Source organism: Pseudomonas sp. GW531-T4, assembly GCF_017349615.1.
GTDB classification, from domain to species: Bacteria; Pseudomonadota; Gammaproteobacteria; order Pseudomonadales; family Pseudomonadaceae; genus Aquipseudomonas; species Aquipseudomonas chlororaphis_I.
The window spans coordinates 1-56,950 of record NZ_JACMZT010000016.1 but is presented as its reverse complement, the minus strand read 5'-3'; the positions used below and the strand labels follow the sequence as shown (position 1 = coordinate 56,950).

General features: G+C 63.3%; 51 protein-coding genes and 2 tRNA genes (1 of these 53 cut by a window edge). 21 read left to right on the top strand and 32 right to left on the bottom strand.

The window, feature by feature from the left end; translation table 11 throughout:
* The 4 genes from J4D28_RS15050 to J4D28_RS15035 all read left to right on the top strand — a co-directional run.
* Window positions 1-268: the 3' portion of an N-acetyltransferase gene (locus J4D28_RS15050; RefSeq protein ID WP_016703749.1), read on the top strand. It extends 266 nt beyond the left edge of the window; the window shows 268 of its 534 coding nt (coding positions 267-534); its start codon lies beyond the left edge, outside the window; the stop codon is at window positions 266-268.
* Entirely contained in the window at window positions 265-570 is a 306-nt protein-coding gene (locus J4D28_RS15045) for an urease subunit beta (protein ID WP_009046740.1), read from the top strand. Before J4D28_RS15050 ends, J4D28_RS15045 begins: the two co-directional genes overlap by 4 nt.
* 140 nt (window positions 571-710) lie before the next feature.
* Entirely contained in the window at window positions 711-2,411 is a 1,701-nt protein-coding gene (gene ureC, locus J4D28_RS15040; protein WP_009046739.1) for an urease subunit alpha, read from the top strand.
* Window positions 2,412-2,549: 138 nt separating this feature from the next.
* Window positions 2,550-3,692: a sensor histidine kinase KdpD gene (locus J4D28_RS15035; protein ID WP_103331461.1), complete on the top strand. Its 1,143-nt coding sequence runs from the start codon at window positions 2,550-2,552 to the stop codon at window positions 3,690-3,692.
* A gap of 316 nt (window positions 3,693-4,008) precedes the next feature.
* Here the strand turns inward: J4D28_RS15035 and J4D28_RS15030 are convergent, their stop codons facing one another.
* Together J4D28_RS15030 and J4D28_RS15025 are read right to left on the bottom strand one after the other, a co-directional pair.
* Window positions 4,009-4,311 (bottom strand): chaperone modulator CbpM, encoded by a 303-nt coding sequence (locus J4D28_RS15030; RefSeq protein ID WP_009046737.1) that lies wholly within the window; start codon window positions 4,309-4,311, stop codon window positions 4,009-4,011.
* A gap of 41 nt (window positions 4,312-4,352) precedes the next feature.
* Window positions 4,353-5,291: a DnaJ C-terminal domain-containing protein gene (locus J4D28_RS15025; RefSeq protein WP_009046736.1), complete on the bottom strand. Its 939-nt coding sequence runs from the start codon at window positions 5,289-5,291 to the stop codon at window positions 4,353-4,355.
* Between the two features lie 299 nt (window positions 5,292-5,590).
* On the opposite strand from J4D28_RS15025, the gene J4D28_RS15020 reads away from it, so the two are divergent.
* Window positions 5,591-6,856: an Hsp70 family protein gene (locus J4D28_RS15020; RefSeq protein WP_009046735.1), complete on the top strand. Its 1,266-nt coding sequence runs from the start codon at window positions 5,591-5,593 to the stop codon at window positions 6,854-6,856.
* A gap of 124 nt (window positions 6,857-6,980) precedes the next feature.
* On the opposite strand, the gene J4D28_RS15015 is transcribed toward J4D28_RS15020, so the two are convergent.
* The 3 genes from J4D28_RS15015 to J4D28_RS15005 all read right to left on the bottom strand — a co-directional run bounded on the left by J4D28_RS15015 (window position 6,981) and on the right by J4D28_RS15005 (window position 9,314).
* Window positions 6,981-7,991, bottom strand: coding sequence for an AI-2E family transporter (locus tag J4D28_RS15015; protein WP_009046734.1), 1,011 nt, complete (start codon window positions 7,989-7,991; stop codon window positions 6,981-6,983).
* A gap of 163 nt (window positions 7,992-8,154) precedes the next feature.
* The gene (locus tag J4D28_RS15010) at window positions 8,155-8,454 is read right to left on the bottom strand and encodes a PsiF family protein (protein ID WP_009046733.1); all 300 of its coding nucleotides are present in this window, start codon (window positions 8,452-8,454) and stop codon (window positions 8,155-8,157) included.
* A 71-nt stretch (window positions 8,455-8,525) separates the two neighbouring features.
* Window positions 8,526-9,314, bottom strand: coding sequence for a helix-turn-helix transcriptional regulator (locus J4D28_RS15005; RefSeq protein ID WP_016704103.1), 789 nt, complete (start codon window positions 9,312-9,314; stop codon window positions 8,526-8,528).
* Between the two features lie 97 nt (window positions 9,315-9,411).
* Between J4D28_RS15005 and J4D28_RS15000 the strand changes: the two genes are divergently transcribed.
* Window positions 9,412-10,299 carry a DMT family transporter gene (locus J4D28_RS15000; RefSeq protein WP_103331459.1) on the top strand — a complete coding sequence of 296 codons (888 nt, stop codon included), beginning with the start codon at window positions 9,412-9,414 and terminating at the stop codon, window positions 10,297-10,299.
* A gap of 102 nt (window positions 10,300-10,401) precedes the next feature.
* Here the strand turns inward: J4D28_RS15000 and J4D28_RS14995 are convergent, their stop codons facing one another.
* The 3 genes from J4D28_RS14995 to J4D28_RS14985 form a co-directional block, all read right to left on the bottom strand.
* Window positions 10,402-11,292 (bottom strand): triacylglycerol lipase, encoded by an 891-nt coding sequence (locus J4D28_RS14995; RefSeq protein WP_009046730.1) that lies wholly within the window; start codon window positions 11,290-11,292, stop codon window positions 10,402-10,404.
* Window positions 11,293-11,595: 303 nt separating this feature from the next.
* Window positions 11,596-11,901 (bottom strand): multidrug efflux SMR transporter, encoded by a 306-nt coding sequence (locus J4D28_RS14990; RefSeq protein WP_009046729.1) that lies wholly within the window; start codon window positions 11,899-11,901, stop codon window positions 11,596-11,598.
* A gap of 9 nt (window positions 11,902-11,910) precedes the next feature.
* On the bottom strand, window positions 11,911-12,549 hold the full coding sequence (locus tag J4D28_RS14985) for an FMN-dependent NADH-azoreductase (protein ID WP_009046728.1): 639 nt from the start codon (window positions 12,547-12,549) through the stop codon (window positions 11,911-11,913).
* A 142-nt stretch (window positions 12,550-12,691) separates the two neighbouring features.
* Here J4D28_RS14985 and J4D28_RS14980 point away from each other — a divergent pair, with 142 nt between their 5' ends.
* Entirely contained in the window at window positions 12,692-13,603 is a 912-nt protein-coding gene (locus tag J4D28_RS14980; RefSeq protein ID WP_009046727.1) for a LysR substrate-binding domain-containing protein, read from the top strand.
* A 469-nt stretch (window positions 13,604-14,072) separates the two neighbouring features.
* Here the strand turns inward: J4D28_RS14980 and J4D28_RS14975 are convergent, their stop codons facing one another.
* Entirely contained in the window at window positions 14,073-16,148 is a 2,076-nt protein-coding gene (locus tag J4D28_RS14975) for an AsmA family protein (RefSeq protein ID WP_103330877.1), read from the bottom strand.
* Between the two features lie 389 nt (window positions 16,149-16,537).
* Between J4D28_RS14975 and J4D28_RS14970 the strand changes: the two genes are divergently transcribed.
* From J4D28_RS14970 to J4D28_RS14940, 7 genes are all read left to right on the top strand, one after another.
* Window positions 16,538-16,918 carry a hypothetical protein gene (locus J4D28_RS14970; protein WP_041988576.1) on the top strand — a complete coding sequence of 127 codons (381 nt, stop codon included), beginning with the start codon at window positions 16,538-16,540 and terminating at the stop codon, window positions 16,916-16,918.
* A 240-nt stretch (window positions 16,919-17,158) separates the two neighbouring features.
* Window positions 17,159-17,791 (top strand): TetR family transcriptional regulator, encoded by a 633-nt coding sequence (locus tag J4D28_RS14965; protein WP_009046724.1) that lies wholly within the window; start codon window positions 17,159-17,161, stop codon window positions 17,789-17,791.
* A gap of 267 nt (window positions 17,792-18,058) precedes the next feature.
* A complete protein-coding gene (gene ureE / locus J4D28_RS14960) occupies window positions 18,059-18,559 on the top strand; it encodes an urease accessory protein UreE (RefSeq protein ID WP_023970250.1) in 501 nt (166 codons plus the stop codon).
* Window positions 18,556-19,230, top strand: coding sequence for an urease accessory protein UreF (locus J4D28_RS14955; protein ID WP_028683724.1), 675 nt, complete (start codon window positions 18,556-18,558; stop codon window positions 19,228-19,230). Before ureE ends, J4D28_RS14955 begins: the two co-directional genes overlap by 4 nt.
* A gap of 53 nt (window positions 19,231-19,283) precedes the next feature.
* Window positions 19,284-19,898 (top strand): urease accessory protein UreG, encoded by a 615-nt coding sequence (ureG, locus tag J4D28_RS14950; RefSeq protein WP_009046721.1) that lies wholly within the window; start codon window positions 19,284-19,286, stop codon window positions 19,896-19,898.
* Window positions 19,899-19,934: 36 nt separating this feature from the next.
* Window positions 19,935-20,507 (top strand): HupE/UreJ family protein, encoded by a 573-nt coding sequence (locus J4D28_RS14945; RefSeq protein ID WP_009046720.1) that lies wholly within the window; start codon window positions 19,935-19,937, stop codon window positions 20,505-20,507.
* Between the two features lie 170 nt (window positions 20,508-20,677).
* On the top strand, window positions 20,678-21,811 hold the full coding sequence (locus J4D28_RS14940) for an AGE family epimerase/isomerase (RefSeq protein ID WP_103330878.1): 1,134 nt from the start codon (window positions 20,678-20,680) through the stop codon (window positions 21,809-21,811).
* 101 nt (window positions 21,812-21,912) lie between these two features.
* On the opposite strand, the gene J4D28_RS14935 is transcribed toward J4D28_RS14940, so the two are convergent.
* The 9 genes from J4D28_RS14935 to J4D28_RS14895 form a co-directional block, all read right to left on the bottom strand.
* Complete coding sequence (locus J4D28_RS14935; protein WP_016704112.1) at window positions 21,913-22,818, bottom strand: cation diffusion facilitator family transporter; 906 nt, start codon at window positions 22,816-22,818, stop codon at window positions 21,913-21,915.
* Window positions 22,819-23,092: 274 nt separating this feature from the next.
* The gene (locus J4D28_RS14930; protein ID WP_016704113.1) at window positions 23,093-23,860 is read right to left on the bottom strand and encodes an SDR family oxidoreductase; all 768 of its coding nucleotides are present in this window, start codon (window positions 23,858-23,860) and stop codon (window positions 23,093-23,095) included.
* 1,006 nt (window positions 23,861-24,866) lie between these two features.
* Window positions 24,867-25,586: an ABC transporter ATP-binding protein gene (locus J4D28_RS14925; protein WP_009046717.1), complete on the bottom strand. Its 720-nt coding sequence runs from the start codon at window positions 25,584-25,586 to the stop codon at window positions 24,867-24,869.
* On the bottom strand, window positions 25,583-26,458 hold the full coding sequence (locus J4D28_RS14920) for an ABC transporter ATP-binding protein (protein WP_009046716.1): 876 nt from the start codon (window positions 26,456-26,458) through the stop codon (window positions 25,583-25,585). The genes J4D28_RS14925 and J4D28_RS14920 overlap by 4 nt, the downstream gene beginning before the upstream one ends.
* Window positions 26,455-27,750, bottom strand: coding sequence for a high-affinity branched-chain amino acid ABC transporter permease LivM (livM, locus tag J4D28_RS14915; RefSeq protein WP_009046715.1), 1,296 nt, complete (start codon window positions 27,748-27,750; stop codon window positions 26,455-26,457). Before livM ends, J4D28_RS14920 begins: the two co-directional genes overlap by 4 nt.
* Window positions 27,751-27,752: 2 nt before the next feature.
* Window positions 27,753-28,667, bottom strand: a complete 915-nt coding sequence (locus J4D28_RS14910; RefSeq protein ID WP_009046714.1) for an ABC transporter permease subunit — start codon at window positions 28,665-28,667, stop codon at window positions 27,753-27,755.
* Between the two features lie 179 nt (window positions 28,668-28,846).
* Window positions 28,847-29,983 (bottom strand): branched-chain amino acid ABC transporter substrate-binding protein, encoded by a 1,137-nt coding sequence (locus J4D28_RS14905; protein ID WP_009046713.1) that lies wholly within the window; start codon window positions 29,981-29,983, stop codon window positions 28,847-28,849.
* Between the two features lie 362 nt (window positions 29,984-30,345).
* Complete coding sequence (locus J4D28_RS14900; protein ID WP_103330879.1) at window positions 30,346-31,629, bottom strand: FAD-binding oxidoreductase; 1,284 nt, start codon at window positions 31,627-31,629, stop codon at window positions 30,346-30,348.
* Window positions 31,630-31,716: 87 nt separating this feature from the next.
* A complete protein-coding gene (locus tag J4D28_RS14895) occupies window positions 31,717-33,207 on the bottom strand; it encodes an aldehyde dehydrogenase family protein (protein ID WP_016704115.1) in 1,491 nt (496 codons plus the stop codon).
* A gap of 163 nt (window positions 33,208-33,370) precedes the next feature.
* Between J4D28_RS14895 and J4D28_RS14890 the strand changes: the two genes are divergently transcribed.
* The 3 genes from J4D28_RS14890 to nadE all read left to right on the top strand — a co-directional run bounded on the left by J4D28_RS14890 (window position 33,371) and on the right by nadE (window position 36,564).
* Window positions 33,371-34,276 carry a LysR family transcriptional regulator gene (locus J4D28_RS14890; protein ID WP_081362828.1) on the top strand — a complete coding sequence of 302 codons (906 nt, stop codon included), beginning with the start codon at window positions 33,371-33,373 and terminating at the stop codon, window positions 34,274-34,276.
* Window positions 34,277-34,506: 230 nt separating this feature from the next.
* The gene (gene pncB, locus J4D28_RS14885; protein ID WP_009046709.1) at window positions 34,507-35,733 is read left to right on the top strand and encodes a nicotinate phosphoribosyltransferase; all 1,227 of its coding nucleotides are present in this window, start codon (window positions 34,507-34,509) and stop codon (window positions 35,731-35,733) included.
* Window positions 35,734-35,736: 3 nt separating this feature from the next.
* Window positions 35,737-36,564: an ammonia-dependent NAD(+) synthetase gene (gene nadE, locus J4D28_RS14880; RefSeq protein WP_016704116.1), complete on the top strand. Its 828-nt coding sequence runs from the start codon at window positions 35,737-35,739 to the stop codon at window positions 36,562-36,564.
* Between the two features lie 190 nt (window positions 36,565-36,754).
* Here the strand turns inward: nadE and azu are convergent, their stop codons facing one another.
* Window positions 36,755-37,201: an azurin gene (azu, locus tag J4D28_RS14875; protein WP_009046707.1), complete on the bottom strand. Its 447-nt coding sequence runs from the start codon at window positions 37,199-37,201 to the stop codon at window positions 36,755-36,757.
* Window positions 37,202-37,550: 349 nt separating this feature from the next.
* Here azu and J4D28_RS14870 point away from each other — a divergent pair, with 349 nt between their 5' ends.
* Together J4D28_RS14870 and J4D28_RS14865 are read left to right on the top strand one after the other, a co-directional pair.
* Entirely contained in the window at window positions 37,551-38,138 is a 588-nt protein-coding gene (locus tag J4D28_RS14870) for a TIGR00730 family Rossman fold protein (RefSeq protein ID WP_009046706.1), read from the top strand.
* A gap of 68 nt (window positions 38,139-38,206) precedes the next feature.
* Window positions 38,207-38,392, top strand: a complete 186-nt coding sequence (locus J4D28_RS14865) for a hypothetical protein (protein WP_009046705.1) — start codon at window positions 38,207-38,209, stop codon at window positions 38,390-38,392.
* A gap of 24 nt (window positions 38,393-38,416) precedes the next feature.
* Here the strand turns inward: J4D28_RS14865 and J4D28_RS14860 are convergent, their stop codons facing one another.
* From J4D28_RS14860 to rnr, 13 genes are all read right to left on the bottom strand, one after another.
* Window positions 38,417-38,836, bottom strand: coding sequence for an NUDIX domain-containing protein (locus J4D28_RS14860; RefSeq protein WP_028683728.1), 420 nt, complete (start codon window positions 38,834-38,836; stop codon window positions 38,417-38,419).
* 116 nt (window positions 38,837-38,952) lie between these two features.
* Window positions 38,953-39,858: a transglutaminase family protein gene (locus J4D28_RS14855; protein ID WP_038630470.1), complete on the bottom strand. Its 906-nt coding sequence runs from the start codon at window positions 39,856-39,858 to the stop codon at window positions 38,953-38,955.
* Entirely contained in the window at window positions 39,858-42,344 is a 2,487-nt protein-coding gene (locus J4D28_RS14850; protein WP_028683730.1) for a circularly permuted type 2 ATP-grasp protein, read from the bottom strand. Before J4D28_RS14850 ends, J4D28_RS14855 begins: the two co-directional genes overlap by 1 nt.
* An 87-nt stretch (window positions 42,345-42,431) precedes the next feature.
* Window positions 42,432-45,707 (bottom strand): DUF2126 domain-containing protein, encoded by a 3,276-nt coding sequence (locus tag J4D28_RS14845; protein WP_103330880.1) that lies wholly within the window; start codon window positions 45,705-45,707, stop codon window positions 42,432-42,434.
* A gap of 173 nt (window positions 45,708-45,880) precedes the next feature.
* Entirely contained in the window at window positions 45,881-46,399 is a 519-nt protein-coding gene (locus J4D28_RS14840) for a hypothetical protein (RefSeq protein ID WP_103330881.1), read from the bottom strand.
* 111 nt (window positions 46,400-46,510) lie between these two features.
* Window positions 46,511-48,811, bottom strand: coding sequence for a YgiQ family radical SAM protein (locus tag J4D28_RS14835; protein ID WP_009046699.1), 2,301 nt, complete (start codon window positions 48,809-48,811; stop codon window positions 46,511-46,513).
* Between the two features lie 192 nt (window positions 48,812-49,003).
* Entirely contained in the window at window positions 49,004-50,401 is a 1,398-nt protein-coding gene (dnaB, locus tag J4D28_RS14830; protein WP_007921486.1) for a replicative DNA helicase, read from the bottom strand.
* Window positions 50,402-50,535: 134 nt separating this feature from the next.
* On the bottom strand, window positions 50,536-50,982 hold the full coding sequence (gene rplI / locus J4D28_RS14825) for a 50S ribosomal protein L9 (protein WP_007921484.1): 447 nt from the start codon (window positions 50,980-50,982) through the stop codon (window positions 50,536-50,538).
* Between the two features lie 21 nt (window positions 50,983-51,003).
* A complete protein-coding gene (locus J4D28_RS14820; protein WP_038582557.1) occupies window positions 51,004-51,903 on the bottom strand; it encodes a hypothetical protein in 900 nt (299 codons plus the stop codon).
* A gap of 36 nt (window positions 51,904-51,939) precedes the next feature.
* A complete protein-coding gene (gene rpsR / locus J4D28_RS14815; RefSeq protein WP_002551829.1) occupies window positions 51,940-52,170 on the bottom strand; it encodes a 30S ribosomal protein S18 in 231 nt (76 codons plus the stop codon).
* Window positions 52,171-52,198: 28 nt separating this feature from the next.
* Window positions 52,199-52,624 carry a 30S ribosomal protein S6 gene (gene rpsF / locus J4D28_RS14810; RefSeq protein WP_007921481.1) on the bottom strand — a complete coding sequence of 142 codons (426 nt, stop codon included), beginning with the start codon at window positions 52,622-52,624 and terminating at the stop codon, window positions 52,199-52,201.
* A gap of 280 nt (window positions 52,625-52,904) precedes the next feature.
* Entirely contained in the window at window positions 52,905-53,672 is a 768-nt protein-coding gene (gene rlmB / locus J4D28_RS14805; protein ID WP_016704517.1) for a 23S rRNA (guanosine(2251)-2'-O)-methyltransferase RlmB, read from the bottom strand.
* Window positions 53,669-56,275: a ribonuclease R gene (rnr, locus tag J4D28_RS14800; RefSeq protein WP_103330882.1), complete on the bottom strand. Its 2,607-nt coding sequence runs from the start codon at window positions 56,273-56,275 to the stop codon at window positions 53,669-53,671. Before rnr ends, rlmB begins: the two co-directional genes overlap by 4 nt.
* 224 nt (window positions 56,276-56,499) lie before the next feature.
* Here rnr and J4D28_RS14795 point away from each other — a divergent pair.
* Together J4D28_RS14795 and J4D28_RS14790 are read left to right on the top strand one after the other, a co-directional pair.
* Window positions 56,500-56,586, top strand: a tRNA-Leu gene (locus J4D28_RS14795).
* A gap of 170 nt (window positions 56,587-56,756) precedes the next feature.
* A tRNA-Leu gene (locus J4D28_RS14790) sits at window positions 56,757-56,843 on the top strand.
* Window positions 56,844-56,950: the final 107 nt, after the last annotated feature.

The following is a 56,950-nucleotide window of genomic DNA, read 5'->3' as shown; positions in this document are numbered from 1 at the left end:
TCGCGCCGAAGTGCAGAAGCTCCAGGTGCGCCACGACGCCCGCCGCCGTGGCCTGGGCCAGCAGTTGATGCACGCCGTGGAGCTCGCGGCGCGCCAGCACAAGCGCGGCCTGCTGTACCTGGACACCCAGGCTGGCTCGGACGCCGAAGCCTTCTACAGCGCCCTCGGCTACACCCGCGTCGGCGAACTGCCGAACTACTGCCAAAGCCCGGACGGCACCTACAGCCCGACCGCCATTTACTTCAAGACTCTGGGGCAACCCGTATGATTCCAGGCCAATACCAGATCCAGCCCGGCGACATCGAACTCAACGCCGGCCGCCGCACCCTCAGCCTGAGCGTCGCCAACAGCGGCGACCGGCCGATCCAGGTGGGCTCGCACTATCACTTTTTCGAAACCAACGACGCCCTGACCTTCGACCGCGCCGCCAGCCGAGGCATGCGCCTGAACATCCCGGCCGGCACCGCCGTGCGCTTCGAGCCGGGGCAGACCCGCGAGGTGGAACTGGTGGACCTGGCCGGGCATCGCCGAGTGTTCGGTTTCGCCGGGCGGGTCATGGGCGACCTTTGAGGTGCATTGCCTGTTCTGACGCCATCGCGGGCAAGCCTCGCTCCTACAAGGGAATGCGATCAAATGTAGGAGCGAGGCTTGCCCGCGAATAGCGAGCTACGCGAGCGGTCTCAAATCCAATTGAATCCCAAGGCAAGCACATGAAGATTTCAAGACAAGCCTACGCCGACATGTTCGGCCCCACCGTCGGCGACAAGGTGCGCCTGGCCGACACCGAGCTGTGGATCGAAGTCGAGAAGGACTTCACCACCTACGGCGAAGAAGTGAAGTTCGGCGGCGGCAAGGTGATCCGCGACGGCATGGGCCAGGGCCAGCTGCTCGCGGCCGAGGTGGTCGACACCCTGATCACCAACGCGCTGATCATCGATCACTGGGGCATCGTCAAGGCCGACGTCGGCCTCAAGGACGGGCGCATCGCCGCCATCGGCAAGGCCGGCAACCCGGATATCCAGCCCGACGTGACCATCGCCGTCGGCGCCAGCACCGAAGTGATCGCCGGCGAGGGCATGATCCTCACCGCCGGCGGCATCGACACCCATATCCACTTCATCTGCCCGCAGCAGATCGAAGAGGCGCTGATGAGCGGCGTCACCACCATGATCGGCGGCGGCACCGGGCCGGCCACCGGCACCAACGCCACCACCTGCACCTCGGGGCCCTGGCACATGGCGCGCATGCTCCAGGCGGCGGACTCGTTCCCGATGAACATCGGCTTCACCGGCAAGGGCAACGCCAGCCTGCCGGAGCCTCTGATCGAGCAGGTCAAGGCCGGGGCCATCGGCCTCAAGCTCCACGAAGACTGGGGCACCACCCCGGCCAGCATCGACAACTGCCTGAGCGTCGCCGACCAGTACGACGTACAGGTGGCGATCCACACCGACACCCTCAACGAGTCGGGCTTCGTCGAGACCACTCTCGGCGCCTTCAAGGGTCGCACCATCCACACCTATCACACCGAAGGCGCCGGCGGCGGCCACGCCCCGGACATCATCAAGGCCTGCGGTTTCCCCAACGTGCTGCCGAGCTCGACCAACCCGACCCGGCCGTTCACCCGCAACACCATCGACGAACACCTGGACATGTTGATGGTCTGCCACCACCTCGACCCGAGCATCGCCGAGGACGTGGCCTTCGCCGAAAGCCGCATCCGCCGCGAGACCATCGCCGCCGAAGACATCCTCCACGACCTGGGCGCCTTCTCGATGATCAGCTCCGACAGCCAGGCCATGGGCCGGGTCGGCGAGGTCATCACCCGCACCTGGCAGACCGCCGACAAGATGCACCGCCAGCGCGGCCCGCTGCCGGGCGACGGCGCCGGCAACAGCAACTTTAGGGTCAAGCGCTACATCGCCAAATACACCATCAACCCGGCGATCACCCACGGCATCAGTCATGAAGTGGGCTCCATCGAAATCGGCAAATGGGCCGACCTGGTGCTCTGGCGCCCGGCGTTCTTCGGGGTCAAGCCAACGCTGATCCTCAAGGGCGGGGCCATCGCCGCCAGCCTGATGGGCGACGCCAACGCCTCGATCCCGACCCCGCAGCCGGTGCATTACCGGCCGATGTTCGCCAGTTACGGCGGCAGCCGGCACGCCACCAGCCTGACCTTTATCAGCCAGGCCGCGCTGGAGGCCGGGGTGCCGCAGCAACTAGGGCTGAAAAAGCAGATCGCGGTGGTCAAGGGCTGCCGCGACGTGCAAAAGACCGACCTGATCCACAACGACTACCTGCCGGATATCGAGGTCGACCCGCAGACCTATCAGGTCAAGGCCGACGGCGTGCTGCTGTGGTGCGAGCCGGCGGACGTGTTGCCGATGGCCCAGCGCTACTTTCTGTTCTAGAAACCTGGATCCAACGGGCGCCCATGCGGGCCGCCCAACGGTCAGCAAAGCCGGACGTCTTGCCGTGTTGAACGGCTCAATCGCGGCTAGAATTCGACAGGCCGTTCTCACTCTTGCTGCCTGACAAGGTTCCCGGCCATGCGTCTACCCGACTTCATCGTGCAACAGGTTGATCGAATCGTTGATGAGTGGGAGCAATTCGCCCGATCCATCGCCCCCGAAACCGACTCCCTGACCCGCCTGCAATTGCGCGACCATGCCAAGTCCATCCTGCTGGCCGCCGCTCGCGACATGCGCACCGCCCAGACCGCCAGCGAACAGGCGGCCAAGGCCAGGGGCGAAGGCCCGGAGAAGACCCCGAGCCTCGACGAGGCCGCCGCCAGCCATGGCGAATTGCGCCACAACGTCGGCTTCGACCTGGTACAGATGACCTCGGAATTCCGCCACCTGCGCGCCTGCGTGATCCGTCTCTGGGTCACCAGCCTGGAGTCGCCGCAGCTGGCCTATTTCCAGGACATGATCCGTTTCAACGAAGCCATCGACGAGGCGCTGGCCGAATCCACCACGGCCTATGCCGAGCAGGTCAACCGCTCGCGGGATATCTTCCTGGCGATTCTCGGCCACGACCTGCGCGCGCCCTTGCAGGCGGTGAGCATGTCCACCGAGATGCTGGCGCGCAAAGTCGCGCTGGACGCCGATGCGCTGGCCTATGTGTCGCGGATCAAGAGTGGCGCCAGGCATATGGCGGCGATGGTCGGCGACCTGCTGGAGTTCGTGCGCAGCCGCCTGGGCAGCAGCCTGCCCATCGAGCCGGCGCCCATGGACATGGCCAGTGCCATCAAGGCAGCCATGGACGAAGCCTGCGCCGGCCAGCCGGACTGCACACCGGCGCTGAACTTCCATGGCGACAGCCATGGCATCTGGGATCGCGGGCGTATCGAACAGATGCTGCAGAACCTGATCGGCAATGCCCTGCAGCATGGCAGCAACAGTCGCACCGTGACCGTGACCCTCACTGGCAGCGCCGAGCAGGTGCTGCTGACCATCCACAACTACGGCCCGCCGATTCCCAAGGAAGCCCTAGGCACCCTCTTCGATCCCCTGGTGCGCAGTGCCAACGAAGAGCTCGGCAGCCCTTCCACCAGCCTCGGCCTGGGCCTGTTCATCGTCAAGGAAGTGGTTACCGCCCACCAGGGCAGCATAGAGGTCAGCTCCAACGAGAGCGATGGCACCACCTTCACCGTGACCCTGCCACGAGTATCCCGCGCCGAATCGTTGTAGCCGCCAACACAGAACCCCGTAGCCGCTGCCCATGCTTCTGTAGGAGCGGCCGGTCGACGCGCCATTGCTCGCGATGGACGATGCCCGAGCCTTCCAACCGCTATAGAGACGAACGCACCGTAGCCGCTGCCGAGCCCGCGAGGCTGCGATCGAGGACGAAGTCCTCGCAAAGCCTGGGCATGGGGTGTGTCTGGAAGAACGGGTTGCCCGGTTTTGCGACCGCTTCGCGGCCGATCGCAGCCTCGCGGGCTCGGCAGCGGCTACAACATCACCACCCATGCCTCCGTAGGAGCGCGATGAACGATAACGCGCAGTCTCAGTCGGCGAGCAGGCGCCCCAGGCGCTGCTTGAGCATCTGGTTTTCCGTGCGCAACTCGCGGACTTCGTCGAGCAGTTCCAGCGCCAGGGCGACGCCTTCCCACTCCAGTTCCAGGTCGCGCCGCAACTTGGCGGCGCGCTTGGCGACCGCCAGTTCATAGTCGGTGAAGCGCCAGTCGCGGGGCGCCGCGCCATGGGGATCGAGGATCCCGTGCTCGACGATTTCCATCACATAGGCGGCCGGCAGATCGGCCACCTCGCAGAACTCTTCCATATCCAGCTGAACGATCAGGGTGCTCATGGTCAGCGACTCCTATGTTCCAGATCAGAATGGGTTGCGGATCAGAAATGCTCCCGCGGGTTGAAGGCGGCCTTCTTCGCCAGCTCCTGCCACAACGCCTTGACGTCGTCGCCGCAAGCCTTGGGCATCACGGCCTTGAGCTGCACGAACAGATAACCGCGATGCCCGGCCTTGTTCAGCAGGCCATGGCCCTTGGCGCGCATGCGCTGGCCATTCTGGCTGCCGGCCGGCACCTTGAGGTTGATCTTGCCGGTCAGGGTCGGCACCGCGACCTCGGTCCCCAGCGCCAGCTCCCAAGGGGCCAGCGGCAGGGTGATGATCAGGTTCTCGCCCTCGATATCGAACTTCGGATGGGGCGCGAAACGAATGGTCAGGTACAGGTCGCCATTGGCCCCGCCGCCGACACCGGGCGCGCCCTGGCCCTTGAGGCGGATGCGCTCGCCGTCGGCGACGCCGGCCGGGATCTTCACGTTCAGGCTCTTGCTGGTGTTGCTGACATGCTGCCCGGCGGCGTTGTACTGCGGCACCTTGAAGCTGACCTTCTTCGACTCGGCCGACAGGGTTTCTTCCAGGAAGATCGGTAATTCCATTTCCACGTCTTGCCCCCTGCGCCCGGCGCTGCGCGATTGCCCACCGCCGAAACCCGGCCCGCGGTTGCCGAAGATCGAACTGAAGAAGTCCGAAAAGTCCCCGCCATCGCCGAAACCGCCCGCATCCGCGCGGCCTTTCCAGCCCGGTGGGCCCTGGAACGGCTGGCCGTGCTGGCCATAACGCCGCAGGTCGTCGTATTCGGCCCGCTTGTCCGCGCTTTTCAGCGCTTCATAGGCTTCCGACGCGTCCTTGAACTTGGCTTCGGCGTCTTTTTCCTTGCTGACATCGGGGTGGTATTTGCGCGCCAGCTTGCGATAGGCGGCCTTGATCGCCTTGTCGTCCGCCGTCGGCTCCACCCCGAGAATCTTGTAATAGTCTTTGAAGTCCATCTAAGGATCACCATCCGTTATCAATGTGGCGCGGCGGGACGTACAGCATGCACTCTTGAGCAGCGTCAAGGCTGATCGATCTCAATACTGTGACTCACGCGGCGCAGCAGAAGTTTATCGGCAGCTGGCGGCGGTTCTTGCGACCGCCCGATGGCTGCCAGGCCCATGCCTGCAAGTTTGGGGTAAAGAATAGTCTTTCAAGGCTTGCGGGTTTCGATTTAGCGGATAGTCGGCCTTCGATTCTGCGAACGACTGGCATACACTGCGCGGCCGTTTTTTCCAACCGGAACTCGAAAGACATGAAAAACGCATCTGCGGCCCGTGCCTGCGGTATCGACTTCGGCACGTCCAACTCCACGGTCGGCTGGCTGCGCCCCGGCATGGAAACGCTGATTGCGCTGGAAGACGACAAGATCACCCTGCCGTCGGTGGTCTTCTTCAACATCGAAGAACGCCGTCCGGTGTATGGCCGCCTGGCGCTGCACGAGTACCTGGAGGGCTACGAAGGCCGGCTGATGCGCTCGCTGAAGAGCCTGCTGGGCTCCAAGCTGATCAAGCACGACACCAGCGTGCTGGGCACGGCGATGCCGTTCAAGGACCTGCTGGGCCTGTTCATCGGCCAGCTCAAGAACCGCGCCGAAGCCGCCGCCGGCCGGGAGTTCGAGGAAGTGGTACTGGGCCGCCCGGTGTTTTTCGTCGATGACGATGCCGCCGCCGACCAGGAGGCCCAGGACACCCTGGTGGAAGTGGCGCGCAAGCTGGGCTTCAAAGAAGTCTCCTTCCAGTACGAGCCGATCGCCGCGGCCTTCGACTACGAGTCAACCATCGAACGCGAAGAGCTGGTGCTGATCGTCGACATCGGCGGTGGTACTTCCGACTTCTCCCTGGTGCGCCTGTCGCCCGAGCGCCGTGGCCTGGACAACCGCCACGAGGACATCCTCGCCACCGGCGGCGTGCACATCGGCGGGACCGATTTCGACAAGCAGTTGAGCCTCCAGGGCCTGATGCCGCTGTTCGGCTACGGCAGCCGGATGAAGAGCGGCGCCTACATGCCCACCAGCACCCACATGAACCTGGCGACCTGGCACACCATCAACTCGGTGTACTCGCAGAAGTCCCAGCTGGCCCTGGGCAGCATGCGCTACGACATCGAAGACACCGGCGGCATCGACCGCCTGTTCAAGCTGATCGAGCAGCGCGCCGGACACTGGCTGGCGATGGAGGTGGAAGAGACCAAGATCCAGCTGACCCACGCCGACAACCGCGTGGTGCCCCTGGACCGTATCGAGGCGGGCCTGAGCGTGGACCTGAGCCGGGCGCTGTTCGAGTCGTCCATCGACAGCCTGCTGGAGCGCATCCGCGGCAGCGTCACGCAGCTGCTGGGCGATGCCAATGTCGGCGTCGGCCAGGTCGATACGGTGTTCTTCACCGGCGGCTCCAGCGGCATCCCGGCCCTGCGCCAGAGCGTCGCGGACATGCTGCCCAACGCACGCCACGTCGAAGGCAACATCTTCGGCAGCATCGGCAGCGGCCTGGCCATCGAAGCGAAAAAACGCTACGGCTAAACGCCCCCCCTGTAGCCGCTGCCGCAGGCTGCGATAAGGTCCGCAGGACCTTCAGCGATTTTGAGATCGCTACGGCCTTCGGCCGATCGCAGCCTTCGGCAGCGGCTACAGGGATAGCGTCAGCTCAAACCAACCCCGCCTGCTTCAATTCACTCTTCAGGTAGGCGTAATAAATCGGCCCGGCCACCACCCCCGGCAGGCCGAACGCCGCCTCGAACACCAGCATCGCCAACAGCAATTCCCAGGACTTGGCACTGATCTGCCCGCCGACGATCCGCGCGTTGAGGAAGTATTCCAGCTTGTGGATAAAGATCAGGTAGCCCAGCGCCGCCGCGGCCACCCAGATCGACAGCGACATGCCGACGATGGTGATCAGGGTGTTGGAGATCAGGTTGCCGATCACCGGCAACAGCCCCAAGAGGAAGGTCAGCACGATCAGGGTCTTGGTCAGCGGCAGCTTGACGCCGAACATCGGCAGGATCAGCGCGAGGAAGATCCCGGTGAAGAAGGTGTTGAGCAGGGAAATCTTGATCTGCGCGAACACGATGTTGCGAAAGGCCTGGACCAGCAGGTGCAGGCGGTCGAACAGCGCGGCCGCCAGCGGCTTGCGCTTGGTCAGGTCGGGCACGCGCTGCAAGGCGATGATCGCCCCCAGCACCATGCCGATCAACAAGGTCACGAACATGTGCGCCGCGTCCTTGCCCACCAGTTGCAGCTCGCTCAGGTGCTTGCTGGCCCAGGCGCCGATGGCCACCTGGAACTCCGCCGCACTGGCCGGCAGATAGGAGTCGAGGAACGGCGGCAACTGGCCGCGCGCCTTGTCCACCACCGCCATGAATTTGTCCAGGGAAGCCCCCGGATTTTCCGCTTCGTGCAGCAGGAAGCTGATGGCGCCGGCGAACAGCAGCGTCAGCACGCTGACCACCAGGGTGCCGAGCAGGGCCACCGCCAACCAGCGCGCCCGCCGACCTTCGATCAGCCGTTGCAATTGCGGGGTGAGCATGTTGACCAGTTCGAACACCAGCAGGCCCGCCAGCAGGCTCGGTAATAGCCGCAACGGTATTACCAGCAGCAGGCCGCCGAAGATGATCACCCAACTGAACAACAACAGATGACGCTGAGAAAACGTTGGCATACAGCCTCAAACAAACAGCGTGAAAGGATTGGCAGTCTGCCAGCGTTGCACTGACGATGCGAGGCCGACAGGCGCGGGTTTGCTGGCGATCAACGATACAGAGTGTGTCAGGCAAACTGCCGCGACCGGATCGTGAACAAGCTCGCGCCTGCGAGGGAAAAGGTTATTGCTTCTTCAGGCAGGTGCTCATGAAGGTCTTGCGTTCGTCGCCCTTGAGGGCTTTGGCGGTGGCGTCGGCGTTGCAGGTCTTCATCCGTTCCTGCGGGGTGGACGGGGTTGCCGCGGCAGCCGGGGTGGCTTTCAGGCAGGTGCTCATAAAGGCTTTGCGTTCATCGCCCTTGAGGGCTTTGGCGGTGGCGTCGGCGTTGCACGTGGTCATCTTGTTCTGCTGGGCGGTGGCGGCAAATCCTTGGGAACAGAGCAGCAGGCCAACCATCAACAAAGGGATACGCAGCATCTTCATGGAGTTTTCTCCTTGTTACCGCACCGACGGGCGCGGCCTCCAGCGCAGTGTAGACAAACCCTGTTACAGGTTCACCTGTTCTGTAGGCTGGTGCGCCGGTACTGCTCGGGCGTGCAGCCGGCCTGGCGCTGGAACATCGCGATAAACGCCGAGGCGCTGCTGTAGCCCATGTCGAACGCCACCTCCTGGACACTGCGCGCACTGTCCAGCGCCTCGATGGACGCCAGGAAGCGCAGGCGCTGGCGCCACTCGCCGAAACTCATGCCCAGCTCGCGCACGAATTGCCGGGCCAGGGTGCGTTCGCTGACATGGATCTGCCGCGCCCAATCGGCCAGCGCGCGGTTATCCCCCGGGGCGGCCTGCAATGCCTCCAGCACGCCGAGCAAGGCCGGGCTGCTGGCATAAGGCAGGTAACCGTCATGCACCGGCGCCTGCTGTAACTGGTCGAGCATTACCTGGGCCAGGCGGCTGTCCGTTTCCTGCTCGGGGATCTGTACGTCGCGCGCGGCGAAGTCCTTGAGGATCGCCTTGAGAATGTCGCTGATGGCCAGGGTGCAGGCCTGCTGCGGCAGCACCCGGCACAGCTCCGGGACCAGGCACACGGCGCGGTATACGATCGGCTGCGGGCTGTAGAAGCTGTGCTCGGTGTCCGGCGGAATCCAGATGGCGTACTGCGGCGGCGACATGAAGCGCTGGCCGGCGATCTCCATGTGCATCACGCCGTGGGCCGAATACTCCAGGCAGCCCCAGGGATGACGATGCTCCAGCGCATGGCTGTGGGCGTCGAAATCGGCGTAGCGGAAGTACACCGGGGCCGGCAGACCGCTGAAGGGCAGCAGGTCGATGTGTTTTTTGCTCATGCTGTCCGGATTCAAGGGTGGGTTGTCTGGATCGAAGTATAGGCTTTGATCCAGACAGAGGGATAATCACCCTTCATCAACGTTCTGGTTTTTCCTCATGCAATACGCTTATCCGTTACTGGCCGTCTTTATCTGGGCCGGCAATACCGTCATCAATAAGCTGGCGGTCGGGGCGATCTTCCCCGCGGAGATCGGTTTCTATCGCTGGCTGCTGGCCGGCCTGCTGTTCACACCGTTCATGCTCAAGGCGGTGGTCGCCCACTGGGCGGTGATTCACCCGAACCTGGGCAAGATCTTCATCCTCGGCGTGCTGGGCATGGCGGTGTACCAGAGCCTGGCGTACTTCGCCGCGACACTGACCTCGGCCACCAACATGGGCATCATTCTTTCGCTGATGCCGCTGATGTCGCTGGCCATGGCGATCGCCAGCCTCGGCCAGCGCCTGACGGCCGGTGCCCTGGTCGGTGCGGTGCTGTCGTTTGCCGGGGTGCTGGTGGTGGTGTCGTCCGGCAGCCTCGAGGTGCTGCTGGAACACGGCGTGAACCTGGGCGACGCGATGATGCTGATCGCCACCCTGGCCTACGCGATCTACAGCACCCTGCTGAAAAAATGGCAGCTGCGCCTGCCGCCGCTGGTGCTGCTGTACCTGCAGGTGCTGGTGGCCGTGGTGGTGCTGTTTCCGCTGTTCTTGGCCTCGCCGAAAACCGGCCTGACCCTGCACAACATTCCCCTGGTGCTCTACGCCTGCCTGCTGGCCTCGATGCTCGCGCCGCTGGCCTGGATGCAGGCCGTGGTGCGCCTGGGGCCGAGCCGCACCACGCTGTTCTTCAATCTGCTGCCGCTGATTACCGCGCTGATCGCCGCCGTGGTGCTGCATGAACAGCTGGCGCTGTATCACCTGGTGGGTGGGATGCTGACCCTGGGCGGGGTGATCCTGTCGGAACGCTGGACCACGGTGCTGGGGCGCAAGGTCAGCGTCGCCTGACAGATCGTCATCGCGAGCAAGCTCGCTCCTACAGGGGATGGCTCGATCCTGTAGAGCGAGCTTGCTCGCGATAAATCTCAAAACCGCCACATCCCTCTCTGGCTATACCCCCGCTGCTTTCAACCGCTGCGCATGCTCGACGAACAGCCGGATCGGCTCCGCGCCCCGGCCCACCAGCCCCAGGGACTGGTTGACGATATCGAAATGATCCAGGGGGTAATCGTCGCCAATCACCGTGCCCAGGTGCGAGCTGTAGCGGCCGACCATGCCATCGCACTGCCCGGCTTCGCGGACGAAGGTCCTGGCGAACAGCCGGCAGCTGCGATTGGTGCCGTCGAACAGGTTGCGCCCGCGATTGGTCTTGCCCGGCTGCAAGGTGCCGGACCAGGAGTAGTAACGCACCCCGTTGACCTCTTCCGGCCCTTGCCCGCCCCAGGTCTCCGGCAGGCCCTGGGGATACTGGCGGTTGAACAGCGCCACGCCTTCGCTGGTCAGCGAGCGGTGCGAGGCATGGATATCCGCCGGCAGCTTCGGCCCGCGATAGCCGGTGTCCAGCCAGCTCATCAGCACGGCAATCACCCGCAGGATAAAACTCAGCACCCGCCCGCGCAGGGTATCGATGGAATGGTGGCGTTCGATGTAGTCGGCCAGCTCCGAGCCATGATTGGGCCCGGCGACCGAGGTCACCGAGGCCACCCAGTCCGGGCGTTTGGCCGCGGCATAGCGGGCGGTGAGCGCCCCCTGGCTGTGGCCGATCAGGTTGACCTTGTCGGCGCCGGTTTCGCGACGGATCTCCTCGATCCGCGCCAGCAACTGCTCGCCGCGCACCTCAGTGCTATGCAGCGGCGAAACCTGCACCGCAATCACCGTGGCCCCGCCGCGGCGCAACGCCGACTCGATGCCGAACCAGTAGGAGTACAGCACCAGCCGGATAAACCCCAGCATGCCGGGGACCAGGACCAGCGGGTAACGCGTGGCAAGCTCTTGGGACATGGGAACATCCTTGTGATCGGACTTGTATCAGGGACCGCGGCGCCCGAGGCTGGATGTCGGCAGCAGCCAAGAGCATCGACAGCCAAGATGACAGCTTCACGACCACTGTATGACATTCCCCCGAGGCTAACGCGAGCAAGCTCGATACAGGGGATTGGCAATAAATGGATCGCCCCGGGTCTGTAGGAGCGAAGCTTGCTCGCGATAGCTCCGGTTCAGGCAATGGATTTCTTCCAGTAGAACTGAAGCGGGTTTGGGGCTGCTGCGCAGCCCATCGCGAGCTTCGCTCCTACAAGGGATAGGCTATTTCAACCCCACCACCCCGGCCACGATCAGCCCCACCGACACCAGCTTGACCAGCGTCAGGCTCTCCCCCAGCAAGGCAAAACCGAGGAACACCGTGCCCAGGGAACCGATGGCGGTCCAGATCGGGTAGGCGATGCTCACCGGCAGTTCACGCATCGCCAGGGTCAGGAAGTAGATGCCGCCCAGCGCGGCCACCACCGTCAGCAGCGACGGCCAGAGCCGGGTGAAACCCTCGGCGTACTTCATGCCCATGGCGAAGGTGACTTCGAAGGCGGCGGCGATCAGCAAGAACAGCCAGGCCATGTCGCCTCCTCAGAAGGTCCGTGCCAGCGCCAGCAGGCGTTGCTCGGCTTCGGCGCAGGACACCTGGAACGTGCGCTCGGCCGACTCCTCGCCTTCGGCCGCGACCACCGTGACGTCCTCGATGCCGATAAAGCCCAGCGCGGTACGCAACCACGGATCGGCGTGGTTCATGGCTTCCAGCTCGCCACCCGGACCAAAGCCGAAGCCGCCGCGACTGGTGACGATCAGCGCTTTCTTGCCCCGCACCAGCGGCTCGTACTGGGCGATACCGTTGTCCTGCACGGTATTGAAGGTCAGGCCCAGGCGCACGATCTGGTCGACCCAGGCCTTGAGGCCGCTGGGCACGCTGAAGTTGTACATCGGCGCCGAGATCACCAGCAGCTCATGCTCCAGCAACTCGGTCACCAACTCGTCGCTCAGGGCCAGGTCGGCCTGCATCGACAAGGGCCGCGCCTGCGGCTCGGGATAAAACGCCGCGGCGACGAAGGCCTCGCTGACATGGGGCAGCGAAGCGCGGCCGACTTCCCGACGGGTCAGCTGGCCCTGGGGATGGGCCTCGAGCCAGGCCTGGAGAAAGCGTTCCGTCAGCCGCCGCGAATGGGAGCGTTCGCCACGGGGGCTGCCATGTACTGCTAGAATTCTGCTCATCTGTCATTCCTCATCCTGGATCATTCTGGAAGACCGTAAAAAGCCTTCCTGGGCGGGAATAAAGCTATTGATGCCGGCCCCATGGAACAAATGAGCAATAGTTGATCAGGATGAATCCATTTCACCCATAAGGTGACCCTGTATGTTTGCCAACCTGCCGCTGACCGCTTTGCGCGCCTTCGAATCGGCGTCCCGGCTCTTGAGTTTCAAGGCCGCTGCCGAGGAGCTGTCGGTCACGCCCACGGCGATTTCCCACCAGATCCGCTCCCTGGAAAGCTGGCTGGGCGTGCCGCTGTTCCAGCGCCTGCCACGCCAGGTGCGCCTGACCGAATGCGGCGAGCGCCTGTTCCACAGCCTGCACGGCGCCTTGCTGGAAGTGGCGCAGAGCGTCGACAGCCTGCGCCCGCAACGCAGCGGCGCGAACCTGATGATCTCCACCACGCCAGCCTTCGCCGCGCTGTGGCTGGTGCCGCGCCTGGGGCGTTTTTATGCCCGGCACCCGAACATCAACCTGCGCCTGGACACCAATTGCGAGGTCATCGACCTGCAGCAGGACGCGAGCGTCGACCTGGTGATCCGCTACAGCCTGGACGACTACCCGAACCTCTATGGGCTGTGCCTGTTCGACGAGTGCTTCGCGGTCTACGGCTCGCCGGAACAGGTGGCCCTGGCCCGCCAGCAAACGCCGACGCTGATCAGCGTGCGCTGGCACAACTCCAAGCTCTATGCCCATGGCTGGGAGGCCTGGTGCGACAAGGCGCAGGAAAGTTGGATGCGGGATCGCCCGGTGTTTCGCGAATACGACGAGGAGCACTACGCCCTGCAAGCGGCCATTGCCGGCCAGGGCCTGGTGCTGGCCAGCAATATCCTGGTGTCGGAGAGCGTGACCAGCGGCCTGCTGGTGCCGTATCGCCCGCAGATCCATGTCGACGGTGCAGGCTACAGCGCCTTGTGCGTGCCCGGGCGCGAACGGCATCCGCCGGTGCGGGCGTTTTTCCAGTGGTTGCGCGAAGAGGCCCAGGCGGCCGGACATCCGATGCTCACCGCCGGCTGAGGCCCGCCGAACAGGTAGGAGCGAGGCTTGCCCGCGATTCAGACGCCGCGAAGTGCCTGTAATACCGCGTTATCGTTCATCGCGAGCAAGCTTCGCTCCTACACTGGATGCGTGGGGCCATCCTCCCCGTAGGAGCGAGGCTTGCCCGCGATTCAGACGCCGCGGAGTGCCTCTAGTACCGCGTTATCGTTCATCGCGAGCAAGCTTCGCTCCTACACTGGATGCGTGGGGCCATCCTCCCCGTAGGAGCGAGGCTTGCCCGCGATTCAGGCACCGCGAAGTGCCTGTAATACCGCCTTATCGTTCATCGCGAGCAAGCTTCGCTCCTACACTGGATGCGTGGGGCCATCCTCCCCGTAGGAGCGAGGCTTGCCCGCGATTCAGGCGCCGCGGAGTGCCTGTAGTACCGCGTTATCGTTCATCGCGAGCAATCGAGCGTCGACCGGCTGCTCCTACAGAAAAGCGGGCCTTAGCGGGTCGGCTTGACCGCCACCGGCGCCTTGCCCGAGCGCATCTGCTCGAGCAGCGGCGCGCACTGGTTCGGCTCGCCACCGCTCGGCGCCACCAGCGCCAGCAACCCGGCCGCCGGCCCGGCGATCACCCCCAGCGCCACCATGCCGGCGCCGCGCAACATCAGCGGCACGGCCTTGACCCCGGCCTCCGGCTTGATGAACTTGCCTTGCACATAGAGCGGCGAGCGCAGGGAGAACAGACGCAGGCCCTTGGACTCAGGTGTGATGGTCAGGTCCAGTTGCTCGCTGGCCATGTTCGCGGTGCCGTCGATGTAGACGATCGCGTTCTCGGTATCGAACACGAACAGACGACTGGTGGCCAGGCCGGTCTTGATGCCGAAGTCGGCGGCGGCGCAATTGATCTTCACTTCCTTGTCGCCAAACATCTTGCCGATCACATAGTTGCCGACGTTGAGCCCGGCGATCTCCATCAGGCTGCGGCTGATGGCACCGTCGTTGATCAGCATCTTCAGCTCGCCGTTGGCGCTGCCGAGCAGGGCCGCCACCGAATTGCCGCGCCCGGCGATATCGGCATCGCCGTTGAGTTCGCCGAAGCTGGTTTTCATCAGCTCGAAGGTCGGGAACAGCTGCTTGAGCTTGAAGTTGCGCGCAGTCAGTTTGGCCCGGCCTTCCAGCGGCGCGGCCTGGCCATTGAGGCGAATCTGCGCATCCAGCTTGCCGCCGGCCACGCCGAAACGCAGCGGCTCCAGGCTCAGGCGCCCGTCGTCGAGCACCAGATGGGTGTACAGGTCGGTGAAGGGCAAATCGGCGCTTTGGACGATGCGCTTGCCGGTGAATTCGACATCGGCGTCCATGTCACGCCAGCGCTCGGTGCGGAACGCTTCCACCGGCAGCACCTTGTCCGCCGGTTGCTTGCTGTCGCCACCACGGGCCTTCTGCTCGGCATTGGAGTCGGCACCGATCAGCGGCGCCAGGTCGCTGAACAGCAACTGATTGGACACCAGCGCGCCGGTCAGCTTGGGTCGCGGCTGGCTGGCGACGTAGGTCAGGTTGCCATGAATGTCGCTGTCGCCGATCTTGCCGTTGAAGTCCTGGTACTGGAACTTCGCCCCGGCCGGATCGCGCAGCTGCGCGCTCAGGTGACCATCGGTGGCATAGGCCGGCGAGTCCGGCAGGGTCACGCCGGTCAGCGGGTACAGGTTGCCCAGGCTGGTGCCGGCGAGCTTCATGCGCAGATCCAGCGCGCCGAGGTTCAGCGGGTCGGTCAGGGTGCCGGCCAGTTCGACGCGGGTATCGCCGATCATTGCCTGGACCTGCAGCGGGAACGGCTTGCTCGCATCCTGCAGCGCCAGCAGGCCGCCGATCTTGCCGGAGCCGGCCAGGGCCTGCCCGTGATACTGCCCCTTGGCCTTGAAGGCAAAGGCGTAGGACTGGGGAGCTGCGCCCTTCTCCTCGGCTTTCTTCGCCGCCTTGTCGCCAACGATGTCGCTGAACGGAATCGGCTTGCCCAGTGGGTCGATCAGCAGGTCGAGGCGGGTTTTCAGGTTTTGGTCATTGAGGATGACATGCCCTTTGTCGAAGCCGATGGCGCCGATGTCCACCACCCAGTTGGAGGGTTCGGCGTTCGGGTCTTTCGGGTCGAACTGGAAAGTCCAGTTGGCGCGGCCGTCGGCCAGGCGCTCGAGGGCGGCATTCGGCTCGGTGAGGTCGATACGCGGAATGCGCACGCGCTGCGCCAGCAATGCCAGGGGTGAAATGCGCAATTCGACGCGCTTGAGGCTGACCATCTGCGGCGCCTTGGACCACTCGGGGTTGCCTAGGGTCAGGTCTTCGGCCACCACGTGCGGCCAGGGCACCCAGGCCCGCCAGCCGCCTTCGTCGAGTTCGCGCTGCCAGATCACCGCCAGGTTGCCGTTGATGGCGAAGGGGCGATGCAGTTCTTCGGAGACTTTGGCATTGAGGGGCGGCTTGATCCGGTTCCAATCGAAGAACGCGATGATCAGTACCAGCACGGCCAGCAGCAGGAAAAGGCTACCGACTGTCCAGGCGAGAATTTTACGGGTGCGCGTCATGCACAGGGCTCCTGACTGCTGACGGGCGCCTGGATGGCGACGCCCTTATGAACTGCCGGGGTTGAAATCCACCGGTCATGGAAACTAGGACTGACAAACGGCCCGCAGGTTTAACCCAAAAGCCGCGACTCAGACACAAAAGCACGGATTTTTCTGACCGAAGCGCCAGCTTGGCGTTACCGCCGCCGCACTTTTGCGAGGCGCAGATGGGTCGAAAATACCCACCCCGGTGCAAAACCCTTCTTCGAAAACGCCCGTTCTAGAGCCCTCGGGCCGAACAATCAATTCTGTTGATTATTACCATTGTCTTTATGAACTTTTATATCGATTTAGCGCGCGTAACATTGGCTCCGTACCCACTTTATCGCCCTTCCAAGGAGCAACTCATCATGAAACGCCAATTACTGCTTAGCCTGACCCTCTCGATCCTGGCAGCCAACGCTTTCGCCCTGCCAGCCGCTGAACAGGCTACCCCACAAGTCAAAGCAAGCACCTCGGTATTCACCCAGACCCTGGCTGCCGACGGTAGCGACCGCACTCCACAAGGCCAGACCCTGGCTTCCGACGGCAGCGACCGCACCCCACAAGGCCAGACCCTGGCTTCCGATGGCAGCGACCGCACTCCACAAGGCCAGACCCTGGCTTCCGACGGTAGCGACCGCACCCCACAAGGTCAGACCCTGGCTGAAGACGGCTTCGATCGCACTCCCCTGGGCCAAGCTGTAGCTGAAGGCGGCCGTGATCGCCTGGAAGAGAAAGGTCTGGTTTAAGACGGCAACGACCGTTTGGCCTAATGCAACCCAGCTGTGAGTCAAGCCTATGATGCCTCTACAGAAAAGCCCGGTCCCTGGATCGGGCTTTGTTTTTTCCTGAGCTGCGCCGTTTTAGTCCTGCGCTCCACCACTCCGATCCAAGCCTCGCCTTCAATCCACCGCCCCCACCAGGTTCGACGCCGGCAAAGTTGATTTGCTAGAGTGCGCCGCTCTCTTGATCAGAAAACCAGTCAGCCGATGCTGCCCCGCGCCGAACAGAAACAACAGACTCGCAACGCTCTGATGGACGCTGCCCGCCACCTGATGGAATGCGGCCGCGGATTCGGCAGCCTGAGCCTGCGCGAAGTGGCGAAAACCGCCGGCATCGTGCCGACCGGTTTCTACCGGCATTTCGCCGATATGGACCAGCTTGGCCTGGAACTGGTCAGCGAAGTCGGCCAGACCTTCCGCGCAACCATCCGCCTGGTGCGCCATAACGAATTTGTCATGGGCGGCATCATCGATGCCTCGGTACGGATCTTCCTCGACGTGGTGGCGGCCAACCGCTCGCAGTTCCTGTTTCTCGCCCGCGAGCAGTACGGCGGTTCGCTGCCGGTGCGCCAGGCGATCGCCAGCCTGCGGGAAAACATCAGTTCCGACCTGGCGGCCGACCTGACCCTGATGCCCAAGCTGCAACACCTGAACATCGCCGACCTGACGGTGATGGCCGACCTGATCGTCAAAAGTGTGTTCGCCACCTTGCCGGACATCATCGACCCGCCCGCGCAAGCCCTGCCCGAGCACCTCACGCCCCAGGCGAAGATCACCCAGCAGCTGCGTTTCATCTTTATCGGCCTCAAGCATTGGCAAGGGCTGGGCAGCACCGAATAACTCCGCCGCTTCGCTGAACCGCCCCCACCTCCTCCACGCCTTATCTGCCCGCTTTGGCTTGCGCCAGAGCGGCGCTCTGTCGCGCATCAAAAAACAGCACAGCGCACCAAGTCAGTGCTATAAATCAGCTCGAATCCTGAATTTGTAACAAAATAAAACAGAAGCCTGCCCCATTTTCAGGCGCTTCCCCCCTGTTTCCGATCAGACCGGGCGATTGGCAAGGCACTTGCTCTACACCCTGCATCGCTCATAGCTGGAAGCCTTCAAATGCTGGTGATTCATCGCAGAATCGCGCCGCAACCCGACTGGTCCGCCGAGTTGCACCTGACCTTCGAAGCCCGCAGCAAAAGCCGCTTGCGCTGTTTTAGTGCCGACGGCGAAGACGTCGGGCTGTTTCTGGAGCGTGGCCAGCCGCCGCTGCACGATGGCGAATGCTTGCAAGCCGAGGATGGCCGGATCGTGCGGGTCTGCGCGCGTGCGGAAACCCTGCTGCATGTCACCTGCCGCAATGCCTTTGAACTGACCCGCGCCGCCTACCACCTGGGCAACCGCCACGTTGCCCTGCAAGTCGGCGATGGCTGGCTGCGCCTGCTGGACGACTATGTGCTCAAGGCCATGCTCGAACAGCTCGGCGCCAGCACCGCAACCATCGAGGCGCCGTTCCAGCCGGAACACGGCGCCTACGGCGGTGGCCACCATCACTCCCGCCACGGCGACGAGGACTTCAACTACGCGCCACGGCTGCACCAGTTCGGCGTGCGCCCATGAATCCCGCCTGGGCCCTGCTGCGCCTGGCCAGTCCACAGCTGCCGATCGGCGGCTACAGCTATTCCCAGGGCCTGGAGATGGCCGTGGAACAGGCCACGGTCAACGACCCGCACAGCGCCCGGCGCTGGATCGGCGACCAGTTGCTGCTCAACCTGGCGCGCTTCGAAGCGCCGCTGTTGCTGGCCCATTGTCAGGCGGCCACGGACGAGGACTGGGCGCAGCTGTTGCAGCTGTGCCAGGAACATCGCGCCAGCCGCGAAACCCGCGAGCTGCACCAGGAAAGCCGGCAGATGGGCTATTCCCTGCAACAGTTGCTGAACGGCCTGCCGGAGCTGGATGCGCCAGCCCGCGCCTTTCTCGAGCAGATCACCGAGCCACACCTGGCCCTGGGTTGGGCCCTGGCCGCGCGCGCCTGGCGGATCAGCCCGCAGGACGCCCTGGCCGCCTGGCTATGGAGCTGGCTGGAAAACCAGCTGGCGGTGCTGATGAAAACCCTGCCCCTGGGCCAGCAGGCCGCCCAGCGCCTGACCAGCGAACTGCTGCCGCTGCTACAACAGGCCCAGCGCAATGCCTCGAACCTCGACCCCGAACATTACGGCAGCGCCGCCTTCGGCCTGTCCCTGGCGTGCATGGCCCATGAGCGCCAGTACAGCCGCCTGTTCCGTTCATAAGTCCTTTTACTTCGGCGCCTTTTACTTGGGTGTCTTTTATTTTGGAGAGTCGCATGAACACACAACCTCTGCGTGTCGGCATCGGCGGCCCGGTGGGCTCCGGCAAGACCGCCCTGACCCTGGCCCTGTGCCTGGCCCTGCGCGAGCGCTACAACCTGGCAGTGGTGACTAACGATATCTACACCCGCGAAGACGCCGACTTCCTGGTGCGCAACGAGGCCCTGGCGCCCGAGCGCATCATCGGCGTGGAAACCGGTGGCTGCCCGCACACGGCGATTCGCGAAGACGCCTCGATCAACCTCGAAGCGGTGGACCAGTTGAACCGGCGCTTTCCCGGCCTCGACCTGATTCTGGTGGAGTCCGGCGGCGACAACCTGTCGGCGACCTTCAGCCCCGAGCTGTCCGACCTGACCATCTATGTGATCGACGTGTCGGCGGGCGACAAGCTGCCGCGCAAGGGCGGCCCGGGCATCTGCAAGTCCGACCTGCTGGTGATCAACAAGATCGACCTGGCGCCCCTGGTCGGCGCTTCGCTGGAGATGATGGACGGCGATACCCGGCGCATGCGCGGCGGCAAACCGTTCGTCTTCAGCAATCAGAAGACCGGCCAGGGCCTGGAGGAAATCATCGCCTTTATCGAACGCCAGGGACTGCTGACCGCGGCCTGATCGTTATTTTCAAAAGCTCAACAAGGAAGCCTGTCCATGACCCTCAAACGTATTCTCGGCACCCTCGCCCTGCTGCTGACACCGGCCCTGGCCTTCGCTCACCCGGGCCACGGCGACAACGGCCTGATGGCCGGCATCAGCCACCCGATCGGCGGCCTCGACCACCTGCTGGCGATGGTTGCGGTCGGCCTGTGGGCCGCGCAGCAGCAAGGCGCGGCGCGCTGGGCACTGCCCTGCACCTTCGTCGGCACCATGCTGATCGGCGGCGTGCTGGGTTTTGAAGGGCTGAACCTGCCGGCCCTGGAAAGCGGGATCGCCGCATCGGTCCTGGCCCTCGGCCTGGCCGTGGCTTTGGCGGTGCGTCCGCCGCTAAGCCTGGCGGTGGCCGCCACTGCGCTGTTCGCCCTGTTCCACGGTGTGGCCCACGGCCTGGAACTGCCGGACATGTCCAGCCCCTGGACCTATGCCGCAGGCTTCGTCGCTGCCACCGCGGCACTGCACGCGGCCGGTTACGCCGTGGTACGGGTCCTGCCACAGGCCGCCGCGCCGCTGGTACGCCTGGCGGGTGCGGCCTCGGCACTGACCGGTGCCTGGTTACTGGCTGGCTGATGCGCGTCGTTTGAGGCATTTTTTCGCGAGCAAGCTCGCTCCTACAGGAACAGCGCCGTCACTGTAGGAGCTAGCTTGCTCGCGATTACGGGCGCCGGCCCGACACCGCTCCCCGGGGCCTTCTCTGCTACCATGTCGCGCATTCCACCCTGCCGTGACGACGCCAGCCAATGCCCGATGTTTCCAGCCCCGTTTCCCCGTCTGAATCGACCGCCCTATTCAAGGCCGTACAGCAGCATTTCCACACCGTGATCGTGCCGCTCTGGCAGGGGCCGGGCTGGAATCCGGAGCTGGCTTTGCCCTTCGAGGCGCTGGACGCCGAGCATGCCCCGCTGCCGCCGCAACGTTATCGGGCCATGGCCTGCGCCCGGCAGCTGTACCTGTTTTCCAGCCTGATCGGCGATGGCCGTACGCCGCTTGCCCAAGAGCGCGCCGCGGCGCTGTTCCGTTCCCTGCAACGGCACTTCCACGACGCCGAACATGGCGGCTGGTTCTACAGCATCGATGCCCAAGGCACGCCGCTGGACAGGCGCAAAGACCTCTATACCCACGCCTTCATCATCTTTGCCTGCGCCCATTACTGGGCCAAGGTCCGCGAGCCGCTGGTGGAGTCGGTGCTCAACGCCGCGCTGAAAGTGGTGGCCGAGCGTTTTGCCAGCGGCGATGGCCTGTACGAGGCAGTCCTCGCCGAAGACTGGTCGTCCCTGGCCTCCGGTCCGTTGCAGAACCCGCTGATGCACCTGGCCGAAGCCTTCCTCGCTACTCTGGCCGTGCGTGACGACGCCGCCGTGCAAGGCGCATTGCTGGCCTTGTGCGAGGGCATGCAGCAACGCTTCATCGAGCCACAGCATGGGCTGATGATGGAGAAACCGCTGGGGGCTGTGGATAACTGGTTCGAGCCGGGGCATCAGTTCGAATGGTTCTTCCTGCTGCAATCCTCGGCCCTGCTGCGTGGCTGCCCGTTGCAGGCCTCGCTGGAACGGGCCTTTGCCTATGCCGAGCAGGTCGGTGTGGATAACCACAGTGGCGCGGTGAGCGGGATGCTGAGTGTCGAGGGCGGCGTGCTCGACCCGACCCAACGCATCTGGGCCCAGGCCGAATACCTGCGCGCCCTGACCTTGCGCCAGGGCAGCGCCGAACGCCTGCAACACCAGTTGCGGGCGCTGCAAAAACACTTCCTGCATGCCAAGGGCTGGAACGAATGCCTGGACGCCCATGGCGTACTCAGCCGCCGGGACATGCCGTCGACCACGCCTTATCACCTGGCGACCTGTTATCTCGGTCTGGCCGAATACTTCGGCTGATCGTCAACCGCTATCGCGAGCAAGCTTCGCTCCTACAGGATCGCGTGGTCCTTTGTAGGAGCGAGCTTGCTCGCGGTTGAGCACCTGCGCTCAGGAAGGCCTCAGGCAATCCACTTGCGATCGCCGGTAAAGCTGATGGTCAGCCAGCGCGCCGCATCCGCCTTGCCAAGCTGTGTGGATATCTCCTCGCGCAGCGTGTCCAGCGTCGCCACGCCCTGCAACGGATAGTCCGCCGGCAGCACGATGTGAATCTCGATGAACCGCGCCCGTCCATGCTTCTGCACATACGAGATGTAGTCGGCAAAGCCGTGCTCGACTTTCGCCTTGTCCATCACTTGGCGAACCTTGTCATCCAGTTGGTCCGGGACAATTCCCAGTACATCGCGTAACGCTGGCTTGAGAATATTGAGGGCCGGCGCAAGCATGCTCAGGGCCAGCAGGATCAGGATTGACGGGTCGACGTAAGCGGCCCATTGGCCATAACCCTGGGTCTTGAGCAGCAACGCGATGAGAAAGCTCACCAGCAAGCCGACCGAGAGCATCGCGTCCACCAGCCAGCTGACGTTGTCGAACTGGATCAACGAGGATTTCAACGTGCGATTGCGATAACGGACGTAGAAGAAATAGGCGAAGCAGACGACGCTAAGCGCCATCGCAAAAGGGATCACCAGGCCCAGTTCGATCTCACGGCCACCGTTGATGATGCCGAACATACCGCTGAGAAAGGCGTAGATCGCAATCAGCAACAAAAAGCTGCCTTCGATCAGCAGCACCATCGGTTCCAGGTGCCAGAAGCCGAACTGAAAGCGCTGGTTGCTTTCCTTGGCGATCAGCTTGGCGGTGATCAGCATCAGGACCTTGATGACGGTCGCGATCAGCGAAAAAAAACCATCGAACAGAATCGATTGGGAACCGGAAAAAAACCCCGTGACGATCGCGGCGATCGCCACGGCGAACATCAGGATGGTCGATTGTTTGAGCAGTACCTGCTCACCTCGGTTACTCACATTTCCTCCTCGAGAACCTTTGAAATCGCAGCCTTGATGCAAGGCCGCGGTGGGTTGCGGAGCGGGAGTCTACCTTGTGCGGGCTGATTCGGGCCTGAACGGTTGTGTTGCCAAACGCATCGGCAGCGAGGCATGTAGCCGCTGCCGCAGGCTGCGATGGTCCGGGCCACGTTGGTCGCAGGACCTTCAGCGATCTTGAGATCTTGAGATCTTGAGATCCTGCGACCGGTTCCCGGTCGATCGCAGCCTGTGGCAGCGGCTACAGGCGGAGCATTCAGCCCTTGGCGTTGCGCTCGATGGCGAAGCCGGCCCAGGTCTGGCTTACCGGCATCAGCTCCAGGCTGTTGATATTGACGTGGGCCGGCGTGTTGAGCACCCAGAAGATGGTGTCGGCGATGTCCTGCGGCTGGATCGGCTCGGCACCGGCATAGGTGGCGTCATAACGCTCCTGGTCGCCCTTGAAGCGCACCAGGGAGAACTCGCTTTCGCACAGGCCCGGCTCGATGTTGGTCACCCGCACACCGGTGCCTTGCAGGTCGCAACGCAGGTTCAGGGAGAACTGTTTGACGAACGCCTTGCTCGCGCCATACACGTGGCTGCCCGGATACGGGTAGTTGCCGGCGATGGAACCGAGGTTGACGATGCCGGCGCCGCGGCCATGGGCGATCAGCCGTGGCAACAGCAGGCGGGTGCTGTACATCAGGCCCTTGATGTTGGTGTCAACCATGGTGTCCCAGTCGTCCAGGTCGCACTTGGGCGCCGGGTCGACCCCCAGGGCCAGGCCGGCGTTGTTGATCAGCCCGCGCAGCTTGGCGAAGGACGGCGGCAGGTTGGCGATCGCTTCTTCCATGGCCTTGCGGTCCCGCACATCGAGCACCAGGCCGTGCACTTCGGTCTGCTTCGACAGTTCGGCGCACAGGGCGTTGAGACGCTCTTCGCGGCGCCCGGTCAGCACCAGCGACCAGCCGGCCTCGGCAAAACGACGGGCACAGGCTTCGCCAAAACCGGAGGTCGCGCCGGTAATAAACAGGGTGGAAGTCATGGTGTTCTCCTTGCTGGGGCGTCGAACCGCCGTGGAAATGAAAAATCGTTTCGCAGCATGCCCGGCCTGAATCGCAGCGGCAACCGGAGGTTGTGCGAGCCAGGCTATCAGCTTCCCCTGTAGCCGCTGCCGAAGGCTGCGATCGACCTCGAAGAGGGCGTGCTCTTCAAGATCGTTGAAAGGCCCTCCGGGCCTTATCGCAGCCTTCGGCAGCGGCTACAGGGACGCAACTGTACAGAAAACGACCAACACCAGCAAAGCCCCGGCTTTCCTGGCCCGCAGCCATATGCACGCACCTTATCCACAGGACGCTCCACAGTCTTTGGGGGCAAGTGCAAAAGTCTGCAAGCCGCTATCCACAGGGGCTGCAGGCGGTTTTAGAAAGTTTTTTGCTTGACCCGGGCATGGCGTCCATGCAGCCCCGGCCGACGAAGGCGGCCGGGCGGTCAGGCAGGGGATGGCTTCAAGCCAGTAACGACGCTGCCTTGGCGAGTCTTTCCAGAGTTTAGTCACAGACTTATCCACAGGCTTGTCCAGGGTGTTTTCGCCCTTTGCCTGCGACAATAAAAAGGTTGACAACGGCTGCTCGAGGTCCGGCAAAAAAGCCTGATCAAAAAACAATCAACCGCCTGCAGGCCACGCCGATCAAGGCGTACAGCCAGCTACTCCCACGTTACCCACAGCCAGTTCCACAGCAAACGGGGACAAGTCAAAACCGTGGCAAAACAACTATTTGCAGCGTCTTTATGCCGCGCTTTGCCAGCTTGCGCAGAATGTTTTCCACAATTTTCGGTTTCGGCTGTGGACAAGGTCATCCGCTGCCGCCAGCTTCTGTAGGAGCAGCCGGTCGACGCTCGATTGCCCGCGATCAGCTCACCGCATGAGTTCGGTACACCGCGTTATCGTTCATCGCGGGCAAGCCTCGCTCCTACAAGGACAGGATGTGGATAAAAAATGCCCCGGCGGCGCGAACCGGCGGGGCAGGTCTTATCCACAGTACGCAGGCTCAGTGCCCGCCCAGATACGCGTTACGCACCTCCTCGTTGACCAGCAGTTCCTTGCCGGTACCGCTCAGGCGGATCTCGCCGTTGACCATCACATAGGCCCGGTCCGACAGCTTCAGCGCGTGGTTGGCGTTCTGCTCGACCAGGAAGATGGTCATGCCGGTGGAGGCCAGCTCGCGCAGGGTGGCGAAGATCTGCTTCACCACGATCGGCGCCAGCCCCAGGCTCGGTTCGTCCAGCAACAGCAGCTTGGGACGGCTCATCAGCGCGCGGGCGATGGCGAGCATCTGCTGCTCGCCGCCGGACATGGTCATGGCCCGCTGGGTCCGACGTTCCTTGAGCCGCGGGAACAGTTCGAACATGCGCTGCATGTCTTCGGTGGCGTACTTGTCGCCGATGGGGATGGTGCCCATCAGCAGGTTCTCTTCCACCGTCATGTCCGGAAACACCCGGCGCCCTTCCGGCGACTGGGCGATGCCGTTGGAGGCGATGTAGTGCGAGGACTTGTGGGTGATGTCCACACCGCGATAGATGATCTGCCCGGACTCGGCCCGCGGCTGGCCGAAAATCGACATCAGCAGCGTGGACTTGCCGGCACCGTTGGAGCCGATCAGGCTCACGGTTTCACCTTCGTTGATGTGCAGCGAGACTTTCTTCAGGGCCTGGATCGGCCCGTAGTACACGTCCAGGTCCTTGAGTTCGAGGATAGGTGCAGTCGTCATACCAGCTCCTCTTCGTCCGCACCCAGGTAGGCGGCAATCACTTTCGGGTCGTTGCGGATCGCTTCGGGCCCGCCCTCGGCGATCACGTTACCGTGGTCGAGCACCACGATATGGTCGGAAATACTCATCACCATGCCCATGTCATGTTCAATCAGCACCACGGTCAGGTCATGCTCGTCGCGCAGCAGCCGGATCATCGCGCTGAGCGCTTCGGTTTCCTGGGGGTTGAGGCCGGCGGCCGGTTCGTCGAGGCAGATGATCTGCGGCCGGGTGCACATGGCGCGGGCGATTTCCAGGCGGCGTTGCTGGCCGTAGGACAACTCGCCGGCCAAGCGGTTGGCGCAGTCCACCAGGTCCACCACTTCCAGCCAGTAGAAGGCGTGGTCCAGCGCATCGCTTTCGGCCTTCTGGTAACTCTTGGTATTGAGGATGCCGGACAGCAGGTTGCGGTTGACCCACATGTGCTGGGCCACCAGCAGGTTCTCCAGCACCGACATTTCCCTGAACAGGCGAATGTTCTGGAAGGTCCGCGCCAGGCCCGCCCGGTTCACCAGATGGGTACCGCCGAACATCTTGTAGAACAGCCGGCTGGCAAAACGCTTGGGCGACACGAAGTCGGTCACCCGGAACGGCTCGCCCAGCAGCTTGATGACATTGGTCGGCGTGCCCCGGGTATTCAGGGCGATATGCCCGCCCGTGGCCTTGTAGAAACCGGTCAGGCAGTTGAACACCGTGGTCTTGCCGGCACCGTTGGGGCCGATCAGGGCGAAGATGGAGTTGCGCTTGACCTCCAGGCTGACGTCGCTCAGGGCCTTGATGCCACCGAAGTGCATCATCAGGTTCTCGACCTTCAGGATCACTTCATCGCTCATGATGCGCTCCTCTCGGTCAAGGCACCCTTGCGCGGGGTCACGCCGGTGCGGCTGATACGAATCAGGCCCCGGGGTCGCCAGATCATCATCAACACCATGAGGATGCCGAACAGCAGCACCCGGTACTCGGAGAAACTGCGCAGCAGCTCCGGCGCCACGGTTAGCACGAACGCCGCGATCACCACGCCGACGGTCGAACCCATGCCGCCCAGGACCACGATGGCCAGGATCAGCGCCGACTCGAAGAAGGTGAAGGACGAGGGGTTCACGAAGCCCTGGTAGCTGGCGAAGAACACCCCGGCCAGGCCGGCGGTCGAGGCGCCGATGGTGAAGGCCGAGAGTTTCACCAGCACATGGTTCAGGCCCATGGCGCGGCAGGCGATCTCGTCTTCGCGCAGCGCTTCCCAGGCCCGGCCGACCGGCATGCGGGTCAGCCGGTGCTTGATGTAGAGCACCAGCAGCACCACGATGAACAGCACGATGTAGATGAACAGGAATTTCAGGTTGGGGTTGTATTCCAGGCCGAAGAACTCGTGGAACGGCACCCCGCCATCCTTCGCCCGCCGTCCGAACTCCAGGCCGAAGATGGTCGGCGACGGCACCGGCATGCCGTTCGGGCCGCCGGTGAAGGACAGCCAGTTGTTGAGGATCAGGCGGATGATCTCGCCGAAGCCCAGGGTCACGATGGCCAGGTAGTCACCGTGCATGCGCAACACCGGGAAGCCGAGTATGCACCCCGCCAGCGCCGCGGCGAGGGCGGCCAGGGGCAGCACGGTCCAGAAGCCCAGGCCCAGGTACTGGTAACCCAGCGCCAGGCCGTAGGCACCGATGGCGTAGAACGCCACGTACCCCAGGTCGAGCAGCCCGGCCAGGCCAACCACGATGTTCAGCCCCAGGCCCAGCAGCACGTAGATCAGGCCGAGGATGACCACGGTCAGCAGGTACTTGTTGGCGAAGAACGGGAAGACGATGGCGATCACGATCAGCGCCGGGATGATCCAGCGCAGCCGCGACTTGTAGTCCGGCGCCCGCACATGCACACCGGAGCTGCTGCTTTCGAAACCCTGGAGGATCCTCAGGCCCTTGGGCGTCTGCAGGAACAGGCTCAAGGCAAAGCGGCCGATCATCACGATCGCCACTAGCCAGCCGACGCGGGCCGGTTGCAGGTTGAAGCTGTAGCCCTCGAGTACCACACCCACGATAGGACCGAACACGATCAGCGAGATCAGCCCGGCCAGCACGGCGTCGATGACGCTCTTTTTGATATCAATCGGTTTATTGGCAGCAGACATACTTATACCTTCGCCACGAGTGGGCGACCCAGCAGGCCTTGGGGACGGAAGATCAGAATCAGCACCAGCAGCGAGAAACTGAACACGTCTTTGTAGTCGGAGTTGATCAGACCGGAGAACAGCGACTCGGAGATCCCGAGGATGATCCCGCCGAGCATCGCGCCCGGCAGCGAACCGATACCGCCGAGGACCGCCGCGGTGAACGCCTTGATGCCGATGACGAAGCCGGCATAGAAGTCGAACGTGCCGTAGTTCATGGTGATCAGTACACCCGCCAGCGCAGCCATGGCGGCGCCGATGATGAACACGTAGGAAATCACCCGGTCGGTGTTGATCCCGAGGATCGAGGCCATCTTGCGGTCTTGCTGGGTGGCGCGGCACATGCGGCCGAGCTTGGTGTACTTGATGATGTAGGTGAGCAACGCCATGCCGGCGAATGCTGCCACCAGGATGAAGATCTTGGTGTAGGTGAGCTGGACGAAACCGGTGCCGATCTCGACCTTCCAGGCGCCGGCCAGCAGCGTCGGTACACCTTGTTGCTTGGCGCCCTGGCTGATCTGCGCGTAGTTCTGCAGGATCAGCGAGATCCCGATGGCGCTGATCAGCGGCGCCAGGCGGGTGGAGTTGCGCAGGGGTTTGTAGGCGACGCGCTCGATGACCCAGCCGTAGATCCCCGTCACGACGACGGTGAAGACCAGGGTACCGAGAATGAGCAGCGGGAAGGATTCGATGCCGAAGTAGGCCAGCAGAGCCAGACTGATTGCCGCGAGGTAAGCGGAAATCATGTAAACCTCGCCGTGGGCGAAGTTGATCATGCCAATGATGCCATAGACCATTGTGTAGCCGATGGCGATCAGACCATAGACAGACCCGAGGGTCAGTCCATTGATCAGTTGCTGCAGGAAAATACCATCCATAACGCAATCTCACGCATTTGAGAGACTGCACACAGCGGATACGACGGCCTGGGGTTCAACCACCCGCGCAACACGACAGTTGTGCAGCTCTACGAGAAAAGACAGGTACTGCACGGACACGCATGCGGCAGGCCTGCGCCCTCCCCTGGAGGATGGGCCGGCCTGCCCGGACGCTCATGTCACTTCTGTTTTTCCAGCTGGTGGTATTTGCCGTCCTTGTCCCACTGGTAAACCACGTAGTCGGAGACTTTCAGGTCGCCCTTGGCGTCCCAGGTCTTCTCGCCCATCACGGTTTTCACCGGGTTGGCCTTGAGCCACTTGGCGGCGTCTTCGCCCTTGTTGGATTTGGCGCCGTTGAAGCCGGCAGCCAGGGCCTGGACCGACGCGTAGGCATACAGGGTGTAGCCTTCAGGCTCGGTGCCGGCCTTGCGGAAAGCGTCGACCACAGTCTTGCTGTCCGGCAGCAGGCGTGGGTCGGCGCCGAAGGTCATGTACACACCGTCGACGTACTGCGGGCCGCCAGCGGTGGTCACCAGTTCGTCGGTGACGATACCGTCGTCGGACATGAACTTGACGTCTTTCAGGCCCTGCTCGCGCAGCTGGCGGACCAGCGGGCCGGCTTCCGGATGCAGGCCGCCGAAGTAGACGACATCGGCACCGGCGGCGCGGATCTTGGTGACCACGGCGCTGAAGTCTTTTTCGCCACGGGTCAGGCCTTCGTACAGCACCGGCGTCACGCCGCGCTTGCTCAGCTGTGCCTTGGTGGCGTCCGCCAGGCCCTGGCCATAGGTGTCCTTGTCGTGCAGCACCACGACTTTCTTGCCCTTGAGCACATCGACGATGTAGTCGCCGGCGACGATGCCCTGCTGGTCGTCACGCCCGCACATGCGGAACATGGCGGAGAGGCCACGTTCGGTGACCTGCGGGTTGGTGGAGCCCGGGGTGATGGCGATCACGCCAGCTTCGTCGTACACCTCGGAAGCGGGGATGGTGTTGGAGGAGCAGAAGTGCCCGACCACGCCGATCACCTTGTCCTGGTCGACCAGGCGGTTGGCTACGGCCACAGCCTGTTTCGGTTCGCAGGCGTCGTCGCCCTTGACCAGGACGATCTTCTCGCCGTTGACGCCGCCCTTGGCGTTGATTTCGTCAGCCGCTGCCTGTGCACCCTTCATGTACTGCTCGCCAAATGCCGCGTTGGCGCCTGTCATGGGACCCGCTACGCCGATCTTGAGGTCGGCCTGAGCAAACGCAGAAACGCCCAACGCAGCTGCCACTGCGAGGGCCAGAAAGCCTTTCTTGTAAAACGTCTGGGACATGAGGTGGTGCTCCAAGGTTTTTTTAGTTGGCACTGCGACTTCACCGAATGCTCAGAGCAAGGGCCGTGCCATTGGTTTTTTATTCTGAAAAAAGTCGCTCTTTTATTGTTATTTCGACTGTTTCGAGCCCTTTTTTATTGGGCGTGCAACCGTCTAAACCGCGGAAGGTAAAACCCTACAAAACATCAGGCGCAACCCGCCTGCGCCATCATTGCAACCGCGGCGCAAATCAACGTGCAACCAGCCTGTAACAGCCTGCGTAACCGAACTGCACACTACTGGTGCGGGACTGCTACGCCCCGCACCACTACAGGCTAGTCGCTGCGCCGAAAAGCGCCGCACCGTGCAACATATTTCCTCCGTCAGATAACGATGCGCAGGCACTGGCCCGCGTGATACAGCGAGAACCCGGCCTCGTACAGGCAACTGCGCAAGCCCACGCCGGCCAGGGGCTGCATGGGGGCGAAGGGAATCGGCAAGGCCTGAGGATTTCCGTTACACAGGTAATCGGCGAACGCCTTGCCAACCACGGTGCCCGTGGTCACGCCCCGGCCGTTGTAGCCGGTGACGGCCACCAGGCCGGGCGCCGGCTCGAACAGGCGCATCAGGTGATCGGGGGTAAAGGCGATGCAGCCGGTCCAGGTGCACTCCCACTCCACCGTTTTCAGGTAGGGGAAATAATGCTGCTGCACCCGGTCGGCCCAGGCCTTGAGGAACCAGGCCGGCTTCTGGTTGCCATTGCCCAGGCTGCCCAGCAACAGGCGGCCGTCGGCGTCCCGGCGAATGCTGCTGAGCACCTGGCGGGTATCCCAGGAGCCCTGGCCACCCGGCAGGATCCGCTGCGCGGCGTCCTCGGTCAGCGGCCTGGAAGCGACCTGGTAGTAGTAACCGGGGAAGAAATTGCGCCGCAATTCGGTCCAGTCGCCTTCGGTGTAGGCGTTGGAGGCAATCACCACCTGCTCGGCCAGCACCGAGCCTTGCGCGGTCTGCACCGACCAGCGCTGGCCCTGGCGTTCGAGACGGGTCACCGGCGAGTGGTCGAACAGCTGCCCCCCCAGGTCGACCGTGGCCTTGGCCAGGCCACTGACATAGGCCATCGGATTGACCGTGCCGGCCCGGCGATCGAGCAAGGCGGCGGCGATCTTCCGGGTGCCGGTGGCGGTTTCACAGGCCGCCCCGGTCAACAGCTCGACCGGCGCGCCCCGGCGCTTCCACTGGGCTTCCCGGCTGCGCAGGTCGGCCTCGCCCCGAGCGTTGTGCGCCATGTGCAAGGTGCCTTCGCGGCGCAGCTGGCAATCGATGCGGTATTTGTCGATCAGGCTGAACACCAGGGCCGGCGCCGCCCCCAGCATGCGGTTGAGCTGGCTGCCGACCGCCTCGCCGAAACCGGCTTCGATCTCGTCCGGTGGGATCCACATCCCCGCGTTCACCAGCCCCACGTTGCGCCCCGAACCACCGTGACCGGTGCGATGGGCTTCCAGTACACAGACTCTCTTGCCCTGCTCCAGCAGGTGCACGGCGGCCGACAGGCCGGTAAAGCCCGCGCCGATCACGCAGACATCCACCGTGACCTCGCCCTTGAGCGGGGCATTGTCAGGCCTTTGCGGCGTCAGTTTTTCCCACAGGCATTCTTCGCGTAACGACATAGGAGCTCCTTGCGGAGCAGCGGTCAGCTACAAGCGTCAAGCTGCAAGCAACCTCACTTGCAGCTTGTGGCTTGCAGCTTGCCGCTGCTACTCAAAACTGATGCCTTGGGCCAATGGCAACTCCAGCGAGTAGTTCACGGTGTTGGTCTGCCGGCGCATATAGGCGCGCCAGGCATCGGAACCGGATTCGCGGCCGCCGCCGGTTTCTTTCTCGCCACCGAAGGCGCCGCCGATTTCCGCGCCGCTGGGGCCGATGTTGACGTTGGCGATGCCGCAGTCGCTGCCCACCGCCGACATGAACTGCTCGGCCTCACGCACATCGGTGGTGAAGATGCAGGACGACAGGCCTTGCGGCACGGCATTGTTCAGGCGCAGCGCCTCGGCGAAATCGCTGTAGCCCACCACGTAGAGAATCGGCGCGAAGGTCTCGCTGCACACCACGTCGCTCTGCTCCGGCATCTCGACGATCGCCGGCGACACGTAATAAGCGTTGGGGAACTGGTCTTCCAGCTGGCGCTTGCCGCCGAACACCCGGCCGCCCTCGCTCAGGGCCTGCTCCAGCGCATCCTGCATGTTGTCGAAGCTGTGCTTGTCGATCAGCGGGCCGACCAGGTTGCCTTGCAGCGGATGGCCGATGCGCACCTTGGAATAGGCGGCCTTGAGGCGGGTGACGATTTCTTCCTTCACCGATTCATGGGCAATCAGCCGGCGCAATGTCGTGCAGCGCTGGCCGGCGGTACCGACGGCGCTGAACAGGATGGCGCGCACGGCCATGTCCAGATCGGCGCTCGGTCCCAGGATCATCGCGTTGTTGCCGCCCAGTTCGAGGATGCTGCGGGCGAAACGCGCGGCGACTTTCGGCGCCACTTCGCGGCCCATGCGGGTGCTGCCGGTGGCACTGATCAGGGCCACGCGCGGGTCGTCCACCAGCGCTTCGCCGGCGTCGCGCCCACCGATGATCACCTGGCTCAGGTATTCGGGGGCATCGCTGAAGTTCTTCAGCACGCGCTCGAACAACGCCTGGCAGGCCAGGGCGGTCAGCGGGGTCTTTTCCGAGGGTTTCCAGATCACCGGGTTGCCGCAGACCAGCGCCAGGGTGGTGTTCCAGGCCCAGACCGCGACCGGGAAGTTGAACGCGCTGATCACCCCGACGATGCCCAGCGGGTGCCAGGTTTCGCGCATGTGATGGCCTGGGCGCTCGGAGGCGATGGTCAGGCCGTACAGCTGGCGCGACAGGCCGACCGCGAAGTCGCAGATGTCGATCATTTCCTGCACTTCGCCCAGGCCTTCCTGGGTGATCTTGCCGGCTTCCCAGGACACCAGCTCGCCGAGGTCGGCCTTGTATTCGCGCAGCACTTCGCCGAACTGGCGCACCAGCTCGCCGCGACGCGGTGCCGGCACCTTGCGCCACAGCTCGAATGCATGCTCCGCGCGACTGACCTGCTGTTCCACCTCGGCCGCGCCCTGCCAGTTCACGGAGGCGATGCGGCTGCCGTCGATCGGCGAATGCACGGGCTGCTTGCCCGATTGATACAGGGCCGGGTTCACACCAAGACGATCAAGCAATGCGGCAACCATGGGTCACTCCTTACAGATGGAAAGCAAAAAATCGCAGCCGCTGACACGGCTATTCAGATCTGTAGTTGTAGCCGGCCCGAGACTTGCCAACAAACGACGATTAGGCGAGATATCATTCCGTTTATTCATGCTGCGCAGCCGAGACAAGAACAAGGAACCCTCGATGCTGAACAAACGCTACCTGCCCTCGATCACCGCCCTGCAGTGTTTCGAGGCCGTCACCCGGCACCTGAGCTTCACCCGCGCCGCCGAGGAACTGAACCTGACCCAGAGCGCGGTCAGCAAGCAGGTCGCGCAGCTGGAAGAACTCCTGCAGCACCTGCTGTTTCGCCGGGTACGCCGGCGCCTGCAACTGACCCCGGCCGGCGACCTGTACCTGGTGGAAGTGCGCAAGATCCTCTCGCAGATCGAGATGTCGACCCATTACCTGCGTTCCTACGGTGGCGAAACCGAAGTCCTGCGGGTGTCCACCCCGTCGACCTTCGGCGCGCGCTGGCTGGTGCCGCGTCTCAAGGGCTGGCGCCTGCGCCATCCGCAGATCCACCTGGACCTGTGCAACGAACAGGAAGCCGACGACCTGCTGCAAGGCCGCAGCGACATGGCGTTCTATTTCGGCCAGGGCTCGCGCCCCGGCACCGAGTGCCTGAAGCTGTTCGGCGAAGAGCTGGTGGCGGTCTGCGCGCCCGGTAGCCTGCCGGACAAGCCCTTCACCGACCCGACGCAACTGGCCGAACTGGTGCTGCTGCAACTGGCCTCGCGGCCGCAGGCCTGGCATGACTGGTTCGACAGCCAGGGTTACCACACCGAGCACAGCTATCATGGTCCGCGCTTCGAAACCTTCTACATGTGTATCCGGGCCGCCCAGGTCGGCTGCGGCGTGGCCCTGCTGCCGCGGTTCCTGGTGGAGGAAGAGCTGGCCGAGGGCAAGCTGGTGCTGGCCTGGGACTACGCGATGCCCAGCCACGATGCCTACTACCTGGCCTACCCTGAACATGCGGCCGAAGTGCCCAAGGTACGGGAGTTCGTACGCTGGATGCTGGAGCAGATCGACAGCCCGACGCCGACCTGATCCGGGACGGATGCAGGCCGCACGGGCGCTATCGCGGGCAAGCCTCGCTCCTACCCAGCAACGCCGTATCTGTAGGAGCGAGGCTTGCCCGCGATGAGACCATCAGCCTCGACATCGTCCCCAAGCAAAAAACGCTGGCAAAACCCACAGCGGATATGCGCCACTACTGCCTTCATTGAACAAGCTGGAAAGCCACGTCCTTCATCGTGGCCAGCATGGAGATTCCCGTTATGAGCGAGAGTGTGTTTGCCGATCGCATCGTGCAGAACCTGCTCGACACCGACTTCTACAAACTGACCATGATGCAGGCGGTGCTGCACAACTACCCCAATGTGGAAGTCGAATGGGAATTCCGCTGCCGCAACAGCGAGGACCTGCGCCCTTATCTGGCGGAGATCCGCTATCAGTTCGAGCGCCTGGCCGACCTGAGCCTGAGCGCCGACCAGTTGAGCTTTCTGGAGCGCATCAGCTTCCTGAAGCCGGACTTCCTGCGCTTTCTCGGGCTGTTCCGCTTCAACCTGCGCTATGTGCATACCGGTATCGAGAACGGCGAGCTGTTCATCCGCCTGCGTGGGCCCTGGCTGCACGTGATCCTGTTCGAAGTGCCGATGCTGGCGATCGTCAGCGAGGTGCGTAACCGCTATCGCTACCGCGAAGTCGTCCTGGAGCAGGCCCGCGAACAGTTGTATCGCAAGTTCGACTGGCTGAGCGCCAACGCCAGCGCCGACGAATTGTCGCACCTGCAAGTGGCCGACTTCGGCACCCGTCGGCGCTTCTCGTACCGGGTCCAGGAAGAAGTGGTGAACGTGCTCAAGCACGACTTCCCCGGGCGTTTCGTCGGCACCAGCAACGTGCACCTGTCCCGCGAGCTGGACATGAAACCCCTGGGCACCATGGCCCATGAGTGGATCATGGCCCACCAGCAACTGGGGCCGCGGCTGATCGACAGCCAGATCGCCGCCCTCGACTGCTGGGTCCGCGAATACCGTGGCCTGCTGGGGATCGCCCTGACCGACTGCATCACCACCGACGCCTTCCTCAACGATTTCGATCTGTATTTCGCCAAGCTGTTCGACGGTTTGCGCCACGACTCGGGCGATCCGATCGTCTGGGCGGAAAAGGCTATCGCCCATTACCTGAAACTGGGCATCGAGCCGATGAGCAAGACCCTGGTGTTCTCCGACAGTCTGACGCTGCCCAAGTCCCTGGAGATTTTTCGCGCGCTGCGTGGTCGGATCAATGTCAGCTTCGGTATCGGCACCAACCTGACGTGCGATATTCCCGGTGTCGAGCCGATGAGCATCGTGCTTAAAATGGCCGCCTGCAATGGCCAGCCCGTCGCCAAGATCTCCGACGAAGCGGGCAAGACCCATTGCAAGGATCCCAACTTCGTCGCTTATCTGCGCCACGTTTTCCAAGTACCTGCCGCCCTTTCTGGCACATCAAGCAAGGAGTGAATCATGCAAGCCGTACAGCGTGAGATTGCTGAACAGCTCAAGGTCCAACCCCCTTTCAAGGACCAGGCCGATCTCGAGGCAGAAGTCGCCCGGCGGGTCGCGTTCATCCAGCAATGCCTGCTCAATTCCGGGCTCAAGACCCTGGTACTGGGCATCAGCGGTGGCGTCGACTCCCTGACCGCGGGCCTGCTGGCCCAGCGCGCGGTGCGCGAACTGCGCGCCAGCAGCGGCGACCAGGGCTATCGTTTCATCGCCGTGCGCCTGCCGTACGACGTGCAGTTCGACGAGCACGATGCCCAGGCCTCGGTGGACTTCATCGAACCCGACGAGCGCCACACCGTGAACATCGGACCGGCGGTCAAGTCCCTGGCCAATGAAGTGGCGGCCTTCGAAGGCCATCAGGCGGTAACCCGGGACTTTGTGCTCGGCAATACCAAGGCGCGCATGCGCATGGTCGCGCAGTACACCATCGCCGGCGCCGCCCACGGCCTGGTGATCGGCACCGACCACGCCGCCGAAGCGGTGATGGGCTTCTTCACCAAGTTCGGCGACGGCGCCTGCGACCTGGCGCCGCTGAGCGGGCTGGTGAAGAACCAGGTGCGCGCCGTTGCCCGGCATTTCGGCGCGCCGGAGTCGCTGGTGGAGAAGATCCCTACCGCCGACCTCGAAGACCTGTCTCCCGGCAAGCCGGATGAAGCCTCCCACGGCGTGACCTACGCCGAGATCGACGCCTTCCTCCACGGCCAGCCGGTACGCGAGGAAGCGTTCAAGATCATCTGCAACACCTACAACAAGACCCATCACAAACGTGTGATGCCGTTCGCGCCTTGAGGTGATGAGGTGACGCAAAAGCCAGCCGCGGGAAATCCTCGGCGGGCTTTTTGTTGTGTGTTGGCCGGGCTGGCGTTATCGCGAGCAAGCTTCGCTCCTGCAAAAGCTTGTGGGTGCCAGGCTTGCCCACGACCGACCGCCCACAAAAAAGCGCCCCGAAGGGCGCTTTTTTTCACTCGGAATCAACCGATCACTTCAGCACCACGGCGCCTTTCATCATCGAGTTGTGGCCCGGGAACGAGCAGAAGAACTCGTAGCTTTCGCCCGCGGTCAGCTTCGACACGTCGAAAGTCACCGAGTCTTTTTCGCCAGAGCCGATGATCTTGGTGTGGGCGATGACGCGGCTGTCGCCTGGTTTCAGGTAGTCCTTGTCGATGCCGGCAGCCATGCCGTCGGTCGCGATGCCGGCCATGTCCGCGCTTTTGCTCAGCACCCAGTTATGGCCCATGACGTTCTTCGGCAGGCTGCCGGAATGGGTCAGGTTCACGGTGAAGGTCTTGCAGCTCTTGTCGATGGTGATTTCCTTCGTGTTGAAGGACATCTGGTCGGTAGAGTCGACATCGACCTTGCATTCGGCGGCCATCAGCTGGCTGCTGGCCAGTGTCAACAGGGATACCGCAACGAGTTTGGCAAACATGGTGAATCTCCAAGGCAGGGTTAACAAAATCCATCTGAATCCATGAGGGTGAAGACTGCCTGAATTTTTCACAAGTTCCTATGATTCAAATCAAGAAATTGTATACAACTTTGCGCTATCGGCTTGATCGAGAGAATCAAACAGCCAGCCAACGGCCGCGGATCTATGCTCGGCGCACATCACTATCGGAGTGTCTGCCATGCACCTCAACAGCCTGTTCCGCAGCCTGCTCGCCGCCTACGCCTGTGGCGCCAGCGGCACCTATGAAAGCCCCCGCCGCGAGGATTGACCCTTGGAGCGCGGCCGACCAGCCATTACTCTGTGGCCCTCACCGACCATGGAGTAAGGCATGTCTTTAACGTCTGTATGCGTGTTCTGCGGTGCCAGCACCGGCACCAACCCGGCCTACCGCGAGGCCGCCGAAGCCCTCGGGCGCCATCTGGCCGAACGCAAACTGACCCTGGTCTATGGCGGTGGCGCTGTCGGCCTGATGGGCCTAGTCGCCGACGCGGCCCTGGCGGCCGGCGGTGAAGTCATCGGCATCATTCCCCAGAGCCTCAAGGACAAGGAAATCGGCCATCCGGGCCTGACGCGCCTGGAGGTGGTCGACGGCATGCACGCCCGCAAGGCACGCATGGCCGAGCTGAGCGATGCCTTTATCGCGCTGCCGGGTGGCCTGGGCACCCTGGAAGAGTTGTTCGAGGTCTGGACCTGGGGCCAGCTGGGCTATCACGCCAAGCCCCTGGGGTTGCTGGAAGTGAATGGCTTCTACGAGAAACTCACGGGTTTTCTCGATCACATCGTCGGCGAAGGCTTCGTTCGCGCCCCGCACCGTGACATGCTGCAAGTGAGCGATTCGCCGCGCAAACTGCTGGATGCGCTGGAGGCCTGGCAACCCACGGTCGCCCCCAAATGGGCCGAGCAAAAACCCGATTAACCGCCGGCCCCCGATACAAGGCAGAATACGCGCCGCTCAACCTCACCTTCGACCCCAGAGGATCGCCCATGGCTAAACCCAATTACTCCTTCGCCAAACGTCAGCGAGACCTGGCAAAGGAGCAGAAGAAAGAGGAAAAGCTGCAACGCAAGAAAGCGGCCGCTGAAGAAGCCGGCGCACCGAGCCCGGATACAGAAGACGAAGTGGCCGTCGACGACGCCAATGCAGTAGACGATCAGGCCCCCAAAGCCTGAGACCCGCCAGGCCTGATACTCCTGTCAGGCCCTCGGGATCTGGGGTCGGCTATCCATTACCGACCCTCGGATACCCAACGCTTTGACAATCGAATCGCGATAACCCTGTGGCAAGTTGGCCGGTAGCTGGTCGGCTGCGAACAGGCCGATTTCCTTGTGCTCGTGGCTGACGGTTGGCACAAAACCGCCCAGGAGCCGGCAGCGATAGGTCGAGATAAAGACATGCTTGCCGGGGATGACCTCGAACAGGTACGAATCCAGCGGCTCCGCCACCGCCACCTGCACGTCCAGCTCTTCCTCGATCTCCCGCGCCAGGCATTGCGGCGCCGTCTCCCCCAGCTCGATCCGCCCGCCGGGCAGCTCCCACTCGTCACGCTCGTTGAGCATCAGCACCACCAATCCTTCGGGGGATTGCAGCACGCCCTTGATCGATACCGGGAACATAAAGCGACTCCTGTAAAACCTGTAGCCGCTGCCGAAGGCTGCGCCCGGGCGCGTAGCGGCCGTGTTTTTAGACCGCTGGAAGGTTCTGCGAACCTTATCGCAGCCTGCGGCAGCGGCTACAGAGAGATCCGTTCATTCAGCGGCATCACCGTCACCCGCACTTCCGGGTCGTGGCTGCCGCCGCCGAGAATCACCCCGCGCAACGGCGAGACGTCGGAAAAGTCCCGGCCCCAGGCCAGGGTGATGTGTTCCAGTGCCGGCTGCACGTTGTTGGTCGGGTCGAAATCGACCCAGCCGAGCACCGGGCAGAACACCGAAACCCAGGCATGGGAGGCGTCCGCGCCGATCAGGCGTGGCTGCCCCGGTGGCGGTTGGGTCAGCAGGTAGCCGCTGACATAACGCGCCGCCAAACCGCGAGAGCGCAAACACGCCAGCATCAGGTGGGCGAAGTCCTGGCAGACCCCGCGCCGCCGCTCCAGCACCTCCACCAGCGGCGTCGCCACCTGGGTGGCTTCGGCATCGAAGGTGAACTCGCTGAAGATCTTCTCCATCAACGCCTGTACCCCGAGCAACAACGGGCGCCCGGCAGGGAAACAGCTTTCGGAAAAATCGACGAAGCTCTTCTTCAAGTGCACATAGGGCGACTCGAAGCGGTAACGACACGCCTCCATCAAGGCCGCGGACAACGGCCGGCTGCTGTAAGTCAGCGCACTGCGGGTGGCGTCCCAGGGCAATGAGCGGGTGAAATCCAGCGCAGGCCGGGCCAACACCTCCACCGTCAGTTGCGCATTGACCAGCAGTTCGTCATGGGGGCGCTCGAACGCCAGCCGAGTCAGCGGGTTGCCGAACACATCCAGCTCGTCGCGGCGGGTGGTGGGGTCGGGGCTGATCAGCAGTTCCTGCTGGCTGCAATGCTGCCAGGCGCAGGCCCGCGGCCACAGGTGCGCCAGCTGCTGGGCCAGGGAAACCGGGCTGTCGTAGTGGTAATGGGTATCGTGGAAGATCTGGTAATGAGCGCTCATCAGACGGACACCGTTTGTTGGCTGACATCGTCGACATGGGCGAAATGCCGCAGCGCCAGGCGGTCGGAGACCTGCCCGCTGGCATCGGCGATTTCCTGCAACAGGTCGGCCAGGCCTTCGAGCGCCGCACGCACGCTGGCTTCGCCGAACAGCGGATTTTCCAGGCAACCCAGGTCGAAGCGCGACAGGCGCCCCACCAGCTTGGGCAAGCCGGCCTCGCGCGGCACGCCGAACTCGTCGTTCAAGCGATTGAGGGTCCGGGTCACCAGCTTCAGCTGGAACAGCACCGCGTGGGGGTTCTGTTCATCGAGCAGCAACAGGTCGAGCACCGGGATCAACTGCGCCACCGCCAGGTAGCGGGAACGGTAGGTGATGCTGCTGTTGCCCAGCTCCAGCAGCCACTCCAGCCCGGCCTGGTCGAACGCGGTGGCGCTGCGCAGGAAGGCCGCCAGGCTGCTGCTGAGGAACTGCAGGCGCTCGATGCGCCGGCCGATCATCAAAAAACGCCAGCCTTCGTCGCGGGTCATGTCGTCCAGGGCAAAACCCGACAGCGCCGCCAGGGACATCACCAGGCGATTGAGGAAGTCCAGCAATTCGCCGAAGTCCGGCTCCCGGGCCTCCAGCGCCAGAGCTTCGCGCTGCAACTCCACCAGCGCCTGCCAGTTTTCCCGCGAGAGCTTGCCGCGCACCTGGGACGCCGCCCACTGCAGGCGCTGCAGGTTGGAGCGCAGGCTGAAGGCCCAGTCGTCGCCCTGCAGAGCCGCCAACAGCCGCTCGGGCAGTTCCCCCTCGTCCGGCAGCAACATCAGGCTTTCGCCCAGGTCGACCGCCGCCTGCAAGGCCTGCGGGTCATCGCCGTCGATATAACGCGCGAGCATGATCCGCAACAACCGCGCGCTGCCATCGCAACGCTCGCAGTAACGGCCGAACCAGAACAGGTTTTCCACCACCCGCGACGGCAGGTACGGATCGCGCCGCACCAGCTCATGCACGCCGATGGTCCGCTGGCCCTTCCACTGCTCGCCGCTGGGCGCACGCTCGCCCAGCACCCAGGTGTCCTTGCTGGCGCCGCCGCGCTGCATCGATACCACTTCGGCATCGGCCTCGGCGGCCACCCGGGTCAAGCCGCCCGGCAGCACCCGGTAACCGTCGCGGCTGGCCACGGCATACACCCGCATGCCGATGGCCCGTGGTTGCAGCTGGCCATCCTCGGCCTGCCAGACCGGCGCCTGGGACAGCTGCGCCAGTTCCTGGGCGACATAGGCATACGGCCGCGCCCGCATGCGCTCGGCCAGGGCCTGGCGCTCTTTCTCGCAGAGGTCGCGGCCGAACAAGGGGGCAAAGCTCTGGGACGGGAACGCCGGCTTGATCAGCAGCTCCGGGAGTTTTTCCAGGGCCTGGGCCAGCACCGGCGCCTCGCCGCACCACCAGGTGGCGACGGACGGCAGAATCAGCTCTTCGCCAAACAGGTGCTCGCTGATCTTCGGCAGGAAACCCAGCAGGCCTGGCGACTCCAGCACGCCGCTGCCCAGGGCATTGGCCACCAGCACCCGGCCCCGCCGCACCGCCTCCAGCAGCCCCGGCACACCAAGGGCCGAGTCGGTGCGCAGTTCCAGCGGGTCGCAGAAGTCGTCGTCGAGCCGGCGCATGATCGCGTGCACCCGCCGCAGGCCGCTCAGGGTCTTGAGGTAGACCGTGGCGTCGCGCACCGTCAGGTCGCCGCCCTCCACCAGCGGATAACCAAGCTGGCGCGCCAGGTACAGGTGCTCGAAATAGCTTTCGTTGAAACGTCCCGGGGTCAGCAGCACGATCAGTGGCGCTTCGTCGTCCCGGGGCGCCTGGCGGGCCAGGGTTTCCTGCAGGGTGCGGAAGAAGCCGGCCAGGTGCTGTACCTGCAGGTCGCGGTACAGGTCCGGAAAGGCCCGGGACACGATCATGCGGTTTTCCAGGGCGTAGCCGGCACCGGAGGGCGCCTGGGTACGGTCGGCGGTGACCCACCAGCGCCCGTCCGGGGTGCGCGCCAGGTCCACCGCGTACAGGTGCAGGAAAGCGCCGTCCGGCGGCTGGATGCCCTGGCACGGCCAGAGAAAATTGTTATGGCCAAACACCAGTTCGGCCGGCAGCAGACCTTCGCTGATCAGCCGCTGGGGGCCATACAGGTCGGCCAGTACCGCATTGAGCAAACGCGCCCGCTGGGCGATCCCGGCGGACAGCTGCTGCCATTCATCGGCGGCGATCACATGGGGCAACAGGTCCAGTTCCCACGGCCGGTCGGCGCCCTTGGGGTCGGCATAAACGTTGTAGGTGACGCCGTTTTCCTGGATCTGTCGGGTCAGCAGGGCCTGGCGCTGCATCAACTGCGCCGGCGTGCTGCGCTGCAACTGGTCGAACAGCCGGCGCCAGTGCGGGCGTACCGCGCCGCTGGCGTCGAGCAGTTCGTGGTAGGTACCCGCCGTCAGCGGGTAGTGGTCAAGCAGGTCAGGCATGGAGAACTCGGCAGACGGCAAGGTAAGTCAGATTAACGCAGACACATGACGCCCGGATATGCGAAACATCCGGGCGTCGCGTCTGCTTTAGAAACGTCGCAAATCGAGTGTCATCGGCAACTCGTCGTTGATCGTCAGGCTCGGCACCGACAAGGTGCCGGGGCTATGCCCCAGGCGGAAGAAGCGCGCCATGCGGCGGCTTTCGGCTTCGTTGGCATTCACCGGCAGGCTGTCGTAGTTGCGCCCGCCCGGGTGGGCTACGTGGTACTGGCAACCGCCCAGGGAGCGCTGCATCCAGGTGTCGAGCAGGTCGAACACCAGGGGCGCGTGCACCGGGATGGTCGGTTGCAGGCAGTTGAACGGCTGCCAGGCCCGATAGCGCACCCCAGCGACGAATTCCCCAACCCGCCCGGTGGGCTGCAGCGGCACCGCGACGCCGTTGCAGGTCAACAGGTAGCGCTGCGGCGCCAACCCGGTGAGCTTGACTTGCAGACGCTCCAGCGACGAATCGACATAACGCACCGTGCCGCCAGCGGAGCCCTCCTCCCCCAGCACATGCCAAGGCTCCAGGGCCTGGCGCAGTTCCAGTTCGACCCCGCCGACCGCGTAATCGCCGACCTTGGGGAAACGGAACTCCAGGTGCGCGGCGAACCACTCGGCGCGCAGCGGATAACCGGCGGCATTGAGCTCGACTATGACGTCGGCGAAGTCCTGCTCGATAAAGTGCGGCAACAGGAAGCGGTCGTGCAGCTCGGTGCCCCAGCGCGCCAGCTTGGCCGGTGCGTAGGGCTCGCGCCAGAAGCGCGCGACCAAGGCCCGCAGCAACAGTTGCTGGGCCAGGCTCATGCGCGCATGGGGCGGCATTTCAAAGGCGCGCAATTCCAGCAGGCCCAGGCGCCCGGTGGCGCCGTCCGGCGAGTACAGCTTGTCGATGCAGAACTCGGCGCGGTGGGTGTTGCCGGTGACATCGATCAGCAGGTTGCGCAGCAACCGGTCGACCAGCCACGGCGGGCACTCCTCGCCCGGCTCGGGCATCTGCGCGAAGGCGATTTCCAGCTCGTACAAGGCATCGTTGCGTGCCTCGTCGACCCGCGGCGCCTGGGAGGTCGGGCCGATGAACAGCCCGGAGAACAGATAGGACAACGACGGATGGTTGTGCCAATAGCTGATCAGGCTGCGCAACAGATCCGGCCGGCGCAGGAAGGGCGAGTCCGCCGGCGTCGCGCCGCCCAGCACGAAGTGGTTGCCGCCACCAGTGCCGGTGTGGCGCCCGTCGATCATGAATTTCTCGGTGGTCAGGCGGGTCTGCCGGGCTTCCTCGTAGAGGAACTCGGTGCGCTCCACCAGCTCGTCCCAACTGGCGGACGGCTGCACGTTGACCTCGATCACGCCCGGATCGGGGGTGACGCGGAAGTTGCTCAGCCGTGGATCGCTCGGCGGCTCATAGCCCTCCAGCAGCACCGGGCAATGCAGCTCTTCGGCGGTGGCCTCGATGGCGCTGACCAGCTCCAGGTAATCCTCCAGGCGCTCCAGGGGCGGCATGAACAGGTACAACCGCCCACCCCGCGCCTCGGCACAGAACGCGGTGCGGGTCAGCCAGTCGGCGGACTGGTCGATCTGCGGCACCCGCTCATCGGCCTCGGCCGCCTCGCCATGCTTACGCAATTGCGCACTGTCCGGCAGCTCGGGCAGCTCCTGGTTCGGGTCGGTGGGGTGCACATAGGGGTATTCCGCCGCCGTCACCCAGGGCTGGGACGCCAGCGGCAGGCGATAGCCCAGGGGCGAATCCCCCGGCACCAGCCGGCAATGGGTGTCGCGCAGGTACCAACGGCCGCTCTGCCACTGGTCGCCCTTGGCCGTGCGGGCCAGCGGCAGGACCTGGCCGATAACCTTGTCCAGGCCCTGGTTGAAGACCTTGCGCAGGCGCGCGCGCTCCAGTTCGTCCGCCAGCCGTGAATCCTCGGCAGTCACGTTCTGCGGCAAGGTACCTTCGCGCCACAGGTAATAGAAATTGTCTTCATAGGCCGGGAACACGAAGCGCGGCGGCAGCTTCAGGCGTTCGGCGACGCTGGCCAGGAAACGCCCGGCCAGTTCGCTGTCGGCGCCGTAGTCTTCGTGTTCGTCGGCAATCAGCGCGGCGTTGTGCCAGATCGGCACGCCATCGCGGCGCCAGTAGCAGTTCAGCGACCAGCGCGGCAGTTGCTCGCCCGGGTACCACTTGCCCTGGCCGAAATGCACCAGGCCCTTGGGCGCGTAGTGGTTGCGCATGCGCTGGAACAGCTCGGCGGACAGCCGGCGCTTGTTCGGTCCGAGGGCCGCGGTGTTCCATTCGGCGCCATCCGGGTCGTCGATCGAAACGAAGGTCGGTTCGCCGCCCATGGTCAGGCGCACGTCGCCTTCCAACAGATCGGCATCGATCTGCCGGCCCAGGGCCTGGATCGCCAGCCATTGCTCCTCGGTGTAGGGCTTGGTGACCCGCGGCGCTTCCCAGACCCGCTCCACCGACATCTGGTGGCTGAACTCGCATTCGCAAGGCTCCACCAGGCCGCTGATCGGCGCCGCCGAGGATGGATCTGGGCTGCAGGCCAACGGGATATGGCCTTCCCCGGCAAACAGCCCGGAGGTGGCGTCCAGGCCGATCCAGCCGGCGCCGGGCAGGTACACCTCGCACCAGGCATGCAGGTCGGTGAAATCCACCTCGGTGCCGGACGGGCCGTCGAGGGATTTGACGTCGGCGGTCAGCTGGATCAGGTAGCCGGAAACAAACCGCGCCGCCAGCCCCAGGTTGCGCAGCAGCTGCACCAGCAGCCAGGCGGAGTCGCGGCAGGAGCCGGAAGCCTTGTCCAGAGTCTGCTCGGGCGTCTGCACGCCCGGCTCCATGCGGATCAGGTAGCCGATGTCTTCGCTCAGACGCTGGTTCAGGCCCACCAGGAAATCCACCGCCGGCATCGGCGTGCGGTCGATGCCCTCAAGGTAAGCCTTGAACTTCGGTGTCAGCGGCAGGGTTTCCAGGTAAGGCGCCAGTTCCCGCTGCTCATCGGCGGCGTAGGCGAAGGGAATCTTCTCCGCATAGGGTTCGAGGAAGAAGTCGAACGGATTGAACACCGCCATCTCCGCCAGCAGATCGACTTCGATGCGCAGCTCGTCGGTCTTTTCCGGGAAGACCAGGCGCGCCAGGTAGTTGCCCTGGGGATCCTGCTGCCAATTGATGAAGTGCTGCTCGGGCTGGACCTTCAGCGCATAGGAGAGAATCCGCGTGCGGCTATGGGCCGCCGGACGCAGGCGAACAATCTGTGGGCCGAGTTCGACCGCGCGGTCGTAGCGGTAATGCGTGACATGGTGCAATGCGACATGGATCGACACGGCGTGCCTCCTGCGGACCTGGACGTACACGAGAGCGCGCAAGACTTATGCCAGGGCACCAGTCCCGGCGCTTTCCCCGACTGCTGTGGGCAGTACAGCACCAAAAGCGAGCGGCGCGTGCTTTGGCGTGCGCAGGGTTGCACATAAATGTGGCGACAGGATGTAACCGGCGGTCAGCGCACCCGCTTCAGGCCGGCTTCCAGTCGCTGCAGGCGCCGGCGTTTGCGCGCCGCCACTTGCAGCACCTTGAGCCCGCGCTGGTAGCGCCGGGTGCTCATCAGGTACAGGCCGGTCAGGGGGATGCACAGGACAAAGGCCGGGAAAAGGCGCTGGCGGGAATCCAGCAGGACCAGCAGCGCGCACGCCAGGCAGAACACCAATGCGCCGAACAAGGCCCAGGCCCCGCGCGGGTAGCCGCGGATCACCAGCAGGAAACACAGGCTCATCAGCAGGCCAACGCCCAGCATGGCCATCGCGGCGTAGTTGGCGACCTGGAAGTCCCGGGGGAAATACAGATGGGGCACCTGCGCGGCGGTCAGCGAGACGCTGAAGATCGTCGTCATCATTACCGCGATATGAATCCCCCCGAAGCGCCGCACATAGGGCTGCCAGGCGAGCCACTCGGCGGTCTTGAGGCGCAGCAGCTTGTCTTCGATCTGCTGTTGTTGCGGGGTTTTCCTGCGACGTAACACGCTGCTCTTCCTTGAGTCGATGCCAATCCTGGGGCGCACCTTAACAAACCCGAATCGCGAAATGCACAACGCCAACCCTGAGGTTGGCGTTGTGTCTGTACAGCAGTTGCCTTAGCGGGGCACGACCGGTTTGCGGGTCGGCTTCTTGCCTTTGCCCTTGGCCGCATCCGTGCGTTCCTTGGCGGCCTGCTTGTTGCGGGCCATCGCGGCGGCCTTGGCCTGTTCGCGCTTGTCCCACGGGTTGCCGCCGTCGCTGCCACGCGGTGGCAGGCCGGTATGCTGGGTGAGGATCCGGGTGGTTTCCTTGGCCACTTTGTGGCTGCCAGCCGGCGTCGAGTTCTTGCGACGGGCGCTCTGGTAGCTGTCGGTAGCCGGCTGATGCAACGGAATCAGCTGGTGCTTGCCGGGCCCGATCAGGTCGGCGCGGCCCATGCGGGTCAGTGCTTCACGCAGCATCGGCCAGCCTTTCGGATCGTGGTAACGCAGGAACGCCTTGTGCAGGCGACGCTGCTCCTCGCTCTTGACGATGGTCACCCCGTCACTCTTGTAGGTGACCTTGCGCAGCGGGTTCTTGCCCGAGTGGTACATGGCGGTGGCGGTGGCCATCGGCGACGGGTAGAACGCTTGCACCTGGTCGGCGCGGAAACCGTTGCCCTTGAGCCACAGGGCCAGGTTCATCATGTCTTCGTCGGTGGTGCCCGGGTGCGCGGCGATGAAGTAAGGAATCAGGTACTGCTCCTTGCCCGCTTCCTTGGAGTACTTCTCGAACATCCGCTTGAACCGGTCGTAGGTACCGATGCCCGGTTTCATCATCTGGTTGAGCGGACCTTCCTCGGTGTGTTCCGGGGCGATCTTCAGGTAGCCACCGACGTGGTGAGTCACCAGTTCCTTGACGTACTCCGGCGACTCGACCGCGAGGTCGTAGCGCAGGCCGGAAGCGATCAGGATCTTCTTCACCCCCGGCAAGGCGCGGGCGCTGCGATACAGCTGGATCAGCGACGAGTGATCGGTGTTCAGGTTCGGGCAGATGCCAGGGAACACGCAGGACGGCTTGCGGCACGCGGATTCGATTTCCGGGCTCTTGCAGGCAATGCGGTACATGTTCGCGGTCGGGCCGCCGAGGTCGGAGATGACCCCGGTAAAACCTGGAACCTTGTCGCGAATCTCTTCGATCTCGCGAATGATCGACTCTTCGGAACGGTTCTGGATGATCCGCCCTTCGTGCTCGGTGATCGAGCAGAAGGTGCAGCCGCCAAAGCAGCCCCGCATGATGTTCACCGAGAAACGGATCATGTCGTAGGCCGGGATTTTCTCCTTGCCGTACGCCGGGTGCGGGATGCGCTGATACGGCATGCCGAACACGTAGTCCATCTCTTCGGTGGTCATCGGGATGGGTGGCGGGTTGAACCAGACGTCGATCTCGCCATGCTTCTGCACCAGCGCACGGGCGTTACCCGGGTTGGTTTCCAGGTGCAGCACGCGGTTGGCGTGAGCGTAGAGCACCGGATCGTTACGCACCTTTTCCATCGACGGCAGGCGGATCACGGTCTTGTCCCGGGTCATCTTCGGGCTGGCCAGGATCTGCACGACCTTGGCTTCCTGGGGGTCTTCCACCGGCCCCTTCTCTTGCTCGATGGCGCAGGCGGCGGTGTCCTGGGTGTTGACGTAGGGGTTGATAATCTTGTCGATCTTGCCCGGACGGTCGATACGCGTGGAGTCCACTTCGTACCAGCCCTGGGGCGTGTCACGGCGAATGAACGCGGTGCCGCGCACGTCGGTGATGTCTTCGATCTTGTGCCCGTAGGACAGGCGCTGGGCGACTTCGACAATTGCCCGCTCGGCGTTGCCGTAGAGCAGGATGTCGGCGCTGGCGTCGATCAGGATCGAGTTGCGCACCCGGTCCTGCCAGTAGTCGTAGTGGGCGATGCGGCGCAGGGAGGCTTCGATGCCGCCCAGGACGATCGGCACGTGCTTGTAGGCTTCCTTGCAGCGCTGGCTGTAGACCAGGCTGGCGCGGTCCGGACGCTTGCCCGCCAGGCCACCGGGGGTGTAGGCGTCGTCGGAACGGATTTTCTTGTCCGCGGTGTAGCGGTTGATCATCGAATCCATGTTGCCGGCCGCGACGCCGAAGAACAGGTTCGGCTCGCCGAGCTTCATGAAGTCGTCTTTGGACTGCCAGTTCGGCTGGGCAATGATCCCGACGCGGAAGCCCTGGGACTCCAGCAGCCGGCCGATGATCGCCATGCCGAACGATGGGTGATCGACGTAGGCATCACCGGTGACGATGATGATGTCGCAGGAATCCCAGCCGAGCTGATCCATCTCCGCCCTGCTCATCGGCAGGAACGGCGCCGGCCCGAAACATTCGGCCCAGTACTTGGGATAGTCAAATAACGGCTTGGCTGCTTGCATGTCGATGACCGGTATAGGTGTAGATAAGGGCGCGTTTATTTACAGAGAAATTCGCGGGCGCGGAATATAGCACAAAAAATGACCAATTCCGACGACCATGGTCGGAAATCGGTGGGGCGTTCATCGCGGGCAAGCCTCGCTCCCAGGAACACGAAGACCTTGGAGGCTTACCTGCGCTCGAGAGGCCGGGCCTTACTCGTCGTCGTCGAAGTTGTAGCTGCCCGGCGCGAGGTTCTCGAAGCGGGTGTACTTGCCGATGAACGCCAGGCGGATAAAGCCGATCGGGCCGTTCCGCTGCTTGCCGATGATGATCTCGGCAATGCCCTTGTGCTCGGTCTCGGGGTGATACACCTCGTCCCGGTACACGAACATGATGACGTCGGCGTCCTGCTCGATCGCTCCGGATTCCCGCAAGTCGGAGTTCACCGGGCGCTTGTTCGGACGCTGCTCGAGGGAGCGGTTGAGCTGGGACAGGGCCACTACCGGGCAGTTGAATTCCTTGGCCAGGGCCTTGAGGGAACGGGAGATCTCGGAAATCTCGTTGGTTCGGTTGTCGCCACTGGAACCTGGGATCTGCATCAGCTGCAGGTAGTCGATCATGATCAGGGCGATGTCGCCGTGCTCACGCACCAGGCGGCGGGTTCGCGCGCGCATTTCCGAGGGGCTGATACCCGCGGTGTCGTCGATGAACAGCTTGCGATCATTGAGCAGGTTGACCGCCGAGGTCAGGCGCGGCCAATCGTCGTCTTCCAGCTGACCGGAACGCACCTTGGTCTGGTCGATACGGCCGAGGGACGACAGCATACGCATGATCAGCGATTCGCCTGGCATCTCGAGGGAGTACACCAGCACCGCCTTGTCGCTGCGCAATACGGCGTTTTCCACCAGGTTCATGGCAAAGGTGGTCTTACCCATGGACGGACGGCCGGCGACGATGATCAGGTCGGCTGGCTGCAGGCCGCTGGTCTTCTCGTCAAGGTCGGTGTAGCCGGTGGAAAGGCCGGTGATGGCGTTGTCGGTGTTGAACAAGGTGTCGATGCGGTCGATGGCCTTGGTCAGCAACTCGTTGACGCCCACCGGGCCGCCGGTCTTCGGACGCGCCTCGGCGATCTGGAAGATCTGCCGCTCGGCTTCGTCGAGGATCTCTTCGGCGGTGCGGCCTTCGGGGTTGAAGGCGCTGTCGGCGATCTCGGTGCTGATGCCGATCAACTGGCGCAGGGTGGCGCGCTGGCGAACGATCTGCGCATAGGCCTTGATGTTGGCCACCGACGGCGTGTTCTTCGCCAGTTCGCCCAGGTACCCCAGGCCGCCGACCTGGGACGTCTGGCCTTCCTTGTCCAGCTGTTCGGACAGGGTCACGACGTCGATCGGCATGTTCTGATCGGCCAGTTTGGCGATCGCGCGGAAAATCAAACGGTGGTCATGCCGATAGAAGTCGCCGTCGGAGACTTGATCGAGCACCCGCTCCCAGGCGTTGTTGTCCAGCATCAGACCACCGAGCACGGCCTGTTCGGCCTCGATGGAATGTGGCGGCACCTTCAGGGCAGCGGTTTGCAGATCGTATTGCTCGGGAGCGGAGATATCGTTCATGGCCACTTGGTTTTTTAGGAAAAGCAGGGGTTTGAAAAACTGAGGGTACAGAAAGACAAAGGGCACGACCTGTAAACAGGATCGTGCCCGATGTTACCGGCTAGCTCCCGAGGGTGCCAGCCGACAAGTACTGCTTAAGCTGCTACCACGACAACGCGCACGGTGGCTTCAACTTCGGCGTGCAGGTGCACGGCTACGTCGAACTCACCTACGTTGCGGATGGTGCCGTTCGGCAGACGAACTTCGCTTTTTGCCACTTCAACGCCGGAGGCGGTCAGTGCATCAGCGATGTCGTGGGTGCCGATCGAACCGAACAGCTTGCCTTCGTCACCAGCGGTGGCAGTGATAGTCACTTCCAGCTCAGCCAGTTGGGCAGCGCGAGTTTCGGCAGAAGCCTTTTTCTCTGCAGCCAGTTTTTCCAGCTCGGCACGACGCGCTTCGAACGCAGCCAGGTTGGCAGCGGTAGCAGCGGTGGCTTTGCCGAAAGGCAGCAGGTAGTTACGGCCGTAACCAGCCTTAACGTTTACCTTATCGCCCAGGTTGCCCAGGTTGGCGATTTTTTCCAGCAGGATCAGTTCCATTTGGTAATAACCTCTTAACTTTTAACCTTCACCGTTCGCAGAGCCGTTATCAGCGTCTTTCGGCGCCGAACGACCGCGAAAATCAATCAGGCTGTCGACTATGGCCAACACCACGAGCAACGGATAGATCAGCTGCATAAACAGCAACAGCGTTACGTACAACCCCACCAGCCAGAACCTGGCCAGTCGCCCTTGCGCCACCAGCCCGTGAATCAGGGCCAGCCCGGCGAACACCAGCGGTACGCTGCACAACGGCGTCAGCATCGCCATCTGTGGACCGAGATTCGGTCCCAGCAGCATGCAGGCCAGCAGCAACATCGCCAGTCCCAGCGGGAGCTTGATAGCGCGAAACTCGCGCCCAAAACCACCCGGGTTGTACAACAACGCCTGCCAGTAGCGCCCGACAATCAGGCTCAGCACACTGACGACCTGCAACAAAGCCGCTATCAGGCCGGTCAGGACCGGTGCAATCAGTGAGGCAAGACGAGCTCGCTCTTCAACCGACAACTGCTGGTAGAGATCACCGAGGGCCAGCGGCAGGATTTTTACCAACTCCTGCGAGAGCATCTCGATCTGGGGGCGGTAAGCCACACCCAGCACTCCAGCAAACACCAGGCCCAGCGCTATGCTGACCAGCAGCACACGGTTCCAGGATTCGCTTGCGCGCAAAACCAACGCAAGGCCCGAAGACCCCAGCAGCACCATGAGTGCGCGTGGATCGCCGGAATACAGCCACCAGAACAGTGCCGGCAGCAATCCCAGGGCGAGGACACCAAGGGCGTCGCTCAAACCGCGCCGCAGGAGCACCAGGCTTCCCGCAGCAGCACCCAACCAATACAACAACGGCAATGCCGCACATCCGGCCACTACCAGAGTGGCCTGCATACGGCCGCGCATGATGAACTCAGCTAAGGCGCGCATGCATTCAATCCCTTACTACTTGTCGACTGCCCGGTCTCAGCGGCCGTGGCTGTCGGTGTAGGCCAGCAGGGCCAGGAAGCGGGCGCGCTTGATAGCGGTGGCCAGCTGACGCTGATAACGAGCTTTGGTACCGGTGATACGGCTTGGAACGATTTTGCCGGTCTCGGATACGTAGGCTTTCAGGGTGTTGAGATCTTTGTAATCGATCTCTTTCACGTCTTCAGCGGTGAAGCGGCAGAATTTACGACGACGGAAGAAACGTGCCATGTAATTGGCTCCTCAAAAGGTCCGTGGATTACTCGTCAGCGTTATCGCTGGCGTCGCTGTTATCGCTGTCATCGCCATCGGCGCTGTCAGAATGCTCAGGACGGTCACGACGCTCACGGCGCTCACTGCGGTTCTCTTCAGCCTTGAGCATCTCGGATTGGCCAGTGATGGCTTCTTCGCGACGGATGACCAGGTTACGGATCACAGCATCGTTGTAACGGAAGTTGTCTTCCAGCTCAGCCAGGGCTTTACCGGTGCACTCAACGTTCAGCATCACGTAGTGAGCCTTGTGAACATTGTTGATTGCGTAGGCCAGTTGACGACGGCCCCAGTCTTCCAGACGGTGGATTTTGCCGCCGTCTTCTTCGATCAGCTTGGTGTAACGCTCAACCATGCCGCCGACTTGCTCGCTCTGGTCAGGGTGGACCAGAAAGATGATTTCGTAATGACGCATGAATGCTCCTTACGGGTTGTAGCCTGCCGCTCAAAAGCGGTCAGACAAGGAGTGAATGACACTTGTGTGTCTTGCCAGAGATAGGCACATATGCGCCTGCCGCAACGGCAAGGGGCGCAATTGTAGAGAAGGGGCAACAGCGGCGCAAGGCAATTGGTGATTATTTGAACAATTGGCCGCCAGGGCACGCCAAACCTGCCGGACGGGCCTGCTCACGATTGCAGCACCTCAGTCGGGCCGCTATCGCGAGCAAGCTCGCACCTGCATGGAGGGAGGAAACTCAGGTCTTCTTGGCTGCGCTCTTGGCCTTGGCCGCACGCTGGCGCGTGGCCTCGAACAGGCACACGCCGGTAGCCACGGAAACGTTGAGACTGCTGACGCTACCGGCCATCGGCAGGCGAACCAGGAAATCGCAATGCTCACGGGTGAGGCGACGCATACCCTTGCCTTCGGCGCCCATGATCAGGATGGTCGGCCCGGTCAGGTCCTGGTCATACAGTTCCTGCTCGGCTTCGCCAGCGGTGCCGACAACCCACAGGCCGCGCTGCTGGAGCTTTTCCAGAGTGCGCGCGAGGTTGGTCACGGCCACCAGCGGAATCACTTCCGCGGCGCCGCACGCCACTTTACGCACGGTCGGGGTCAGGGTCGCCGATTTGTCTTTCGGCACCAGCACCGCCAGCGCGCCAGCCGCATCGGCGGTACGCAGGCAGGCGCCGAGGTTGTGCGGGTCGGTCACACCGTCCAGCACGAGCAGCAGCGGCGCGCCCTCGGTGCGGTCGAGCAGCTCATCGAGCATCGCCTCGCCCCAGACCTGGCTTGGACTTACTTCAGCCACGACACCCTGGTGAACGCCCTCGACCCAGGCATCCATTTCACGACGCTCGGCCTGGCCGACCGCCACGCGATTCTGCCCAGCCAGGTCCACCAGCACCTGCACGCGCGGATCGCTGCGGCCTTCGGCCAGCCAGATCTGCTTGACGCGCTTGGGGTGGTGACGCAGCAATGCTTCCACAGCGTGCACGCCGTAGATCTTTTCCAACTGACTCATGACTTGGCCTTGGGTTTACGTGCCCCGCCGCTTTTCGCCGCAGGGCCTGCGCCCGCTTTCGGCGGACCTTTACGATGTTTGCTCGGCTTGCTGGACGCCGGCTTTCCGGACTTTCCCCCAGACGCCGCTTTACCACCGCTTTTGGCTTCGGCCAGCAACGCCTGCTTCATTTCCCGACTCTTGCGCACTTCGGCGTTTTTCGCCGCGGCATCGCTGGAGCGGTAGGCCTCGACCGGCTTTTCCTTGGCCGGGCCACGACGGCCAGTCTTGGCTGGAGCAGGCTCGGCAGCAGTCTTGGCCGGAGGCACGTCGACAGCGCCGCGTTTCTTGCGACCGATCGGCGCGCCGATGGTTTTTTCCGCCATCTCGAAGTCGATCTTGCGCTCGTCCAGGTCGACGCGCATGACCCGCACTTCCACGCTGTCACCCAGGCGGAAGCTGCGGCCGGTACGCTCGCCGGCCAGGCGGTGATGCACAGGATCGAAGTGGTAGTAATCGCCCGGCAGCGCCGTGACATGCACCAGACCTTCGACATAGATATCGGTCAGCTCGACGAACAGGCCAAAACCGGTCACCGCGGTGATCACACCAGGGAACGACTCGCCCACGCGATCCTTCATGTACTCGCACTTGAGCCAGTTCACCACGTCGCGGGTCGCTTCGTCGGCACGCCGCTCACTCATCGAGCACTGCTCGCCAAGCTGCTCGAGAACCGCCTCGTCATACGGATAGATGCGCGCCTTCGGAATGGTCATCGCACCGGCACGACGCACGTGAGGGGTGTTCTGCTTGGAGTGGATGACACTGCGAATCGCCCGGTGCGTCAGCAGGTCCGGGTAACGGCGAATCGGCGAGGTGAAGTGGGTATAGGCTTCGTAGTTCAGGCCGAAGTGGCCCTGATTGTCAGCGCTGTACACCGCCTGGCTCAACGAGCGCAGCATCACGGTCTGGATCAGGTGGAAATCCGGGCGATCCTTGATGCTTTCCAGCAGTGCCTGGTAGTCCTTCGGCGTCGGGCCGTCCTTGCCTTTATGCAGGGACAGGCCGAGCTCGCCGAGGAAGGCGCGCAGTTTTTCCAGGCGCTCTGGCGGCGGGCCGTCGTGGACGCGATAGAGCGCAGGAATTTCGTGCTTCTTGAGGAATTCGGCGGTGGCCACGTTGGCCGCCAGCATGCATTCCTCGATCAGCTTGTGCGCATCGTTGCGGGTAGTCGGGCGAATTTCGGCGATCTTGCGCTCGGAACCGAAGATGATCCGGGTTTCCTGGGTCTCGAAATCGATGGCGCCACGGGTATGACGAGCACCGAGCAGCACCTTGTACAGCGCATAAAGCTGCTTGAGGTGCGGCACAACATCGGCGTATTCGCCGCGCAGTTGCTTGGCCTCGCTGGTTTTCGGCTGCTCGAGGATAGTACTGACCTTGTTGTAGGTCAGTCGCGCCTTGGAGTGGATCACCGCTTCGTAGAACTGGTAGTCGGTCATCTCGCCGGACTTGGAGATGGTCATCTCGCACACCATGGCGAGACGATCGACTTTCGGGTTCAGCGAGCACAGGCCGTTGGACAACTGCTCCGGTAGCATCGGCACCACGCGCTCGGGGAAGTACACCGAGTTGCCGCGTACCTGAGCCTCGGCATCCAGCGCCGAACCGATCTTCACGTAACTGGAAACGTCGGCAATCGCCACGTACAGCTTCCAGCCACCGCCGAACAGGCGCAGCTTGCCAGGCTTGGCTTCGCAATAGACCGCATCGTCGAAGTCGCGAGCGTCTTCACCGTCGATGGTGACGAACGGCAGATCGCGCAGGTCGATGCGTTTCTCTTTGTCCTTATCTTCGACTTCCGGCTTGAGCTTGCCGGCTTCCTTCAGTACCGCTTCAGGCCAGACGTGAGGAATATCGTAGGTGCGCAAGGCAACATCGATTTCCATGCCCGGGGCCATGTAGTTGCCCACGACCTCGACCACGTCGCCTTGTGGCTGGAAGCGCGGAGTCGGCCAGTGGGTGATCTTCACCTCGACGAACTGGCCAATCTTGGCGCCGGCATTGCGGCCCGGGGTCACCAGCACTTCCTGCTGGATCTTCGGGTTGTCCGCCACCACAAAACCAATGCCGCCCTCTTCGAAGTAACGGCCGACAATGCTCTCGTGAGCACGGGACACCACTTCAACGATCATGCCTTCGCGGCGACCACGGCGATCCAGACCGGAAACCCGGGCCAGCGCGCGGTCGCCATCGAACACCAGGCGCATCTGCGCCGGGCTCATGAACAGGTCGTCGCTGCCGTCATCGGGCACCAGGAAGCCGAAGCCATCACGGTGACCGCTGATGCGGCCGAGGATCAGGTCGAGCTTGTCCACCGGCGCATAAGTGCCGCGACGGGTGTAGATCAGTTGGGCATCGCGCTCCATGGCGCGCAGGCGGCGACGCAGGGCTTCGATCTGGTCTTCTGTGGTCAGACCAAACTCTTCGACCAGCTGTTCGCGATTAGCAGGCGAACCCCGATCAGCAAGGTGCTGAAGGATCAGTTCGCGGCTAGGGATAGGGTTTTCATATTTTTCCGCTTCACGAGCGGCCTCGGGATCGAGGGACTGCCAATCGGCCATTAGATAAATTTCACCTTGTCTATATGCGGGTTAGTTTGGCATACGCGTATTGAAACGGGAAATTTCAGGCTAAGACAGGCTCCGAAAAGTCCTTTCAAGGCTTCAGAAGCATCCTGTAAAAGCCGTCGGTGAATTTTTTTCAATATTTTCAAGATCAGGGGTTTACAGCTCAAAAGGTGGTCCGTATAGTGCGCGCCATCGACGACGGAGACGTTGCCGATACTGCCCAGATGGTGAAATTGGTAGACACGCCAGCTTCAGGTGCTGGTGGCCGCAAGGCCGTGGAAGTTCGAGTCTTCTTCTGGGCACCAATTCAGAGCTGCAGATTATTTGAATCTTCAGGCTCCTCCAAAAACCCGCGAAAGCGGGTTTTTGCATTCTAAGTGTTTGATTTATTGAATCTAAGTCAAAACAGGGCTTTACAGATTCAAAGGCGCTCCGTATAGTTCGCCCCATCAACAGCGGCAACGTTGCTGATACTGCCCAGATGGTGAAATTGGTAGACACGCCAGCTTCAGGTGCTGGTGGCCGCAAGGCCGTGGAAGTTCGAGTCTTCTTCTGGGCACCATATTCAAGCTTCACAGCATAGCTGTGAAGTCTCACAAAAACCCGCGAAAGCGGGTTTTTGCGTTTCTGGCCCATAACAATCATTTCTTCCTCCAAAGCGGGGGGGGG

Bases quoted from the DNA above. Each gene is read 5' to 3' on its own strand.
- J4D28_RS15045 (WP_009046740.1), top strand. From the start codon at position 265: ATGATTCCAGGCCAATACCAGATCCAGCCCGGCGACATCGAACTCAAC.
- ureC (WP_009046739.1), top strand. From the start codon at position 711: ATGAAGATTTCAAGACAAGCCTACGCCGACATGTTCGGCCCCACCGTC.
- J4D28_RS15035 (WP_103331461.1), top strand. From the start codon at position 2,550: ATGCGTCTACCCGACTTCATCGTGCAACAGGTTGATCGAATCGTTGAT.
- J4D28_RS15030 (WP_009046737.1), bottom strand. From the start codon at position 4,311: ATGAGCACCCTGATCGTTCAGCTGGATATGGAAGAGTTCTGCGAGGTG.
- J4D28_RS15025 (WP_009046736.1), bottom strand. From the start codon at position 5,291: ATGGACTTCAAAGACTATTACAAGATTCTCGGGGTGGAGCCGACGGCG.
- J4D28_RS15020 (WP_009046735.1), top strand. From the start codon at position 5,591: ATGAAAAACGCATCTGCGGCCCGTGCCTGCGGTATCGACTTCGGCACG.
- J4D28_RS15015 (WP_009046734.1), bottom strand. From the start codon at position 7,991: ATGCCAACGTTTTCTCAGCGTCATCTGTTGTTGTTCAGTTGGGTGATC.
- J4D28_RS15010 (WP_009046733.1), bottom strand. From the start codon at position 8,454: ATGAAGATGCTGCGTATCCCTTTGTTGATGGTTGGCCTGCTGCTCTGT.
- J4D28_RS15005 (WP_016704103.1), bottom strand. From the start codon at position 9,314: ATGAGCAAAAAACACATCGACCTGCTGCCCTTCAGCGGTCTGCCGGCC.
- J4D28_RS15000 (WP_103331459.1), top strand. From the start codon at position 9,412: ATGCAATACGCTTATCCGTTACTGGCCGTCTTTATCTGGGCCGGCAAT.
- J4D28_RS14995 (WP_009046730.1), bottom strand. From the start codon at position 11,292: ATGTCCCAAGAGCTTGCCACGCGTTACCCGCTGGTCCTGGTCCCCGGC.
- J4D28_RS14990 (WP_009046729.1), bottom strand. From the start codon at position 11,901: ATGGCCTGGCTGTTCTTGCTGATCGCCGCCGCCTTCGAAGTCACCTTC.
- J4D28_RS14985 (WP_009046728.1), bottom strand. From the start codon at position 12,549: ATGAGCAGAATTCTAGCAGTACATGGCAGCCCCCGTGGCGAACGCTCC.
- J4D28_RS14980 (WP_009046727.1), top strand. From the start codon at position 12,692: ATGTTTGCCAACCTGCCGCTGACCGCTTTGCGCGCCTTCGAATCGGCG.
- J4D28_RS14975 (WP_103330877.1), bottom strand. From the start codon at position 16,148: ATGACGCGCACCCGTAAAATTCTCGCCTGGACAGTCGGTAGCCTTTTC.
- J4D28_RS14970 (WP_041988576.1), top strand. From the start codon at position 16,538: ATGAAACGCCAATTACTGCTTAGCCTGACCCTCTCGATCCTGGCAGCC.
- J4D28_RS14965 (WP_009046724.1), top strand. From the start codon at position 17,159: ATGCTGCCCCGCGCCGAACAGAAACAACAGACTCGCAACGCTCTGATG.
- ureE (WP_023970250.1), top strand. From the start codon at position 18,059: ATGCTGGTGATTCATCGCAGAATCGCGCCGCAACCCGACTGGTCCGCC.
- J4D28_RS14955 (WP_028683724.1), top strand. From the start codon at position 18,556: ATGAATCCCGCCTGGGCCCTGCTGCGCCTGGCCAGTCCACAGCTGCCG.
- ureG (WP_009046721.1), top strand. From the start codon at position 19,284: ATGAACACACAACCTCTGCGTGTCGGCATCGGCGGCCCGGTGGGCTCC.
- J4D28_RS14945 (WP_009046720.1), top strand. From the start codon at position 19,935: ATGACCCTCAAACGTATTCTCGGCACCCTCGCCCTGCTGCTGACACCG.
- J4D28_RS14940 (WP_103330878.1), top strand. From the start codon at position 20,678: ATGCCCGATGTTTCCAGCCCCGTTTCCCCGTCTGAATCGACCGCCCTA.
- J4D28_RS14930 (WP_016704113.1), bottom strand. From the start codon at position 23,860: ATGACTTCCACCCTGTTTATTACCGGCGCGACCTCCGGTTTTGGCGAA.
- J4D28_RS14925 (WP_009046717.1), bottom strand. From the start codon at position 25,586: ATGACGACTGCACCTATCCTCGAACTCAAGGACCTGGACGTGTACTAC.
- J4D28_RS14920 (WP_009046716.1), bottom strand. From the start codon at position 26,458: ATGAGCGATGAAGTGATCCTGAAGGTCGAGAACCTGATGATGCACTTC.
- livM (WP_009046715.1), bottom strand. From the start codon at position 27,750: ATGTCTGCTGCCAATAAACCGATTGATATCAAAAAGAGCGTCATCGAC.
- J4D28_RS14910 (WP_009046714.1), bottom strand. From the start codon at position 28,667: ATGGATGGTATTTTCCTGCAGCAACTGATCAATGGACTGACCCTCGGG.
- J4D28_RS14905 (WP_009046713.1), bottom strand. From the start codon at position 29,983: ATGTCCCAGACGTTTTACAAGAAAGGCTTTCTGGCCCTCGCAGTGGCA.
- J4D28_RS14900 (WP_103330879.1), bottom strand. From the start codon at position 31,629: ATGTCGTTACGCGAAGAATGCCTGTGGGAAAAACTGACGCCGCAAAGG.
- J4D28_RS14895 (WP_016704115.1), bottom strand. From the start codon at position 33,207: ATGGTTGCCGCATTGCTTGATCGTCTTGGTGTGAACCCGGCCCTGTAT.
- J4D28_RS14890 (WP_081362828.1), top strand. From the start codon at position 33,371: ATGCTGAACAAACGCTACCTGCCCTCGATCACCGCCCTGCAGTGTTTC.
- pncB (WP_009046709.1), top strand. From the start codon at position 34,507: ATGAGCGAGAGTGTGTTTGCCGATCGCATCGTGCAGAACCTGCTCGAC.
- nadE (WP_016704116.1), top strand. From the start codon at position 35,737: ATGCAAGCCGTACAGCGTGAGATTGCTGAACAGCTCAAGGTCCAACCC.
- azu (WP_009046707.1), bottom strand. From the start codon at position 37,201: ATGTTTGCCAAACTCGTTGCGGTATCCCTGTTGACACTGGCCAGCAGC.
- J4D28_RS14870 (WP_009046706.1), top strand. From the start codon at position 37,551: ATGTCTTTAACGTCTGTATGCGTGTTCTGCGGTGCCAGCACCGGCACC.
- J4D28_RS14865 (WP_009046705.1), top strand. From the start codon at position 38,207: ATGGCTAAACCCAATTACTCCTTCGCCAAACGTCAGCGAGACCTGGCA.
- J4D28_RS14860 (WP_028683728.1), bottom strand. From the start codon at position 38,836: ATGTTCCCGGTATCGATCAAGGGCGTGCTGCAATCCCCCGAAGGATTG.
- J4D28_RS14855 (WP_038630470.1), bottom strand. From the start codon at position 39,858: ATGAGCGCTCATTACCAGATCTTCCACGATACCCATTACCACTACGAC.
- J4D28_RS14850 (WP_028683730.1), bottom strand. From the start codon at position 42,344: ATGCCTGACCTGCTTGACCACTACCCGCTGACGGCGGGTACCTACCAC.
- J4D28_RS14835 (WP_009046699.1), bottom strand. From the start codon at position 48,811: ATGCAAGCAGCCAAGCCGTTATTTGACTATCCCAAGTACTGGGCCGAA.
- dnaB (WP_007921486.1), bottom strand. From the start codon at position 50,401: ATGAACGATATCTCCGCTCCCGAGCAATACGATCTGCAAACCGCTGCC.
- rplI (WP_007921484.1), bottom strand. From the start codon at position 50,982: ATGGAACTGATCCTGCTGGAAAAAATCGCCAACCTGGGCAACCTGGGC.
- J4D28_RS14820 (WP_038582557.1), bottom strand. From the start codon at position 51,903: ATGCGCGCCTTAGCTGAGTTCATCATGCGCGGCCGTATGCAGGCCACT.
- rpsR (WP_002551829.1), bottom strand. From the start codon at position 52,170: ATGGCACGTTTCTTCCGTCGTCGTAAATTCTGCCGCTTCACCGCTGAA.
- rpsF (WP_007921481.1), bottom strand. From the start codon at position 52,624: ATGCGTCATTACGAAATCATCTTTCTGGTCCACCCTGACCAGAGCGAG.
- rlmB (WP_016704517.1), bottom strand. From the start codon at position 53,672: ATGAGTCAGTTGGAAAAGATCTACGGCGTGCACGCTGTGGAAGCATTG.
- rnr (WP_103330882.1), bottom strand. From the start codon at position 56,275: ATGGCCGATTGGCAGTCCCTCGATCCCGAGGCCGCTCGTGAAGCGGAA.